The organism is Stenotrophomonas sp. CASM114 (assembly GCF_049384325.1).
GTDB lineage: Bacteria > Pseudomonadota > Gammaproteobacteria > Xanthomonadales > Xanthomonadaceae > Stenotrophomonas > Stenotrophomonas muris.
Map to the genome: position 1 here is coordinate 56,681 of NZ_JBMRGJ010000012.1, position 54,690 is coordinate 111,370.

The 54,690-nt window shown below is 66.3% G+C and carries 58 protein-coding genes, 1 tRNA gene and 2 pseudogenes (2 of these 61 only partly in view); 14 read left to right on the plus strand and 47 right to left on the minus strand.

The window, feature by feature from the left end:
- Nucleotides 1–43: the 3' end of a TonB-dependent receptor gene (locus VG566_RS13000; RefSeq protein WP_241884787.1), read on the plus strand. The gene continues 2,783 nt to the left of window position 1, outside the view; the window shows 43 of its 2,826 coding nt (coding positions 2,784–2,826); its start codon lies off the left edge, out of view; it ends in the stop codon at nt 41–43.
- A 207-nt stretch (nt 44–250) separates the two neighbouring features.
- On the opposite strand, the gene rarD is transcribed toward VG566_RS13000, so the two are convergent.
- Together rarD and yedA are read right to left on the minus strand one after the other, a co-directional pair.
- Nucleotides 251–1,147 (minus strand): EamA family transporter RarD, encoded by an 897-nt coding sequence (gene rarD, locus VG566_RS13005; protein WP_014645638.1) that lies wholly within the window; start codon nt 1,145–1,147, stop codon nt 251–253.
- A complete protein-coding gene (gene yedA / locus VG566_RS13010; protein ID WP_032956239.1) occupies nt 1,144–2,049 on the minus strand; it encodes a drug/metabolite exporter YedA in 906 nt (301 codons plus the stop codon). Before yedA ends, rarD begins: the two co-directional genes overlap by 4 nt.
- 223 nt (nt 2,050–2,272) lie before the next feature.
- On the opposite strand from yedA, the gene VG566_RS13015 reads away from it, so the two are divergent.
- Nucleotides 2,273–3,607 carry an MFS transporter gene (locus VG566_RS13015; RefSeq protein WP_014645636.1) on the plus strand — a complete coding sequence of 445 codons (1,335 nt, stop codon included), beginning with the start codon at nt 2,273–2,275 and terminating at the stop codon, nt 3,605–3,607.
- Between the two features lie 67 nt (nt 3,608–3,674).
- Entirely contained in the window at nt 3,675–3,971 is a 297-nt protein-coding gene (locus tag VG566_RS13020) for a hypothetical protein (RefSeq protein WP_014645635.1), read from the plus strand.
- Nucleotides 3,972–4,215: 244 nt separating this feature from the next.
- On the opposite strand, the gene VG566_RS13025 is transcribed toward VG566_RS13020, so the two are convergent.
- From VG566_RS13025 to VG566_RS13040, 4 genes are all read right to left on the minus strand, one after another.
- On the minus strand, nt 4,216–5,868 hold the full coding sequence (locus VG566_RS13025; RefSeq protein WP_241884788.1) for a M28 family metallopeptidase: 1,653 nt from the start codon (nt 5,866–5,868) through the stop codon (nt 4,216–4,218).
- A gap of 105 nt (nt 5,869–5,973) precedes the next feature.
- Complete coding sequence (locus VG566_RS13030) at nt 5,974–6,906, minus strand: MBL fold metallo-hydrolase (RefSeq protein WP_197562204.1); 933 nt, start codon at nt 6,904–6,906, stop codon at nt 5,974–5,976.
- A 150-nt stretch (nt 6,907–7,056) separates the two neighbouring features.
- Nucleotides 7,057–7,353: a hypothetical protein gene (locus VG566_RS13035; protein WP_014645632.1), complete on the minus strand. Its 297-nt coding sequence runs from the start codon at nt 7,351–7,353 to the stop codon at nt 7,057–7,059.
- 204 nt (nt 7,354–7,557) lie between these two features.
- Entirely contained in the window at nt 7,558–8,853 is a 1,296-nt protein-coding gene (locus tag VG566_RS13040) for a tryptophan--tRNA ligase (RefSeq protein ID WP_032956245.1), read from the minus strand.
- Between the two features lie 108 nt (nt 8,854–8,961).
- Between VG566_RS13040 and VG566_RS13045 the strand changes: the two genes are divergently transcribed.
- Complete coding sequence (locus tag VG566_RS13045; RefSeq protein WP_241884571.1) at nt 8,962–9,768, plus strand: hypothetical protein; 807 nt, start codon at nt 8,962–8,964, stop codon at nt 9,766–9,768.
- Between the two features lie 73 nt (nt 9,769–9,841).
- Here VG566_RS13045 and VG566_RS13050 read toward each other — a convergent pair whose 3' ends face one another.
- The 3 genes from VG566_RS13050 to rocF form a co-directional block, all read right to left on the minus strand.
- Nucleotides 9,842–10,063 (minus strand): CsbD family protein, encoded by a 222-nt coding sequence (locus VG566_RS13050; protein WP_004153772.1) that lies wholly within the window; start codon nt 10,061–10,063, stop codon nt 9,842–9,844.
- A 203-nt stretch (nt 10,064–10,266) separates the two neighbouring features.
- Nucleotides 10,267–10,404: an entericidin A/B family lipoprotein gene (locus tag VG566_RS13055; RefSeq protein ID WP_014035659.1), complete on the minus strand. Its 138-nt coding sequence runs from the start codon at nt 10,402–10,404 to the stop codon at nt 10,267–10,269.
- Between the two features lie 160 nt (nt 10,405–10,564).
- Complete coding sequence (gene rocF, locus VG566_RS13060) at nt 10,565–11,485, minus strand: arginase (protein ID WP_241884572.1); 921 nt, start codon at nt 11,483–11,485, stop codon at nt 10,565–10,567.
- 274 nt (nt 11,486–11,759) lie between these two features.
- On the opposite strand from rocF, the gene VG566_RS13065 reads away from it, so the two are divergent.
- From VG566_RS13065 to VG566_RS13075, 3 genes are all read left to right on the plus strand, one after another.
- A complete protein-coding gene (locus tag VG566_RS13065; protein WP_032956250.1) occupies nt 11,760–12,209 on the plus strand; it encodes a hypothetical protein in 450 nt (149 codons plus the stop codon).
- 179 nt (nt 12,210–12,388) lie between these two features.
- Nucleotides 12,389–13,144: an SGNH/GDSL hydrolase family protein gene (locus tag VG566_RS13070; protein WP_134967398.1), complete on the plus strand. Its 756-nt coding sequence runs from the start codon at nt 12,389–12,391 to the stop codon at nt 13,142–13,144.
- Nucleotides 13,145–13,624: 480 nt separating this feature from the next.
- Entirely contained in the window at nt 13,625–13,972 is a 348-nt protein-coding gene (locus tag VG566_RS13075; protein ID WP_041862980.1) for a hypothetical protein, read from the plus strand.
- A gap of 24 nt (nt 13,973–13,996) precedes the next feature.
- On the opposite strand, the gene VG566_RS13080 is transcribed toward VG566_RS13075, so the two are convergent.
- Nucleotides 13,997–14,767, minus strand: a complete 771-nt coding sequence (locus tag VG566_RS13080) for a DUF3011 domain-containing protein (protein ID WP_241884573.1) — start codon at nt 14,765–14,767, stop codon at nt 13,997–13,999.
- A 593-nt stretch (nt 14,768–15,360) separates the two neighbouring features.
- Between VG566_RS13080 and VG566_RS13085 the strand changes: the two are divergent.
- Both VG566_RS13085 and VG566_RS13090 read left to right on the plus strand, forming a co-directional pair.
- Nucleotides 15,361–15,768, plus strand: a pseudogene (locus VG566_RS13085) (hypothetical protein).
- On the plus strand, nt 15,768–16,172 hold the full coding sequence (locus VG566_RS13090) for a hypothetical protein (RefSeq protein ID WP_239508185.1): 405 nt from the start codon (nt 15,768–15,770) through the stop codon (nt 16,170–16,172). Before VG566_RS13085 ends, VG566_RS13090 begins: the two are co-directional and overlap by 1 nt.
- Before the next feature lie 57 nt (nt 16,173–16,229).
- Here VG566_RS13090 and VG566_RS13095 read toward each other — a convergent pair whose 3' ends face one another.
- The 6 genes and pseudogenes from VG566_RS13095 to birA form a co-directional block, all read right to left on the minus strand.
- Complete coding sequence (locus VG566_RS13095; RefSeq protein ID WP_197557639.1) at nt 16,230–16,532, minus strand: addiction module antidote protein; 303 nt, start codon at nt 16,530–16,532, stop codon at nt 16,230–16,232.
- Between the two features lie 58 nt (nt 16,533–16,590).
- A pseudogene (locus VG566_RS13100) lies at nt 16,591–16,877 on the minus strand (type II toxin-antitoxin system RelE/ParE family toxin).
- Nucleotides 16,878–17,083: 206 nt separating this feature from the next.
- A tRNA-Thr gene (locus VG566_RS13105) sits at nt 17,084–17,159 on the minus strand.
- A gap of 40 nt (nt 17,160–17,199) precedes the next feature.
- Entirely contained in the window at nt 17,200–18,054 is an 855-nt protein-coding gene (locus VG566_RS13110) for an SPOR domain-containing protein (RefSeq protein WP_241884574.1), read from the minus strand.
- A 9-nt stretch (nt 18,055–18,063) separates the two neighbouring features.
- Nucleotides 18,064–18,795 carry a type III pantothenate kinase gene (locus VG566_RS13115; protein WP_004153755.1) on the minus strand — a complete coding sequence of 244 codons (732 nt, stop codon included), beginning with the start codon at nt 18,793–18,795 and terminating at the stop codon, nt 18,064–18,066.
- On the minus strand, nt 18,792–19,760 hold the full coding sequence (gene birA / locus VG566_RS13120) for a bifunctional biotin--[acetyl-CoA-carboxylase] ligase/biotin operon repressor BirA (RefSeq protein WP_046428093.1): 969 nt from the start codon (nt 19,758–19,760) through the stop codon (nt 18,792–18,794). Before birA ends, VG566_RS13115 begins: the two co-directional genes overlap by 4 nt.
- 144 nt (nt 19,761–19,904) lie before the next feature.
- On the opposite strand from birA, the gene VG566_RS13125 reads away from it, so the two are divergent.
- On the plus strand, nt 19,905–20,189 hold the full coding sequence (locus VG566_RS13125; protein WP_046428091.1) for a hypothetical protein: 285 nt from the start codon (nt 19,905–19,907) through the stop codon (nt 20,187–20,189).
- On the plus strand, nt 20,156–20,947 hold the full coding sequence (locus tag VG566_RS13130) for a zinc-dependent peptidase (protein ID WP_423172649.1): 792 nt from the start codon (nt 20,156–20,158) through the stop codon (nt 20,945–20,947). Before VG566_RS13125 ends, VG566_RS13130 begins: the two co-directional genes overlap by 34 nt.
- Before the next feature lie 85 nt (nt 20,948–21,032).
- On the opposite strand, the gene VG566_RS13135 is transcribed toward VG566_RS13130, so the two are convergent.
- The 26 genes from VG566_RS13135 to VG566_RS13260 form a co-directional block, all read right to left on the minus strand.
- A complete protein-coding gene (locus tag VG566_RS13135; RefSeq protein ID WP_014645620.1) occupies nt 21,033–22,457 on the minus strand; it encodes a sensor histidine kinase in 1,425 nt (474 codons plus the stop codon).
- A gap of 25 nt (nt 22,458–22,482) precedes the next feature.
- Complete coding sequence (locus tag VG566_RS13140; protein ID WP_004136763.1) at nt 22,483–23,166, minus strand: response regulator transcription factor; 684 nt, start codon at nt 23,164–23,166, stop codon at nt 22,483–22,485.
- A 73-nt stretch (nt 23,167–23,239) separates the two neighbouring features.
- Nucleotides 23,240–23,614 carry a hypothetical protein gene (locus VG566_RS13145; RefSeq protein WP_014645619.1) on the minus strand — a complete coding sequence of 125 codons (375 nt, stop codon included), beginning with the start codon at nt 23,612–23,614 and terminating at the stop codon, nt 23,240–23,242.
- Between the two features lie 213 nt (nt 23,615–23,827).
- A complete protein-coding gene (dusA, locus tag VG566_RS13150) occupies nt 23,828–24,859 on the minus strand; it encodes a tRNA dihydrouridine(20/20a) synthase DusA (RefSeq protein WP_241884575.1) in 1,032 nt (343 codons plus the stop codon).
- A 94-nt stretch (nt 24,860–24,953) separates the two neighbouring features.
- The gene (locus VG566_RS13155; protein ID WP_241884576.1) at nt 24,954–27,359 is read right to left on the minus strand and encodes a peptidoglycan-binding protein; all 2,406 of its coding nucleotides are present in this window, start codon (nt 27,357–27,359) and stop codon (nt 24,954–24,956) included.
- Nucleotides 27,360–27,384: 25 nt separating this feature from the next.
- Nucleotides 27,385–27,741 (minus strand): lysozyme inhibitor LprI family protein, encoded by a 357-nt coding sequence (locus VG566_RS13160; RefSeq protein WP_065428057.1) that lies wholly within the window; start codon nt 27,739–27,741, stop codon nt 27,385–27,387.
- A 465-nt stretch (nt 27,742–28,206) separates the two neighbouring features.
- Entirely contained in the window at nt 28,207–28,884 is a 678-nt protein-coding gene (locus VG566_RS13165) for a hypothetical protein (protein WP_032956264.1), read from the minus strand.
- 1 nt (nt 28,885) lies between these two features.
- Entirely contained in the window at nt 28,886–29,164 is a 279-nt protein-coding gene (locus VG566_RS13170; RefSeq protein WP_049405458.1) for a hypothetical protein, read from the minus strand.
- Nucleotides 29,164–32,652, minus strand: coding sequence for a TipJ family phage tail tip protein (locus VG566_RS13175; RefSeq protein ID WP_241884577.1), 3,489 nt, complete (start codon nt 32,650–32,652; stop codon nt 29,164–29,166). The genes VG566_RS13170 and VG566_RS13175 overlap by 1 nt, the downstream gene beginning before the upstream one ends.
- Nucleotides 32,649–33,254 carry a tail assembly protein gene (locus tag VG566_RS13180; protein ID WP_041862966.1) on the minus strand — a complete coding sequence of 202 codons (606 nt, stop codon included), beginning with the start codon at nt 33,252–33,254 and terminating at the stop codon, nt 32,649–32,651. Before VG566_RS13180 ends, VG566_RS13175 begins: the two co-directional genes overlap by 4 nt.
- Nucleotides 33,247–33,987, minus strand: coding sequence for a C40 family peptidase (locus VG566_RS13185; RefSeq protein WP_032956266.1), 741 nt, complete (start codon nt 33,985–33,987; stop codon nt 33,247–33,249). The genes VG566_RS13180 and VG566_RS13185 overlap by 8 nt, the downstream gene beginning before the upstream one ends.
- A gap of 63 nt (nt 33,988–34,050) precedes the next feature.
- Nucleotides 34,051–34,746 (minus strand): phage minor tail protein L, encoded by a 696-nt coding sequence (locus VG566_RS13190; protein WP_014645608.1) that lies wholly within the window; start codon nt 34,744–34,746, stop codon nt 34,051–34,053.
- A gap of 152 nt (nt 34,747–34,898) precedes the next feature.
- Nucleotides 34,899–36,035, minus strand: coding sequence for a hypothetical protein (locus VG566_RS13195; protein WP_134808423.1), 1,137 nt, complete (start codon nt 36,033–36,035; stop codon nt 34,899–34,901).
- Between the two features lie 40 nt (nt 36,036–36,075).
- Entirely contained in the window at nt 36,076–37,215 is a 1,140-nt protein-coding gene (locus VG566_RS13200; RefSeq protein WP_053494634.1) for a hypothetical protein, read from the minus strand.
- 12 nt (nt 37,216–37,227) lie between these two features.
- Nucleotides 37,228–37,680 (minus strand): hypothetical protein, encoded by a 453-nt coding sequence (locus VG566_RS13205; RefSeq protein ID WP_075076396.1) that lies wholly within the window; start codon nt 37,678–37,680, stop codon nt 37,228–37,230.
- 1 nt (nt 37,681) lies between these two features.
- Complete coding sequence (locus VG566_RS13210; protein ID WP_146257713.1) at nt 37,682–38,803, minus strand: hypothetical protein; 1,122 nt, start codon at nt 38,801–38,803, stop codon at nt 37,682–37,684.
- A 31-nt stretch (nt 38,804–38,834) separates the two neighbouring features.
- Nucleotides 38,835–39,986 (minus strand): hypothetical protein, encoded by a 1,152-nt coding sequence (locus VG566_RS13215; protein WP_197561478.1) that lies wholly within the window; start codon nt 39,984–39,986, stop codon nt 38,835–38,837.
- Between the two features lie 61 nt (nt 39,987–40,047).
- A complete protein-coding gene (locus VG566_RS13220; protein ID WP_241884578.1) occupies nt 40,048–41,214 on the minus strand; it encodes a hypothetical protein in 1,167 nt (388 codons plus the stop codon).
- A 2-nt stretch (nt 41,215–41,216) separates the two neighbouring features.
- On the minus strand, nt 41,217–41,546 hold the full coding sequence (locus VG566_RS13225; protein ID WP_049441818.1) for a phage tail protein: 330 nt from the start codon (nt 41,544–41,546) through the stop codon (nt 41,217–41,219).
- The gene (locus VG566_RS13230; RefSeq protein ID WP_423172648.1) at nt 41,543–42,820 is read right to left on the minus strand and encodes a phage tail tape measure C-terminal domain-containing protein; all 1,278 of its coding nucleotides are present in this window, start codon (nt 42,818–42,820) and stop codon (nt 41,543–41,545) included. The genes VG566_RS13225 and VG566_RS13230 overlap by 4 nt, the downstream gene beginning before the upstream one ends.
- Before the next feature lie 162 nt (nt 42,821–42,982).
- Nucleotides 42,983–43,240, minus strand: a complete 258-nt coding sequence (locus VG566_RS13235) for a DUF1799 domain-containing protein (RefSeq protein WP_014645600.1) — start codon at nt 43,238–43,240, stop codon at nt 42,983–42,985.
- A 50-nt stretch (nt 43,241–43,290) separates the two neighbouring features.
- The gene (locus VG566_RS13240; RefSeq protein WP_014645599.1) at nt 43,291–43,599 is read right to left on the minus strand and encodes a phage tail assembly chaperone; all 309 of its coding nucleotides are present in this window, start codon (nt 43,597–43,599) and stop codon (nt 43,291–43,293) included.
- On the minus strand, nt 43,599–44,258 hold the full coding sequence (locus VG566_RS13245) for a phage tail protein (RefSeq protein WP_014645598.1): 660 nt from the start codon (nt 44,256–44,258) through the stop codon (nt 43,599–43,601). The genes VG566_RS13240 and VG566_RS13245 overlap by 1 nt, the downstream gene beginning before the upstream one ends.
- Before the next feature lie 71 nt (nt 44,259–44,329).
- Nucleotides 44,330–44,686 carry a tail completion protein gp17 gene (gene gp17, locus VG566_RS13250; RefSeq protein ID WP_014645597.1) on the minus strand — a complete coding sequence of 119 codons (357 nt, stop codon included), beginning with the start codon at nt 44,684–44,686 and terminating at the stop codon, nt 44,330–44,332.
- A gap of 23 nt (nt 44,687–44,709) precedes the next feature.
- Nucleotides 44,710–45,060: a head-tail adaptor protein gene (locus VG566_RS13255; RefSeq protein WP_014645596.1), complete on the minus strand. Its 351-nt coding sequence runs from the start codon at nt 45,058–45,060 to the stop codon at nt 44,710–44,712.
- Nucleotides 45,057–45,569, minus strand: a complete 513-nt coding sequence (locus tag VG566_RS13260) for a head-tail connector protein (protein WP_014645595.1) — start codon at nt 45,567–45,569, stop codon at nt 45,057–45,059. Before VG566_RS13260 ends, VG566_RS13255 begins: the two co-directional genes overlap by 4 nt.
- Before the next feature lie 378 nt (nt 45,570–45,947).
- Here VG566_RS13260 and VG566_RS13265 point away from each other — a divergent pair, with 378 nt between their 5' ends.
- Together VG566_RS13265 and VG566_RS13270 are read left to right on the plus strand one after the other, a co-directional pair.
- Nucleotides 45,948–46,904, plus strand: a complete 957-nt coding sequence (locus VG566_RS13265; RefSeq protein ID WP_197561481.1) for a cation transporter — start codon at nt 45,948–45,950, stop codon at nt 46,902–46,904.
- Between the two features lie 111 nt (nt 46,905–47,015).
- The gene (locus VG566_RS13270) at nt 47,016–47,441 is read left to right on the plus strand and encodes an organic hydroperoxide resistance protein (RefSeq protein WP_004153735.1); all 426 of its coding nucleotides are present in this window, start codon (nt 47,016–47,018) and stop codon (nt 47,439–47,441) included.
- A 302-nt stretch (nt 47,442–47,743) separates the two neighbouring features.
- Here VG566_RS13270 and mmsB read toward each other — a convergent pair whose 3' ends face one another.
- The 5 genes from mmsB to VG566_RS13295 are packed head-to-tail and all read right to left on the minus strand — an operon-like array spanning nt 47,744 to nt 53,283.
- Nucleotides 47,744–48,634 (minus strand): 3-hydroxyisobutyrate dehydrogenase, encoded by an 891-nt coding sequence (mmsB, locus tag VG566_RS13275; RefSeq protein WP_032962101.1) that lies wholly within the window; start codon nt 48,632–48,634, stop codon nt 47,744–47,746.
- Complete coding sequence (locus VG566_RS13280) at nt 48,631–49,806, minus strand: enoyl-CoA hydratase/isomerase family protein (RefSeq protein WP_197561482.1); 1,176 nt, start codon at nt 49,804–49,806, stop codon at nt 48,631–48,633. The genes mmsB and VG566_RS13280 overlap by 4 nt, the downstream gene beginning before the upstream one ends.
- A complete protein-coding gene (locus VG566_RS13285; RefSeq protein ID WP_005407685.1) occupies nt 49,803–50,600 on the minus strand; it encodes an enoyl-CoA hydratase in 798 nt (265 codons plus the stop codon). The genes VG566_RS13280 and VG566_RS13285 overlap by 4 nt, the downstream gene beginning before the upstream one ends.
- A complete protein-coding gene (locus VG566_RS13290; RefSeq protein ID WP_014645592.1) occupies nt 50,597–51,763 on the minus strand; it encodes an acyl-CoA dehydrogenase family protein in 1,167 nt (388 codons plus the stop codon). The genes VG566_RS13285 and VG566_RS13290 overlap by 4 nt, the downstream gene beginning before the upstream one ends.
- A 14-nt stretch (nt 51,764–51,777) precedes the next feature.
- Nucleotides 51,778–53,283, minus strand: a complete 1,506-nt coding sequence (locus VG566_RS13295; RefSeq protein WP_014645591.1) for a CoA-acylating methylmalonate-semialdehyde dehydrogenase — start codon at nt 53,281–53,283, stop codon at nt 51,778–51,780.
- A gap of 115 nt (nt 53,284–53,398) precedes the next feature.
- On the opposite strand from VG566_RS13295, the gene VG566_RS13300 reads away from it, so the two are divergent.
- Nucleotides 53,399–54,690: the 5' portion of a short-chain fatty acyl-CoA regulator family protein gene (locus tag VG566_RS13300; RefSeq protein ID WP_241884579.1), read on the plus strand. It continues 76 nt past the right edge of the window; only the first 1,292 of its 1,368 coding nucleotides appear in the window; it begins with the start codon at nt 53,399–53,401; its stop codon lies off the right edge, out of view.

Genomic DNA, 54,690 nt, shown 5'->3' on the forward strand with positions numbered 1-54,690 from the left:
CATCGGCCGCTTCATGTACATGAAGTACCAGCAGCGCTTCTAAGCCTGCAACCGCGTTCCCGCCACGGCCATCCCTCTCTCCTGGCCGTGGACGGAAGCAGAACGGCGCCCCTCGGGGCGCCGTTCTTTTTTGGGTGGAAGCGGGTCGGATCCCTTCGCCCTGCGAAGGGCTCTGACCCCAGGCGACGGATAGAACAGGGTCAGAGCCCTCCGCGTTGCGGAGGGATCCGACCCCGCAGCCCCGCCGGCGCTAGCGCTTGGCGCGCATCGTGCGGATGTTGTCGCCGACGAACAGGATCAGGCCGGCCCAGATCGCGGCAAAGCCGATCGCCTTGGCGGTATCGAACGCTTCGTGGAAGAAGAACACGCCCAGCAGCAGCTGCAGGCTCGGTGCGATGTACTGCAGGATGCCGACCAGCGACAGCGGAATGCGCTTCACTCCGTAGGCAAAGCCGATCAGCGGTACGGCGGTGACTGCGCCACCGAAGATCAGCAGCAGGTCGTTGCGCCAGCCCCAGCCATGGAAGAACGCACCGCCATGGCCGTTTTCCGCCCAGATCGCGAAGGCCAGCGCCGGCAGGAACAGGTACATGCTTTCCACGCCCAGGCCGGCCACCGGGTCGACCGAGACCAGCTTGCGCAACAGCCCATACAGGCCGAACGAACAAGCCAGGCCGAGCGCGATCCACGGCGGTGTGCCGGCGTCGATGGTCAGCCAGGCCACGCCCACCGCCGCCATCGCCACCGCCACCCATTGCAGGCGGCGCAGGCGTTCCTTCAGCACCAGCACGCCCAGCAGCACGTTCACCAGCGGGTTGATGAAGTAGCCCAGGCTGGTCTCGATGACATGGCCGGCGTTGACCGCCCAGATGTACAGGCCCCAGTTGAAGGCGATGGTCAGGCTCGACACCAGCAGGATCGGCAGCGCGCGCGGCTGCGCGGCGATCTTCTGCCACCAGCCCAGGCGCGAGCTGATCAGCAGCCAGCCCAGCACCAGCACGGTGCTCCAGATGATGCGGTGGGCGATGATCTGGAACGAAGGCACCTCGTTGAGCAGGTGCCAGTACACCGGCACCAGGCCCCAGATCACGAAGGTGGACGCGGTGACCAGCAGGCCCCGGCGCTGTTCTTTCTCGTCCATGCTCATCTCTTTCGCGTCCTTGCCATCGTCAGTACCACCACACCCAGGAGAATCACCGCCATCGCCAGCAGGTCGCGCCAGCCGAAGCGCTCACCGTTGAGCAGCGCGCCGAGCAGCACCGCGATCACCGGATTGACGTACGCATAGCTGCCGGCCAGCGCCGGGCGCACGTTCTGCAGCAGCCACACGTAGGCAGTGAACGCGACGATGGAGCCGAACACGCACAGGTAGGCCATCGCCAGCAGGCCACCGGTATCGGGCAGCGTGCTCGGGCGCTCGCCGACCGCCAGGCCGATCAGCACCAGCAGCGCGCCACCGCAGATCATCTGCCCGGCCGCGGTCATGAACGGGCCCGGCAGGTCCAGCCCGCGTGCCCACACCGAACCGAACGCCCAGCCGATCGGCGCGATCAGCAGCAGCACCAGCCCGGTCGGCGAGGCGGTCAGGCTGCTGCCGGCATTGAGCCAGACCACACCGAGGAAGCCGATGGCGATGCCCAGCCACTCACCGCGGCTGGCGTGCTGGCCGCGCAGTGCCGAGAACAGTGCCATCCACAGCGGCACCGAGGCCACCGCGGTGGCGGCGAGGCCCGAGGAGACCTCGCGCTCGGCCAGCACCACCATGCCGTTGCCCAGCACCAGCATGGTCACGCCCATGATGACCAGGTTGCGCCATTGCCGCAGGGTCGGGTTCGGCAGTTTCCAGAACAGGCGCAGCGCCAGGAACATCAGGCCGCCGGCAATGATGAAGCGGCTGCCGGAGACCATCGTCAGCGGCAGTGCGCCGCCGTGCAGGGCCTTGGCGATGCCCAGGTAGGTCGAGCCCCAGACCACGTAGACCAGCAGCAGTGCCAGCGCGACAAGGCCACCCCGGGGGGCAGCCGCAGACGAAGAGGGGGGAGCCGACATGACACACCAGGGAGCCGGGGGAAGGCGGATTCTAGGACGTTTTGAGTATGGTCCGGGACCCCATGCGGTGGCACGCTGTCATCCATCCATGAACCCTGCTCTGGTCTGCTACCCCGTGTTGACGGTCGATGCAGTACCAAGAGGGCTGCCCGGCCGCGCCGCCCCAAGGCCGGGCGCCGTTTTCCCTGCGCACGGACGCGCCGCATCGAGGATTCCCACCCAGATGAGCACCACGCCCCAACCTGCTGTCCCCGCGAACGACCGCGCCGCCCTGCGGCGGTCGATCTCCAACACCCTCAAAGGCTCCGCCGGCAACCTGGTGGAGTGGTACGACGTCTACGTGTACTCGGTGTTCGCCGTGTACTTCGAATCGCAGTTCTTCTCGCCCGACGACAAGAACTCCACGATGTACGTGTGGGCGATCTTCGCCGCGACCTTCCTGATGCGCCCGATCGGCGCCTGGTTCTTCGGCCGCTTCGCCGACCGCCATGGCCGCCGCCTGGCGCTGACCGTCTCGGTCACGTTGATGGCGCTGTGCTCGTTCCTGATCGCCATCACCCCCACCGCCGCCAGCATCGGCATCTGGGCCGCGGTCATCCTGCTGTTCGCACGGCTGCTGCAGGGCTTCGCCACCGGTGGCGAGTACGGCGCCAGCGCCACCTACATGTCCGAAGCCGCCATTCCCGGCCGCCGCGGCTTCCTGTCGTCCTTCCACTACGTCACCCTGGTTGGCGGCCACGTGCTGGCCCAGCTGACCCTGCTGCTGATGCTGACCTTCTGGGGCAAGCCGGAAATCTCCGAGTGGGGCTGGCGCATCGCCTTCGGCATCGGCGGCATCGCCGCGGTGGTGGTGTTCTGGCTGCGCCGTGGCATGGACGAGTCGCTGTCGGAGTCGTCCATCGAGGCCGCGCGCGAGGGCAAGGCGCAGAAGTCCGGTTCGATGTACGAGCTGTTCGTGCACCAGTGGCGACCGCTGCTGCTGTGCTTCCTGATCACCGCCGGCGGCACCGTGGCCTTCTACACCTACTCGGTGAACGGCCCGAAGATGATCCAGAGCGCCTTCGCCGGCAACGATCCGATGACCGGCACCCTGATCAACCTGGGCGTGCTGGCCTTCCTGATGGTGCTGCAGCCGGTCGGTGGCTGGCTGTCGGACATCATCGGCCGCAAGACCCTGCTGGTGTTCTTCGGCGTCGGCGGCGTGCTGTACAGCTGGTACCTGATCACCCAGCTGCCGCACCAGCATGACGCCACCCTGGCCTTCCTGACCCTGGCGCTGGCGTTCGTCATCCTCACCGGCTACACCTCCATCAATGCGGTGGTAAAGGCCGAACTGTTCCCCACCCATGTGCGTGCACTGGGCGTGGGCCTGGGCTATGCGCTGGCCAACTCGCTGTTCGGCGGCACCGCCCCGCTGCTGTACCAGGGCGCGCTGAAGACCGGCCACGTCGATTGGTTCGCCCTCTACGTGACTGCCACGATCGCGGTATCGTTGGTGGTCTATGTGTTCTTCCTCACCAACAAGGGCCCGAACTGGCTCGACGGCACCCGCAAGTAAGCGCGTTGCCCTGATCGCGGCCACCGGTGCAATGCCGGTGGCCGCTGCGTCTCCCGCTCCTCCACTGATGTGGATCGCGGTGACGCTGGCCGCAGCCACGGCACTGGCCTGGCTGCTGCGCCGCCCCAGCGCACAGGCCGCATGGCCACGCATCGGCTTCGGGATCGCCCTGCTGCTGTTCTGCGCCGCACTGGCGCTGCAGCTGGCAGTGGACCTGGGCAGCGGCCACAGCTCGCTGCAACTGCGCCTGCATCGCGGCGTCAACGGCGGATCGCTGGTCGGCCTGCGCACGATGGTGGCGTGCTATCTGGCAGCGCTCGCCGCCAGCGGCTGGGGCGCATGGAAGCTGCTGCGCCGGCGCTGACGAACACCCGGTCGTGCCGGCCGCTGGCCGACACCTCCACATTCTTTCGGTCGTGCCGGCCGCTGGCCGGCAACGCCACCTTCTTTCGGTAATGCCGGCCGCTGGCCGGCAACGCCACCTTCTTTCGGTAGTGCCGGCCGCTGGCCGGCAACGCCACCTTCTTTCGGTAGTGCCGGCCGCTGGCCGGCAACCTCATGAACCTCCTGAAAGAGCAGGCAGTTGCCGGCCAGCGGCCGGCACTACCTCAGCGGCGGGCCGCTTCGCTCTTGTCGCGCGCGCCGCGGAACTCCGATTCCTTTTCCCACGTCGGCCAGCGGCGGCTGTTGGCCAGCTCCGCGCCCAGATCGTAGACCAGCAGGGTATCGGCAGCGTGGCCGCTCGGGTCCCAGCGCGGCGTCCAGGCATCGCAGGCCTGGTGGTAGCAATCGGCGAAGTACTTCTCGCGCAGCGCGCGGCCAGCTTCAACCCCACCGTCCAGCTTGTCCAGGCCCGGGCCGATGGTGATTGCCGGCACGCCCAGGCGGGCGAAGGCGAAGTGGTCAGCGCGGTAGAAGAAGCCCGCTTCCAGGTTCGGGTCCGGGCTGTAGCTGCGGCCGCGGGCCTTGGCCACGCGTTCCAGGTCGCCTTCCAGCGAGACCCGGCCCTTGCCCCACGACGCGATGTCGCGGGTCGGGCCATCCGGGCTGAACATTTCGATGTTCAGCACCGCGGCGGTCTTGTCCAGCGGCGCCAGCGGGTGCGCGGCGTAGTAGCTGGCGCCCAGCAGGCCCTTCTCTTCGGCGGTCAGCGCCACGAAGTACAGCGTGCGCTGCGGCTGCGGGCCGGCGGCGAACACCCGGCCCAGTTCCAGCACCGTGGCCACGCCGGTGGCGTTGTCGATCGCACCGCGGCGGATGCGGTCCCCCTTGGCGTCGGGCTGGCCGATGCCGAACGCATCCCAGTGCGCAGAGAAGATCACCGCCTCGTCGCCATGCTCGCCACCGGGCAGCTTGGCCACCACGTTGCGGGTCACCACCTGCTCGCGCTTCAGCGCGAAGTCCACGCTCAGCTTGGCGTTGTCCAGTGCCACAGGACGGAAGTCGGCGCGCATCGCCTTGCGCTTCTCGGCATCGAAGTCGAGGCCGGCGTCGGCGAAAATCGCCTCGGCCAGCTCGCGCTGCATCCAGCCACGCAGCGGCGTGTGCTGCGCCATCGCCTCGTCCTGGCCGCGCTCGATGTCGAACAGCGGCGATGTGCCCGAGCTCTTCACCGTGGCCCAGCCGTAGGCGGCCGGCGCGGTCTCGTGCACGATCAGCACGCCTTCGGCACCACGGCGTGCGGCTTCCTCGAACTTGTAGGTCCAGCGGCCGTAGTAGGTCACCGCCTTGCCGTCAAACGCGCCCGGCGCATCGGCCTCGAAATCGGCATCGTTGATCAGCACCACGGCGATCTTGCCGTGCAGGTCCACGTCCTTGTAGTCGTTCCACTGGCGTTCCGGCGCATCGATGCCATAGCCGACGAACACCAGCGGCGCATTCCTGATCTGCACGCGCTTGCGCGGCTGCAGGCTCTGCAGGGTCACGTCCACGCCATTGGCCAGCGCACGCTTGCCCTGGTTCAGCGACAGGCTGGCCTTGGCCGGGCCGTCCAGCTGCGCGCGCACCAACGGGACCGGCTGCACCCAGCTGCCATCCACGCCGCCGGGCTGCAGGCCGTAGCTGCGGAACTGCTCGATCAGGTACTGCACCGTGCGCTCTTCACCCTCGGTGGCCGGCGCGCGGCCCTCGAATTCATCCGACGCCAGAACGCGCACATGGCGCGACAGCGCCTGCGGATCGATGCCGCCACCCGGCAGGTCGTTGGCCGCATGGGCAAGGCCACCGACGAACAGGCAGGACGACAGCAGCAACACGCGCATCGGATTCACGGCAGTACCACGGCTAGCTTGGAAGTCACCAGAGTGTAACGTGGTCGTGACATCACGGCGCGGCTTGGGCCCGCGTCATCCACGCAGGGCGTGGATCTACCTGCTGATGCGATCCAGCCAGCAGGCCAGGCCCTGTGCATTGAGCTCGATATCCATCGCCAGCACGGTGGTCACTGCCGCATCGTCCAGCGCACAGCCATGCAGCTGTGCACGTTCCAGATACAGCGCCTGCAACGCGGCCAACAGGCAACGATGGCGGTCCGGTCGACCGTCGCACTGGCGGCCAATGGCAGCCATCGCATCGATCTGCTCGAACAGGTCGCCGGCCAGTTTCTCCACCTGTTCCACACGACCGTAGTGGGTCAGGTACATCGCCTGCGGGCCGTAGCCCAGCATGCGCTGGATCGAGGCCTTCATCGCCTCCGGGTCGAACTGCACCGGCGAGGAGGTCGGGAAGATGAAAGCGCCCTGCGCGCTGTCCAGCTCGCGGTAGGAGATACCGAAGGTATCGCCGGTGAACCAGCTGCGGCTGCGCGCATCCCACACGCAATAATGGTGCAGCGCGTGACCCGGCGTGTGCAGCAGCACCAGCTCGCGGCCGGCCAGATGGATGCGGTGGCCGTCTTCGGCCACCACCACGCGCGACTCCGGAATCGCCTCGATGCGGCCATAGCTGCGCGCGATCTCGTCGGCGCCATACACCGCCGTGGCACCGGCGATCAGCCGGGTCGGGTCGATCATGTGCGGCGCACCGCGCGGGTGCAGCACCGCCTTTGCGTTGGGCAGCTGCTGCATCAGCAGGCCGGCGCCGCCGGCGTGGTCCAGGTGCACGTGCGTGAGCAGCAACCAGTCCACCGCTTCCACGCCCAGGCCGGCATCCGCCAGCGCCTGCAGCATCGCCGGCACCGACAGGCCGGTGCCGCAGTCGACAAACGCGGCGCGGCCGTTTTCAACGATCAGGTAAGCCGCGTCGAAGTCCGGGCGCTGGAAGCCGGTATCGATGGTGTGGATGCTGGGGTCGGCGGTCATCGGCACGCACCTGGCAGGATCGGGAACAGACGCCCATGGTAGGCGCGCAGGCGGCCCGGGTTCGATGCGGCTTTGGTCGGGTAGTGCCGGCCGCTGGCCGGCAAACCTCGGCGCAGCCCGTTGAATGCAGTTGCCGGCCAGCGGCCGGCACTACCGGTCCAGCCAGCGCGGTCGCAGCAGCAACGCCAGCACCAGCACCGCCAGGAACGCGCCGTAGGCGTACAGCACCGCCAGCACCTGCGGCCAGATCGGGCCGGCGCCGGGTTGCACCACGCCGATGCGGTAGCCCCACAGCATCGACACGATGCTCAGCGCGAACGCCAGTACCAGGGTGGTGCCATCGAACAGGCGCCGCCGCGCGCTACGCGGCTGGCGCGGGAACAGCCAGTACAGGCTGCCCAGCAGCAGGAACCAGGGCAGGAACAGCAGCAGCGACAACCAGGCCATCGCAGACTCCATGTCATCGCGCCGGCGGCGCGTGGACATCATGCCATGGCTGCTGTGCCACGGTCGTGCCGGCGGGGGGCTTCCCTGTAGAGCCGAGCCCATGCTCGGCTGCTTTGCTACCCAGCCGAGCACGGGCTCGGCTCTACAGGGGCGGAGCAAAGTCGAGCATGGCTCGACTCTACAAAGGGCAGGCAGGCCCGGCGATCAGGCCGCTTCGCGCAGCACGGCCAGCGCGGCCAGCACGGCGTCCACCTCGGCGTCCAGCTTGAACAGCTCGCTCTGCAGCTGGTCGCCCTGCTCGGCCTGCTTGATCACGGCAATCAGCTGGCCGGCATCACGCGGCGAATCGAAGCCTTCGCTCTGGATCAGCAGCGTGCCGTCGCCGGCGGTCAGCTTGAAGTAGAACCGGCCGTCCTTCTCGCGGTACTGCTTGAACTGCGGCGGCGCCACGCGGGCCACGCCGGCATCTTCGCTGGCGATGTCGCCCGCCGTGGACAGGTCGCGCAGGCCCACGGCGTGGCGCAGTTCTTCCAGCAGCGGTGCCGCCAACTGCTCGCGCAGCTGCTGCCCACGGCGCTTGAGCAGCGCTTCGATCTTCTCCGGCTCGGCCATCAGCGCGTTGTAGCGCTCGCGCAGCGGCGACAGTTCACTGTCGATGCGCTCGAACAACTGCTGCTTGGCGTCGCCCCAGCTGATGCCGGCAGCGAACGCCTTGGCGAATTCCGCGGTCTGTTCCGGCGTGGCGAACGCCTGGTACATCTGGAACAGCGCCGAGCCTTCGGTGTCCTTCGGCTCACCCGGTGCGCGCGAGTCGGTCAGGATCGAGAACACCAGCTTCTTCAGCTCCTCGCGCGGCACGAACAGCGGAATGGTGTTGTGGTAGCTCTTGCTCATCTTGCGGCCATCCAGGCCGGCCAGCGTCGCCACCTGCTCATCGATCACCACGTCCGGCAGCGGGAAGTACTCCTTGCCGTACACGTGGTTGAAGCGCTGGGCGAAATCGCGCGCCATCTCGATGTGCTGGATCTGGTCACGGCCCACCGGTACCTGGTTGGCCTTGAAGATCAGGATGTCGGCGGCCATCAGCACCGGGTACATGAACAGGCCGGCGCTGACGCCTGCGTCCTCGTCCACGCCTTCCTCGCGGTTCTTGTCCACTGCCGCCTTGTAGGCGTGCGCCCGGTTGAGGATGCCCTTGCTGGCGATGGCGGTCAGGAACCACATCAGCTCGGTGGTCTCGCGGATGTCGCTCTGGCGGTAGAACCACACATGCTCCGGGTCCAGGCCGCAGGCCAGCCAGCTGGCCGCGATCTCCAGGGTCGCGCGCTGGGTGCGCTGCGGGTCCTGCGACTTGATCAGGCTGTGCAGGTCGGCCAGGAAGAAGAAGCTCTCGATCCCCGGCGCGCGGCTGGCGGCGATGGCCGGACGGATGGCGCCAACGTAGTTGCCCAGGTGGGGCGTGCCGGAGGGGGTGATGCCGGTAAGGACTCGGGTCGTCATGACTGCGTGGGGTAACCTTCGATGAACGGGGCCAGTTTACCTTGCACGCCACCAACCCCGTCAGGGCCTGCGGCGCGTTCATTCACCCAACCCCGCTGGAGACGCCCGATGAAACGCCTGCTGCCCCTGCTGCTGATCCTGCCCCTGGCCGGCTTCCGCCCGGCGCCACCTCCGCCACCGGCCTACGAAGGCGGCCCGGTGCGCATGACCCTGGTCGACCGCGACCGTGGCACCGAACTGCGCAGCTACCCCGCCGAGGGCCAGCGCTGGGTGGCCGGCGAGCGCGGCCACCGCTACGCCGTGCGCCTGTACAACGACAGCCCGCGCCGGGTGCTGGTGGTGCTGTCGGTGGACGGCGTCAACGCCATCTCCGGCGAGGATGCCGATCCCTCGCAGACCGGCTACGTGCTCAACCCCGGCCAGCGCGCCGACATCACCGGCTGGCGCAAGAGCCAGGACGAAGTGGCGCAGTTCGTGTTCAGCAGCCCCAGCGGCAGCTATGCCAGCCGCACCGGCCGCCCGGACAACATCGGCGTTGTGGGCGTGGCGGTGTTCGAAGAGGCACGTCGCTGGCGCCCTGAGCCGATCCTGCGCCGTGGCCTGCCGCTGCCGGCCCCGGCGGCCGAAGCGGCGGCCGATGCCAGTGCCAGTGCCAAAGCCAGCCGCATCGAAGGCTACGCCAGCAAGTCGCAGGCCCCAGCGCTGGGTACCGGCCACGGTGCGCGCGAGCAGTCCTCGGTGCGCGATACCGACTTCGAGCGCGCCAGCCGCAGCCCCGCACAGGTATTGCAGCTGCGCTACGACAGCGCCCGCAACCTGCGTGCGCGCGGCATCCTGGTGGATTCGCCCTCGCGCCTGCCGCGCGAACCGCAGGCGTTCCCCAACCGCTACGTGCCGGACCCGCCGGCGCGCTGATCGTCCCGCGCAGACAACACGACGCCCGCAACCTCACGGTGCGGGCGTCGTGTTGTGGGGGAAACCGAAGCGCTTACTTGTAGTCCGGATAGTCCTTGCTCACCGCGTCCTGGAACTCGCGCACTTCCTTCTCCGCGCGGTCCTTGGCCCAGCCATAACGTTCCTGCAGGCGGCCGGCCAGATACTCGGCATTGCCTTCGGCCACATCGAAGTCGTCGTTGGTCAGATCGCCCCACTTGGCCTGGGCCTTGCCCTTCAGCTGCGACCACTTGCCGGAAATGATGTCTTTGTTCATTGCTGGGAGTCCTTGGTTGCAACGGCGTTCTTACCGTGGCTCCAGCTTCGCGCAGCGGCTGTTGAGTACCGGTCAACCGGCAATGAAATACATGCTCACCTGCTTGAATGGTTCACTCCGCTTCGACAGCCACGCGGCAAACAGCGCGCACAAAAAAGGCCGGGAAGATTCCCGGCCTTTTCGCTTTCCAATCCGCGCCGGGCTCACTTGCCCTTGGCGGCGTCCTCAACTTTTTCACCGGCCTTCTGCACGTCCTTGCCGGCACCGGCAACGGTATTGCAACCGGCCAGCAGGGCCACCGAGAACATCGACAACAGCATCAGGGCAACTACGCGCTTCATGGGCTTCTCCTTGGGTTCGCCGCTACACCGCTTCATTCGCGGATGGGGTTCTGTCGCTCGGCGGGAGGGCACACTGCCACCGCCGCCGCGTGAAGTGCAATCTGGCGGCAGCGGCGTGGAGCGGGTGTGAACGGATCGGCGATCCGTTCAGGCCAGGCCCTCAGTCGCGCATCAGGGTGGACTTGCCGAACAGGCTTTCGACCAGGTCCACGGCCAGTTCGGCGGTGGCATTCTGCTTGTCCAGCAAGGGGTTGAGCTCGACGATGTCCAGCGATCCCATGCGCCCGGTGTCGGCGATCATCTCCATCACCAGCTGCGCCTCGCGGTAGTTCACCCCACCCGGCACCGTGGTGCCCACGCCCGGTGCGATGCTCGGGTCGAGGAAGTCCACATCGAAGCTGACATGCAGGTGGGTGTTCTCATCGATGCCGGCCAGCGCCGCCTCCACCGCGCGCTTCATGCCGTTCTCATCGATGTAGCGCATGTCGTACACATCCACCTTGTGGGTCTTGATCAGGCGCTTCTCCTCAGGGTCCACCGAGCGGATGCCGATCTGGTGCATCTGCGCCGGGGTGATCGCCGGTGCGCTGCCGCCCAGGTGGGTCAGCGCCTCCGGGCCGAGGCCGCACAGGCAGGCCACCGGCATGCCGTGGATGTTGCCCGACGGGGTGACATCGCTGGTGTTGAAATCCGAGTGCGCATCCAGCCACAGCACGCGCAGGGTCTTGCCCTGCTCGCGGCACCAGCGCGCGACGGCGGTGATCGAACCGATCCCCAGGCAGTGGTCGCCGCCGAGCATGATGGGCATGCGGCCGGCCTGCAGCTCGGCGTAGCTGGCTTCCATCAGTGCATGGTTCCACGCCACCACTTCATCCAGATGGCGGTAGCCTTCCACCGGCACGGTCCACGGGTTGCGCGGGCCATCCAGATTGCCCACGTCACGCACGTCCACACCACGCGCTTCCAGCGCCTCCGGCAGGCCCGCCACGCGCAGCGCCTCCGGCCCCAGCCGTGCACCGCGATGGCCCGCACCGACGTCGGTGGGAACGCCAATCAGGGATACGGAGATGGGATGGGCCATGGGTGCCTCCTGCGGTGGGGAAAAAGAAGCACAGTCTAGCCAGAGCTGTGTGACACCACTCGCGGCGGTGCAGCAGGGCAATGCCCGGATCGCCGCGAGCACAAAGGCGCCCCCGTCAGGCATTCCAGCGCTGAGCGGTCAGGAACCCGCCCTTCCTTGATCCACTTCACACCCGAGTCGGCATCGCCTCTTACCCACGGCGGTCCTTGTGTCCACCCTGCGTCGGCACCCGGACGGTGCGGCTTCATTTCCCCAACCCTGGAGAACGACGCGCATGAAACATGCACTCAATGGATTTGCGGTACTGGCAATTGCCCTGGGCGGACTGTTTCCGGCAGCTGCCAATGCCTCCTCGCAACGCATCACGCATACGGTGACCACCGACGCGTATCCCATGCAGACGGCGAGCGCACGCCAGGTGCTCGACTGGGTGGCGCAGCGGGTAAAGCCGTCGTTCGCCCCACAGGGCTACGGCAACGTACAGGTGGAACGGCGTGCGTTCTCCGTAGGGCGCGCGTCTGCACGCTCGGATGAATCGATTCCCGGCAAGCTGCCGGAGCAGGGCATTCCCGGTGAGATCTACCGGGTGGAGAACCTGCTTCCCGACGGCTCCCTGCAGACGTGGGAATTCACCTGGGTGGAACCCTCGTCCGGCCATGGCGGCGGCTGGGATGTCACCGGGTACACCTACAAGAAGGGAAATGACCCGGTAAACCAGCAGTAGCGGGACGCTGCCCTGCCCCGCCCCAGGCACGACGCCGCGGAATCTCGGCAAATCGGCGTCAGGCGCGCGACAAGCAGGCCCCCGAACAATCGCGAGGACCTGCTGCAGCCTGTGGCTTGACGACCGATCAGGAACGAATCGGTACCGATAGCGGCATTCGGGAGGGGTAGAATCCGTCCATGATCTTCATACTCCGACTAGCACGACTGGCCGCCGTTTCGCCCCTCCTTGTCGCCTGCTCTGCGCCCGTCACTACTGCAGATGCTGCGGCTCCGGTTGATGCGACAACGAAGCAGATCCTCATCGAGGAATATGGCGACTCCACGACCGTAGGCTACACCGCCACGCCTTCCGGAACGATCATCGCCGCGATGAATCAGCCCAACACACTGCAGCGTTTGCTGCGGACAGAGTACGGTGATCGTGTCGTTGTGAAGAACGAAGGGATTGGCGGAATTCAATCCTCAGATGCGCTGAACGGGACCGACGGAATTCACCAGTCGTGGGAGTCTGTCATGGCGAAATCCCATGCCCAGATCGTGACTCTGAACTTTGGGCTTGGCGATGCCTATCTGTTCTCCCGTCCAGAGTCTGGGAAGATCTCCGCATCACCACAGGAATACAAGCGCGTGATGGGCGAGCTGGTTCGTATTGCAAGAGAACATGGCAAAACCGTGGTGATCTACGAGCCCAATCCATCGTGCCACCCCGCCCGAGAAACAGGGATGCCGTACTACGTGATGCATCTCGATCAGTTGGGCCACGAGATGAACATACCAATGGCTTCCCAATTCTGGGCATTGCTTGCCACGCCCAATTGGCGAGAGCTGCTGTCTGACTGTACACACCCTACTCCCGAGCTCTACCAGCTGAAAGGTGAGAACGCGTACAAGGTGCTTCGACCAATCGTGAAGCAGATCATCGACGCCAGCTGACATCCTGTGCAATCGGAGAATGCTGTAAGTCCCAGGTTTCAACCGAACCTGAGCGCAACCTCCGTCAAGTCCACAATGAAGATAGCGGTGGTTCGCGGCCCCATCGTTACGCCGCCGACCGGGAACGTGTTGGGGGTTACGACGACGTACAGGTGGAACGGCGCGCGTTCTCCGTAGGGCGCGCGTCTGCACGCTCGGATGAATCGATTCCCGGCAAGCTGCCGGAGCAGGGCATTCCCGGTGAGATCTACCGGGTGGAGAACCCGCTTCCCGACGGCTCCCTGTAGACGTGGGAATTCACCTGGGTGGAACCCTCGTCCGGCCATGGCGGCGGCTGGGATGTCACCGGGTACACCTACAAGAAGGGCAATGACCCGGTAAACCCGCGCTGACCTCCGTCCTGGCGTGCCGCAGCGGTGCAGCAGTGAAACGGCATGGCATGATGCCGTACGGACCTGCCGCCTTTCATGGAAGATTGTGATGTCGCCCTTTATCAACACCACCTGGCCACGCTTCTTCATCGTCGCGCTGCCCATCGCTTTTTTTGCGGTTCTGTTGAACAGCTTGATCGATGCGTCGCCGAACGGCTGGCTGATGCAGGCGGCGCTGCTGCTGACGCCATTCTCGCTTCTGCTGTTCTTGGCGTTCGGTTGGCAGCGTCTGCGCAAGGCGCACGCTGAGTATCCGATTCTGACAAGCGAACTGGACCGCATGTTGGCGGCGTTGATCGGCAACGTTAAGGTGGCCGCGGCGTGGTTCGGCCTGACCGTCATTGGTGTGTTCACCCTGATACTGGCATGGGTGCTGCTGCGAACACCAGGCGGCTGACGGAGGCCCCCGCCCACGGCGAACTCAACCGCCGCGGCGACGAACCGGCGTCAGGCTCTGCACCTGGCCGTTGTTGCGCATCATGCACAGGAAGCGGCCATCGGGGTAATCGATGATCAGTTCCTGGTAGTCGCTACCCACCGGCATCTGGGTCACCAGCGTGCCCTGCGCGCCCTTGCGCAAATTGCAGGAGCCCAGCGCGGTATCACCCGCCGGCGCGCTGTACGCCACCTTGGACACATTGCGGAACACCGCCCGGCACCCGCCGTTCACCCATACCGAGTGCCGCGACAGGCCCCAGTTCTGCCCTTGTTCGCAGCGGGTGTGGCTCAGCTGGCGCACCACCTCCACGTTGCCGCGCGTATCCATGTCGCACGACACCTGCTGCTGGTCGGTGGATTCGCAGGTCACCTCGCGCGGCAGCGCCGCATCGCTGTCGTCATCGTGGCGACGGCGATCGCGATGCTCTTCCCGCGCCGGCGTTCCGCTGGCACTGACCTGGCAGATGCCATTGGCGCCGCCACGGCCGGTGTAGCTGATCTGCGGCGTGCCATCCTCGCTGCTGCTGATCGACAACGTGATGCCGCTATTGGCATCGCGTGCTTCGACGTAGCGGTCGTTGAAGCGCTTGAGCGCCGCCTCGCGGCCCTGCACGTAGACGGGGCCGCCTTCGTCGGCGTGCACATCGATACCGCCCGGGCAGCTGGCGTTGAAGAACGGCACCGCGGCCATGGCCGGGGCCACGAAAGCGGTGGACACCAGTGCGACGGAGAGCGACAGGGCATGGCGACGCATGTGCGGATCCCGAAGGGGCCCAGGTGGGCGTGTAGCCGCAGTATGCGGTGGGCGCTGCGGGCGGTCCGTGAGGAATATCAAGATCCGGGTAGCGCGCGTGGGGATTCACGCCTGGTATCGTTGCCTTGGTGCCTTACCGAGGCTGTTAAGCCAGCTTTACGTCGCACGCTACTGTAAGCCGTGCGGCAACAGTGGCGCGGCCCGGATGGCCGATGATGACGGCACTGCGCGATATGTCGCTTCTGGCATTGCGATGCTCGAAACAGGCCAAACGCGATAATTCATTTTTCCTTTCAGATCACCCGATGCCATCAAAACAAACGACTGGCAGGCGGGGATTTCGCGTGCGCATGATGAATCGCCACCTGCAAAAGGTGGTCGGGACTTCCAAGCCCGTGTTGTCAACGATGTATACGCTTGCCAGCCGGCGTCGTCCTTTCAGGGGCGGCGCCGGCTGGCAATCCGTTAGCCGATCGACGGCGGGCGGTGCGTGGGGGCCTCGTGCCCGCCGATTCGTTGACCCGGTCTTGGAAGCCACGCATCGCCCGCCACCCTCTTCGGGTGGCACCTCTGTTGCCGACGAGGACGCCCGCATGCCCAAGACCCATCACCCGTACCTGACCGCCACCCTTGGCGAGGCCGCGCTGCGCCTGCCACCCGAACTGGCGCAGCCGTTGGAAGCCGCTTTCGCCGCTGCGAACGAAGCCCCCGCACCGATCAATCTGCCCGGCTGCCTGCAGCGCATCCAGACCGGTGACGCCGCCGATGGACAGCCGTGACCGGGGCCCGCCAGCACACCCGGCCAAGCCGTGGCCGCCGCTCGCCGGGACCGCGCTGCGGTGGGTCTGGTGTCGTTGTTGGAGCTATATCACGCCGCCGAACGCGTGCGCGTGGACGGGGAAGAGAAAGACGATATCGGCGACGGTGTGCGCGAGGGGCTGATGCTGGCCTGCCGGGGGCTGGCGGAGTATGTGGCGCTGCAGGTGGGTGGGGCTCAGTAATGCAGAACATTGAGATCCCCAATGCACAGGTTCACAACGTCACTGCCCAGGCTAGCGAATCAGGCAGACCCGCTGCTGGAATGAGCACACCCTATCCAAACCTGAAGCCTGTTCTCGTTGAGCTGCGGCTGGACGAAGTGGATTCGCGCGGCGGCGCTGTTGCCGAGATGATCGCCTCCACCGCGCGCCCCATGGCGCTTTCGATAAGCCCTGAACTTATGTGGTACGGCTTCGTCTTGAATGACTGCGGCATCACCCGGATCACGCCGGGAACGCGGGCACACTGCACGATCTCATTCATCAACCACGACGGTGCGAAAGAGGTATTCCCCTGTGGCACGGTGGCCGCCTTCGGAGACGGATCCTCGACAAAGGGGTTGATCCGCATCATCCGGTTTGATTGAACCTGTTCGCGCCAGACTTTCTGAGATGGCCAAGCTTGAGCGAAATGCCCTGATGCTTTACACAGCTCTGGCGTGCAATCGCACACCAAGTGCCCGGGTCACCTTCAGGATGGTCGAAAAATCGGGGCTGCGCTCGCCGGACAGTGCGCGATACAGGCTCTCCCGCGACAGACCCGCCGCACGTGCGACCTTGCTCATCCCTTGGGCACGGGCGATATCGCCCAGCGCCTTGGCGATGAATGCCGAATCGCCGTCGCTTTCGTCGATGCAGGCGTCGAGATAGGCGGCCATTTCTTCGGGTGTCCGAAGATGTTCGGCCACATCAATTGCTTTGAGTTCGACTTTTTTCTTAGTGGCCATGATGGAACAGCTCCAGTACTTCGGTATTGATTCGTTTCGACTACAGCCGGTTCGACGCTCACAGGGCACGTGCAATCTCCTTGGCCGTCTCTATATCGCGCCGCTGCGAACCTTGTCGCCTCCAACCAGAAGAATCACCCACTGCCTGCCGCGCTGGGTGTAGTACAGGCGGTAGCCCGGCCCTGCATCGATACGCAGTTCGGAAATACCGTCCCCCAGATAGCGGTGATCACCCGGATGGCCTTCGGCGAGCCGACCGATGCGGGCCAAGATGCGAGCGCGTGCAGTTACGTCCTTGAGAGCGTCAATCCATGTCGCGAACTGACGGGTACGCTGGATCTTCATGGAAAAATGTAGCCTACTGGCTACACATTTTCAACTACGAGAAACGCGCATCAACCACGAAGCACGCGCACAGGCGGGTGGGACGCGCCTCGTCAGGTGCAAGATGAGATAACAGCAAGGAAGGAAAAGAAGGGGAGAGACGCAGCAGGGAGCAGTGCTCGACCGATTACTGCGCCGCCGTGTCGAGCTGCACAACTGGAGTTTGATGGTGCCGCTTATCCGAATCGAACGGATGACCTACTGTTTACAAGACAGTTGCTCTACCAACTGAGCTAAAGCGGCATGGGTGGTGCACCGGCGGCAGTGCCGCGGTCCGGGGATTCTAGCGCAACCGCGTGCAGTCCAGCGACCGGCTCTGTGCCGCCCCGCTGCGCTGCTGGGCCTGGGCCGGCTGCGTGCCCGCCGCCAGTTGTCCTTCCAGCCACCATTGGCCGGCGTCGCCGCTGGCCACCAGGCGCGGCTGGAAGCCGGCGGCCTGCACCGCTGCCATGCGGCGCTCGGCGCCTTCGCGATTGCGGTACTGGCCCAGCGCCACGGCGTTGGCCTCCTCCCCCTGGCTGATGATGTAGTAGTCGCTCAGGCCGGCGGCGACGATACGTTTCACGGTGGCCTGCGCTTCATCACGGTTGGCGGCGGCCGGCAGCATCACCCGGTAACGGGCGCTGCCGCTGGCAGCGGGCTGTTCGCGCAGGCGCGCCTGGCTGAGCAGCGCGCCGGCCTTGCCTTGCGCACCGGTCGCGGCGGCGCGGTCGGCGAACGGGCCCAGCGCGACGCAGCGCGGCGGCTCGGTGGCCGCGGGCGGGGTTACGGGCTTTTCCGGTGCCGGAACGGGTGCAGGCGGTGCTGCCGGCTTGGCAGCGGCAGCAATCGGCGTAACGTCAGCCGTCTGCGGCTTGGAAACTTCGGGCTTGGCCGGCCCGGCCGGCGCGGGTGCAGGCGTCGCAGCCACTGCGGTCTTCGCGGCCGGTTCGCGCTCCATCAGCGGTGCGGTCGGGGCGGCGGCGGTGGCCTCGGCTGCGGCATTGGCATCCGCGCCACCGGGCACCCAGCGCAGCTCGGCCACACCAGCGGGTTGCGGCGGCGGCGCAGGCTTCTGCGGTGCATCGCGCAGCAGCCACCAGCAGGCGACGCCAAGATTGAGAACGGCCAGTACGACGATCAGGGCACGGGTCAGCATGCGCGGATACTAGCCTGCGGGCTGGTGCACCGCCCAGCGGGCGAGGCCATCCAGCACCAGCGACGGGTGGTAGTCGGCGCCAGGCAGCAGCGGCATCAGCGCCGGTGCGCCGCCGCCGTGCACCAGCAGCGACGGCGCTACGCCCAGCAGCGCGTGCGCCTGCTGCGCGCTGCGTTCAATCAGCGCCACCGCGGCGCCATCGCAACCGGAGGCCAACGCATCGGCGGTGTCGTTGGCGAACTCGCTGTAGTCGCCGCCAGTGGCCGGCAGCTGCACCGCACGGGCGTGCAATGCCTCGCGCATGGTGGTGGGCGATGCGGAAATGCGGCCACCGTGGTGCTGGCCGTCGGCGTCAAGCAGGTCAATCGTCAGTGCGGTGCCCACGCCGACCACCAGCACCGGGCGCTGCGCCTTGGCTGCGGCCAGCAGGGCCAGGAAGCGGTCGACGCCGAACTTTTCCGGCTTGGCATAGGCAATGCGGACGCCGGCGCATTCGGCGCTGGTTCGCACCACATGCACATGCTCGAAGCGGCGCTGCAGCTGGTCCAGCATGGCGCTGGTCAGCGACGGTGCGGCCACGCTGGCCACGAACGCGGTGGTACCGCTGGGCAGGCTGTGCGGCGGCTGCCCGGCCATGCCTTCGGCGCCATGCGCCCAGGCCTGCACGTCACCGGCACGGTCACCCTGCAACGGCGCGAACTTGAAGCGCGAGTTGCCGAGGTCGAACAACCAATCGCTCATGCTGCCCTCACGCTGACTTCGCCGGCGTGCAGCAGGCGCTCCTGGCCATCGATGCGCACGCGCAATGCGCCGTCATCGGCCAGGCCAAGCGCGGTACCGTGCTGCCACTGCCCGTCCAGTTCCACGCGTACTTCGCGGCCGGCCAGCATGTCGAAGGCGGCGTAGCGCGGCAGGAACGGAGCGAGGCCTTCGCGATCGAATTCCTCCAGCGCCGGCAGCAGACGGGCCAGCACGGCGGCAACGACCACGTTGCGGTCCACCGGCTTCCCGGCCAGGGTGTCCAGGTCCACCCACGGCTGGCTGATCTGCTCGGCGAACGACGGCGGCATGTGCGTGTTGATGCCGATGCCGATCACCGCGCGCGCCGGGCCGGCGTATTCGCCACCGCCCTCTGCGAGCAGGCCGACCAGCTTGCGCTTGCCATCGACGATCAGGTCGTTCGGCCACTTCAGCTGTGCCTGGGCATAGCCCAGGTCGTGCAGCGCTTCAGCCACGGCGATGCCGGCCACCAGGCTCAGCCCGGCCAGGCGGCCGAGGCCACCGGAGTACAGGCGCAGCACCGACAGGTAGATATGCGCGGCCAGCGGCGAGGCCCAGGTGCGGCCACGACGGCCACGGCCACCGGTCTGGCGTTCGGCCAGCAGCACGCTGACCCCGCGCTGGGGCGCGCTGCACCGCAGCAATTCAGCGTTGGTGGAGTCCACCGTCCAGGCCACCTGCAGGTCGTGCAGCAGCGGCAGGACCCCGGCCGGCAGGCCACCACGGATCGCCGCCGGGTCCAGCAGGTCAACCGGGCGGGTCAGGCCATAGCCCTCGCCGGCACGGCCCTCGACATCCACACCGGCGGCCCTAAGCCCTTGAATACGCTTCCAAATAGCCGCACGGGTCTGGCCCAGCTCACGGGCCAGGGCGTCGCCGGACAGGCGACCGGCAGCGAGTTTGGCCAGCAATTGGCGATCGTCCACGGCAGCTTCCACGAAGTCAGGCAGGAATTATGCGGGAAAGCCGCCAGCGACGCCCGCCACGCTGGGTTCCGCGGGGGCTTCCAACGGGGCGCCGGGTTCGGGCTAGAATCGGGAACTCACCCTCCCTTAACGTGGATGTCGTCAATGCGCCGTTATGCCCATTGCCTGATCCTGCTGATGATGCCCTTCGCGGCGTCTGCGACGGCAGCGCTGGACGACAGCCGCGGCGCCTGCGTGTCCTCCAACGGTGATGCCGCCTCGCAGCGCGCGCCGACCGCGACTGCCTCGGCTGCGACCACCAAGCCGACACCGGTACGCCCTGCGGCCAGCAGTGCCACCAGCACCGGGGGCGGCGGCAGCGACGATGACGTGCTGCAGCGCATCCGTGCGCCGAAGTGGCACAGCTACCTGCCGGGAATGTTCCGCTGATCAAGTCGTTGCTGCAGTGGCTGCGGCCTACGCCGCGGCCGATCGACGATGCACTGTGGGAACACGCCTGCCGCCGCGCGGCCTGGCTGCACGGACTGGACGACGAACGCCGCGCGCGCCTGCGCGTACTGGCCACGCGCTTCCTGCACGAGAAGACCATCACCCCGATCGGTGAGCTGCAGCTGCAGGCCGGTGACGGCGTGCTGCTGGCCGCGCTGTGCTGCCTGCCGCTGCTGGCGTTCGGTGAGGTGGGGCTGGAGGGCTGGTCGCAGCTGATCGTCTACCCCGATGCCTTCCGCGTGCACCGCAGCCACATGGATGCGGCTGGCGTGCTGCACGAGTGGGATGACGAGCTGATCGGCGAGTCGTGGGACAGCGGTCCGTTGATCCTGTCCTGGGCCGATGTGCAGGCCGACCTGGCGGCGCCGCACGAGGGCTACTGCGTGGCGGTGCACGAGATGGTGCACAAGCTGGATGCGCTCGATGGTGCGATGGATGGTACGCCGCCGCTGCCGCGCGAATGGCAGCGCGAGTGGGCGGGCACGTTCCAGCGCGCCTGCGACGCGTTCTGTGCGCAGGTGGACGCAGGCGAAGAGACGCTGATCGATCCGTATGCGGCCGAGGCGCCGGAAGAGTTCTTCGCGGTGGCCAGCGAGTACCACTTCTCGGCACCGGATCTGCTGCAGCAGGCGTTGCCGGAGGTGGCGGCGCAGCTGCGACGGTTCTACGGCGAGCCGCCCAGGATCGCAATGCGGTAGTGCCGGCCGCTGGCCGGCAACCTCATGATCTTCGATGGCATTGCTTGGTTGCCGGCCAGCGGCCAGCACTACCGATCAACGAGGCTTACGGCCCTGGCGGCAGGCGCACTTCGAAGCGGGCGCCGCCCAGTTCGGCCGAACGGCCCACGGTCAGTTCGCCGCGGTAATCCTTGATCAGGTCCTGCACGATCGACAGGCCGATGCCGTGGCCCTGCACGCGCTCGTCGCCACGCACGCCACGCTGCAGCACCTTGCCGATGTCGTCCGGGGCAATGCCCGGGCCGTCGTCATCCACCGCCAGCAGCAGGCCGGCGCGGCGCGCGTTCGGGGCCGGCAGCGGCTGCGCGGTCAGCAGCACGCGGCGGTTGGCCCACTTGAAGGCGTTCTCCAGCAGATTGCCGAGCAGTTCCTGCAGGTCGCCCGGTTCGCCGTGGAAGCGTGCGGCCGGATCGATATCGAATTCGCACAGCACGCCCTTGGAAGCGTAGACCTTTTCCAGCCCACGCACGATTTCCTCGGCATTGGACTCGATCGGCAGCGGCGCGGAGAACAGCTTGTGGCCCGAGGAGGCCGCGCGCGCCAGCTGGTACGAAACCAGGTTGTTCATGCGCTGCAACTGCACGTCCAGTTCTTCGCGCAGCGCGCCGTCGCCGGCACCGCTGTCCATCTGCGTGCGCAACACGGCAATCGGCGTTTTCAGGCTGTGCGCCAGGTCGGCCAGGGTGTTGCGCTGGCGCTCGAGGTTCTCGCGCTCGCTTTCGATGAAGGCGTTGATGCTGTCGGTCAGCGGTTCCAGCTCGCGCGGGTGGCGCTCGCTCATGCGCTCGGTCTCGCCGCGCTGCACCTTGGTCAACTCGGTGATCACCCGGCGCAACGGGCGCAGGCTCCACTGCAGGATGACGGTCTGCAGCAGCAGCAGGATCAGGCCGATGCCGCCCAGGTAGAACCAGACGCGGCCACGGAACACGCGCAGCTGGGCACCCAGCGCGCGCGAGTCTTCCATCACATAGATGGTGTACGGGAATTCGGTGGCGGGGTCGGCATCGGCGCCCCACACCAGGCCCAGGCCATAGCGGTACACCGAGCCCTGGCTGCCGTCGATCTGGATCATCGGCAGCGGGCCTTCGAACACTTCCTGGCGCGGTGCCAGCAGGCCGCCGCCCACGGTGGGCAGCATCGGGCCTTCAGCGGACATCGAATTGCCCTTGCCGTGCGGCATCACCACCTGCAGGTACAGGCCACTGCCGGGCACGTCGAAGCGGGAATCCGGCGGCTGCTCGCGGATGTACAGCGAGCGGTCGCGGGTGAAGTCGATGCCGGCCGCGTAGGAGGTGGCGTAGTTCTTCAGGCGCTCACGCAGGTTCGCCTTCGCCGTGTCGGCGAAGGCGGCGTCGAGCGCGTAACCGGCCAGGGCCAGGAACGCCACCAGGCCCACGGACGCGGCGAGCATCTGGCGCGCCTGCAGTGAGCGCGGCCGCCAGCGTCGGAAGAACCACAGACGGCCGGACATCGTGTTATCGCCAGGGTGAGCCGGCTCAGCCCTCGTTGCGCGGGATCGCGAAACGGTAGCCGCGACCGCGCACGGTCTCGATCGGCTTCAGTTCGCCATCCGGGTCCAGCTTCTTGCGCAGGCGGCCGATGAACACTTCCAGCACGTTCGAGTCGCGGTCGAAGTCCTGCTGGTAGATGTGCTCGGTGAGGTCGGCCTTGGAGACCAGTTCACCGGCATGCATCATCAGGTACTCCAGCACCTTGTACTCGTAGCTGGTCAGGTCGACATTGCTGCCGGCCACGCTGACGGTCTGGGCGGCGAGGTCCAATGCGACCGGGCCGCATTCCAGGGTCGGCTTGCTCCAGCCGGCGGCGCGGCGCAGCAACGCGTTGACGCGGGCCAGCAGCTCTTCGACGTGGAACGGCTTGACCAAATAATCGTCGGCACCCTGCTTCAGGCCCTCGACCTTGTCCTGCCAGCTCGAACGCGCGGTCAGGATCAGCACCGGGAACTTCTTGCCTTCATCACGCAGGGCCTTGATCAGCTCCATGCCCGACATCTTGGGCAAGCCCAGGTCGATGATGCCGACATCGAACGGAACTTCACGCCCCATGTAGAGGCCTTCCTCGCCGTCCTGCGCAGCATCGACGGCAAAGCCTTCGCGCTTGAGCCGGGCTGCCAGGGTCTCACGCAGCGGGGCTTCGTCTTCGACCAGAAGGATACGCATGAACTCTCCCTAGTGTCCTGGGTGTGGCCCGGAGGCCTGTGGGGTACGGGTTGATAGCGACAACTATCCCTGTTCAGGGGTTATCGCCGCGTAGTGATGACATATCCGACCGCGGCGTGCGCGGCTGTGAACGCGACGGGGCGGGGTCGTCCATGTAGCGGACCCGGCCCCGGTCGTCCATGTACTTCACCCGGTTGATATCACGACCATCGAACGGCACGCGCTCGGCACCGAGGATGTGACCACCCGTGGTGCGCTGCACGCGGCGCACGGCATCGGACAGCGAACGCTCGTCGCCACGGTTGCCGCGCTCGCCCCGCTCCATCATCTCCGCACGCCCCTGCTCACCCCGCGGCGGCTGCTGTGCCAGCGCCGACGACAGCGGCACGGCCGACAGGACCACGCAGGTGGCCAGGGCAATGCGGCGATGGAAGGGAGCGGAAGACATCGATGCGATCCTAGCCGAGCACGGCGATTCGTTCAAAAGTCGTAAATCCGGATGCTGGGTTCGGGGCCCGGCGCTTTACAAATCCTTTGCAAATTCTTGGTTTGGGGCAGTGAATCCGGTCTGAACTTTTCCGGCCGCGACCCCGCGATGTTCAGCTAGGTGAACATTCGGAACGAATCGCCGCGCCTTGTCAAGTCAGGAATGTGACAGCGGTCACGCTGCGGCGCGATCAGCGTCGCGTTCGGTCGCGGCAAGCGCCTGCTGGACCAGGCTCCAATCGGCGCCCGGGCGGTGTGCGCCCTCGCTCAGCACCTGGCGGAATGCGCGGCCACCGGGCTGGCCATGGAACAGGCCGAGCAGGTGGCGGGTGATGTGCTTCAGCGCCAGGCCTTCGCCCAAGCGCGCTTCCACGTAGGGGCGCAGCGCGCGCAGCAGGTCGCCGCGGGCCTGCAGCGGGGCGCCGGTCTGCAGCGCCTCCAGCTGATGCAGCAGGTAGGGGTCGTGGTAGGCCGCGCGGCCCAGCATCACGCCATCGACGTGCGCGGCCTGCGCCTGCACCGCCTCGACGCTGGCCAGGCCGCCGTTGAGCACCACCGGCAGCGCCGGGCGCTCCTGCTTCAGCCGGTAGGCCCAGTCGTACTTCAGCGGCGGAACCTCGCGGTTCTCCTTCGGCGACAGGCCCTTCAGCCACGCGTTGCGCGCGTGCACCACCACCATCGCGGCACCTGCGGCGACCTGGCGGTCGACGAAGGCGGCGAACACGTCGTAGTCGTTGTCCTCGTCCACGCCCAGGCGGCACTTCACCGTCACCGGGATCTCGACGGCATCGACCATCGCCGCCACGCACTCGGCCACGAGCCTCGGCTCGCGCATCAGGCAGGCGCCGAAGCGCCCGGCCTGCACGCGGTCGGACGGGCAGCCGCAGTTGAGGTTGACCTCGTCGTAGCCCCAGTCGGCAGCGATGCGCGCAGCCTGCGCCAGCAGCGCGGGATCGCTGCCCCCCAGCTGCAGCGCCAGCGGCTGTTCGCTGCGGTCGAAGCCGAGCAGGCGCGCGCGATCGCCGTGGATGACCGCGTTGGCGTGCACCATTTCCGTGTACAGGCGCACACCCGGTGCCAGCACGCGATGGAACACGCGGCAATGGCGATCGGTCCAGTCCATCATGGGGGCAACGGACAGGCGCAGGGAATCGGCGTAACGGGCGGTGGCGGACGTCATCGGGGTGTTGATCGCGGAGACTGGCATTGCCAGTGAGATCAATAGTTTACACCGGACGGCTGAATGGCGGCGGGTGGCTCCGGGGCTGGCCGCTCGACCGGCCCCGGGGACACCGCGTGGCTTACAACCCGCGGTTGCGAACCTGTTCCTGCTGCTGTTCCTGCGCACGCTGGTTGAACTGACTGTCCAGCGCTTCGCTCTGCCGGCTGCTGGCCTCGACCGAGTGCGACACCGCCTGCTGGCGGTCGACGAAGGTCCGCTGCGCTGCCGGGTCACCCAGCTCGCCCTGCACCGCGAACAGGCCGGTGCCGTCCGGGCGGGCCACGACATGGTCGATCTGGCGCATGCCGGACACCTTGCTTTCGTAGGCCAGCTGGCCAGCCGCTCGTTCGGCTTCCTGCGGGTTGGCGAACAGCGGCTTCAGGCCGGCCTGGGCGCGCTGCTGTTCGAGCGCCTGCAGCCTGTCCAAAGCCTGGCCGAAGCGCGCGTTGTCGGCATGCCCGGCGTCGCGCATGCTGGCCGGCGCTGCAGGTTCGGCCTGGGCCGGTGCCGCCGGCGCGATACCGGCCTTCACCGCGTTGGGCGCATCCACCTGCGCCAGGGTCTTGCGGCCGGCCTTGCCATCGTCGTCCAGGCCATTGTTGGCCTGGAACTGCTTGACCGCTGCAAAGGTGTCCTTGCCATACACGCCATCGGCGTGCAGCGGCTTGCCGTCGGCCCCGGCGTAGCCCAGCGCCGCCAGCTTGCCCTGCAGGGCCTTGACCTCATCGCCGCGCTCGCCCTGCTTCAGCACGCCATCGGCCATCGGCGCCTGCTGTGCACTGCGTGCGGCCTGCGCGGCCTCGGGGCCCTGCGCGTGGACCTTGCCGCCCAGGGTGATGCGGTCGTTGAGCATGTCACCCAGGAACCTGCGGTACTGATCGGGCTCGAGCTCGATATGCGCGTGCACGGCACCCGGGGTACCGGCATCGGACTGGCGGATCAACGGCGCACCGTACTCGACGAAATCACCGGTCTTGTAAGGGGTGGTTCCACGCGCACCGTGCAGCACCTGCCCGACCAGTTCGCGCTGCGGATGCCCGGCCGGATGGCTCCAGATGCTGATCGAATTCCACTTGTCATTGTTGACCTGGACATACCCGGCGACCGGATTGGGAATCATCACCTCCCGGTCGCCGCGCGCATTGCTCAGGATCAGATCCTTGTGCACCAGCGGGATGCCGTTGCGATCACCGCGGGTCCGTACCGTTTCCAGTTCGCCCTCGACCATGGCCGACGGGCGGTCAGCCTTGGCGGCATTGCCGGTGCGCACGGCCTCGGCATTGGTGTTGGGGTGATGGATCTTCAGTTCGCGATAGGCATCCTCGCCACTGGTGCCATGGCGCAGTGTGCGGTTGCTGCTGCCGTTGCCAAAGGGTTCGACCACGACGATGCGCTGGCCACCGGGCGCGGCGGCGGCATCGGGTTCCCGCGCAGTCGCGGGCGCGGGTGCCGCAGCAGGAGTGACCGGTGCAGGCGTGGCCGGTGCCACAGGCTGCGCCGGCGTGTGCTCGCGTACCGCCGTATCCAGGGCCTGCAGGGTCTGCCGGCCGGCCTTGCCATCGACGGTCAGCCCATGCGCCTGCTGGAACTCGCGCACTGCATGCTCGGTATTGGCACCGTAGTGGCTATCGGCTGTCAGCGGTTGCCCGTTGCGACCGGTATGGCCGGCCTGGATCAGCTTGGCCTGCAGGGCCTGGACCTCGGTACCGCGCTCGCCGGGTGCCAGCACGCCGTCGGCCATCGCCGATGCGGCCGCACGCTGGCCGCGCTGGCCGGGCTCAGGTTCACCGAACACCTGCTGGTAATCCTTGCCCCGGTAAGCCTCGGGGTTGTGGTTGACCTGGTCGTAGCGCGCCAGCCCGACCAGTGCGGTCTTCTCGGTGAGCGCACGATCACGCAGCGAATCCCACAGGGTGGGCGAGCTCTGGAAGTGCACCTGCACATTGGCGTGCTTGTAGTCCTGCACCGCGCGGACAATCTGCTCGTCGCTCAGCTCAGTCAGCTTGAAGTCTTCGCCATAGGCCTGCTGCAGGCCCTTCTGGAACACCGACCGGGTCATGCCGCGGTACTGCACCGAGGTACTCCACAGCGCATCCTGCACGGCCGCACCACGGCCGGAGAGATCGATGCCCACATCCTTCAGGCGGCCCATCTGCACGTCGTAGTACTTGTGCTGGATGAAGTCGTGCTGGTCCCTGGCAAACCCTGCCGGATCGGCGGCCGCCACTTCCTTCCAGCGTTCGGTGAAGGCCGGGGTTCCTGCCTGCAGGCCGTTGAAGCGGTTGCCATAGCGCGAGGCGGCGACGTACTCATCCACGCCGCCAACGTTGGTGGCGTACTGGTAGCTGCCATACGACACGCCGCCATGGTCGCCCCTGCCGGTGGAAACGTGGCCGGGGCCGCGACCTCCGGTTTCGAAATGCGCCGACGTCTGGCCGCGATGCCAGTTGTCCATTGCCTGCTTTGCCTGGGTCACAACATCCATTTTCCTGCACTCCTTTGCGGGGGAATTACTTCGAGGTCAGTGCCTGCAGCACGTCGGCACGGTTGGCGGTGCGATTGATCCGGCAGGACTGCGCGTCCAGCATCTGCCCCTGCCCGTCTTCGGCAGGGTTCCAGCTGCAGTAGCGATTGGTATCGGACATGTAGGCGGCCTGCTCGTCCATCAGCCTGTCCTTGTCCTTGCCATCGGGACCGTCGACGATCTTCATGAAGGCCTGCTCGAGTCGCTGCTCCTGCCAGGCAAGCTCCTCATCGCCACACGCCTGCAGTGCGGGGGTCTCGCCGCCGCTGGAGTTCACGCACGTGGCGTACTGCGGCCGCAGCGTGGCTTTGTTGTAGGAATCATCCGGGCGCTGCGGCGGCATGTCCTGATCATCGGCATCGGCCGCTGTCGTGGCAGGTGCTGCGCGTGCAGGCTCTGCAGTGGCGGGCGGCGATGCGGTGGCGGGCGCGGCGGGCGCGGGGGCAGCTGCCGTATCCGCCTCCGGGCTCTTGGCCTGGCATGCTGCCAGGCTGAGGCCCAGGGCCAGCGCAAGCGCGATGGCCCCGGCCCTGCCGAACGTTTCGCGGGGGGCCGCTGGAAGGTGGTTTGTTCCCTGCATTGCTTGCATCTCCTTGGCATCCAGGCACGTGGCCCGTCAACGCGGGGCCGTCCATCGGCCCCATCACGCGGGCAATGCTACGACAGCGACGGTTTCAGGTGCCTGACCGGCTTCAGAATGCGTGCGCGTCGTCTCAGACGCGAACGCGGAAGCGTCAGTGCCCGCCGCCGCCCCCGCCCACCTGTTCGATCAACTCGAGCAGGCCGATCTCGGCCAGCATGGCCGACACTAGTAGCCGGTTACATCAAGCACCGCGAGGGCTGCATTGTTCCCGGTATAGGTGAACCGGGTGGGTAGAGGTAGTCCGTAGTAGGGGCCGTAGGTACGCCGCGCCGTCTGCGTCATCCCGAACGTGATGGTTCCACCGTTGACCGCCCCTCCGGAAACACTTACGTCCTCGTGTTGCAGGTATTCCTGCGGATCGCCCCATCGCTGGAACGTGTTCGCCGAATCGTACGCGTGAACCAGGGGCATCACTGCCCAGGCACGTCCAGGATCAAACTGGGCGCTCCCCTGCCAGCCAGGCCGTGTCGACGCAGAACGAAGGCCAGCCACCCGCGCGGCTTTCCGGCCTGCGTCGAACATCAGGCGGCCGGCACCGTCACGGATGATCAGTCCAAAATTGCTTGGTGGCTCCTGCGGTGGCGCGTACACATACCACTGCACCACTGCGCCGGGCGGACCAAACAGATACAGCCCAGCCGAATAGCCGTCGATCTGATTGTAGTACTGGCTTCCAACCACCGAGGTCGAACGCACGGCAACCATGCCGGCATGGTTGCCGATGTACCTGCTTCCTTCGCCATCCAGCGTGGTAGTGCCTTGAGCCAGCATGGCGAGTGTCGGGAAGGCATCGTCGATCAGTACGGTGCCCCAGTCATTGATGATCTTGATTCCTGCAGTCATATCAGCGGGCCCATATTTCGACGATGCCGGGATAGCGGTCCTTGGCGGGAACATTGACGTGACGCCAGCTGACGATGCCGGAGGCCACGTCGATGGAGAAGTCCGGGGCATACCTGCCGCGGGCAACCGCCGTCAGATCGGTATCTTCCGGTTGCCGGGAGAAGGCTGCGCTGCCGTCGACCGTGCTGTACTGGATGCTTGCAAGCACGCGGAACAACCTGCCTTGCGGGTCATAGCCCAGACTGCCATCCGCATTGAAAACCTGGATTCCGACTGGCATTACCACACCCCCATCTGCACGCGCAGCGTTCCTGCTGCATCAAATACCTGGATCACGTTGTTGACGATGGTCAGATAGCCACCATTGTCGGGGCCGGTCATCGTCATCGCGCCGCTCTTGTCCAACCGCCAGCGTGGCTGCCCTCTCGCACCCACCGCGTTGGACTGGATGAAATCACCGATCATCGCGTTCTGGATCCTGCCGTTCCCGATCAATGCCTGACTGATGAAGGTCTGGCCGTTCTCGACCACGAAGGGCGTGGTGATCTGTCCATTTCTCTCGTTGATCAGCGCGAAGCGATCGGCCTGCATCAGGATCTGGCTCTGGTAGCTGCCATCTGGCTGCTGCTCCACGCCCAGACCCATGCCGGCCATGTAGATCTGCCCGGCGCTGGTGATCTGCGCCTTGACCGTATAGGTCGCGCTGACCTTGCCATCCAGGTTGACCACGGCCTGCGAGACCTGCTGGACCGCGGCGCTGACGCCCTCGATCTTGCCTGGGACACCTTCGATGGACGCTTCGACCGTGTCCACGCGCTTGGCCAGTGCCGCGTCCTTCTCGGCCATCACGCTGTAGACGGTGATGGCGCCGGCGCTGACATCGTTCTCGCCGACGTTGTAGTCCTCCTCGCCGGCACTGTGGTCGCTGACCTGGGCGAACAGGCCATCGACCTTCTGCCCCTGCGCAGCCACCTTGCCATCGACGTCGGTCACGTCCATTTCCAGCTGGTCGACACGGCCGACGATGGCGCCCGCCTCGGCGATCGCGTCGCCGATGCTCTTCCAGTGGCTGCCCGGCGGCGTCTCGTTGCCTGCAGCGGCGCCCTGCCAGCTCCAGATCCGGCCGTCGTGGATGACGGTCTGGCCCGGGGTGTAGATTGCCGAGGCATCCCAGACCAGCGGCAGCACTTCGGTGACGCGCTCGATCTTGCCCTTCAGCTGTTGACCCAGCGCGCTTTCGTTGATGCGGCCGGCGAAGTAGGCGTCGTAGTCATCCGGGTTGCTGCTGGACTCACCCATCACCCCGGCTTGCGCCGGATACCACGGGCCGATGTTGCCACTTCGATCCACCAGCCGTCCCCAGAACCAGAAGCGCGCGCCAGCGGCCAGGCCGTTCATCTGGTGCTGGGCCTGCGGGTAGGCGAAGTCGCCCAGCTTGATCGCGCTCTCGCGATTGGGGCCAGTGCTGTACCAGAGTTCGGTCCGTTCGGTATCGGTTGCACCTGCGGGGAAGCCCCAGGACAGTGTGATGCCGAAGGGGCGGGCAGTGCTGGTCAACGATGCCAGCGAGGGGGGCGGCGTCGTCTTGCCTTCAATGGTGGTGAGCGCGCTGAGCGTCGGCTGCGACACCGCGCCCAGCGCATTGACCGCGCGTACGCGGGCCAGATACTCGCCTGCGTAGACGCCCCGCACTTCCAGGCTCTGCGTCCCGACGCGACCAGCGCGGACCCAGTTGAGATCGCCACGGCGCCATTCCACGTCATAACCGATCGCCTTGTCCGCAGCATCCCACTCGATCGTGAGCACGGAGGTAGCGATGCCCTGGTCGACCACCACATGCGAGGCCATCCGCACGTTGGCCGGTGCCGGCTGCACGCTGGGCGGGATGATGCTGATCGGCGGCTGCTCCAGGCGCGTGCCGTCGTCGATGGCGGCGTACTTGCCCGGCACGTGCTTGAGCGCGGTGATCTGATAGGTCAGGTCCTCGCCTTCGCTGATCGACAGCACGCGATAGTGCTGCAGGGCCAGCTCCGGCGATTCCAATGCCCAGACCGACTGCGCCACCGGCACCGCCGACCAGGGCGCGCTGACGGTCACCGTCTCGCCGTCCACCGACTGCACCGTGCGTGCTTCGGTCTGCCCGCTGGGCAGGGTGGCACGCAGGGTGTCACCGGCCGCGATCTGTTCCGGCATGCGATCCAGCACCAGGCTGCGCGCACCTGCACTGCGGATGCGACCCGCATTGCGGCGGCCGGCGCGGTTCGGGTCGGCCACCTGGATCACATCACCGGGCATGCAGCCCAGCGCATCCAGGCCCACCGAGAAGCTGATCGTCTCGGTTTCCAGCATCTCGGTATGCAGGATGTGGTTGCCCACGCGCTGCGCCTGCGAACGTGAGTGGCAACCCACCGCCGTCACCTCGGTCTGGTTGATGCCGTAGCGGGCCACGCCGGGCAGGTGCTGGACCACTTCGACCTTCTGCCGACCGAAGTCGTCCGGATCGATCCACGACACCAGGGCCACCGTGTGCCGCGCCGTGCGGCTGCTGCCGGCATAGTGGAAACGCCCTTCGATGACGTTGGCCTGGCTGTAGGTCAGCACCGGGTCCTTGGGCATGTCGGCCGAGGCCATCACCTGCCCCGCCGCATAGAAGCTGATGCCGCGGAACATGGTGGCGATGTCCTGCAACACGCGATAGGCCTCGGCGCGGGTCTGCAGATACAGGCTGCAGGTGAAGCGCGGCTCCTTGCCGCCCTGGCCATCGCTGACCAGTTCATCGCAGTAGCGCGCGATCTGGTACAGCCGCCACTTGTCCACCCAGTCCAGCGGAACACGATGGCCCAGGCCGAAGCGATCGTTGGTGACGATGTCGAAGAACACCCAGGCCGGATTGTTGGTCCAGCCACTCTTGAAGGTACCGTCCCACACACCGCTGTAGAGACGGCTGAGCGGATCGTAGTTGGAGGGGATGCGTACGATGCGGCCCCACAGCTGGTAGGACCGGGTGGGAATGTTCTGGAACTGGCTGGCATCAACCTGCACCGCCGCCAACGCACAGTTCGGATAGCGCAGCTTGGCATCGATGATCTCGGTCATCGACAGCACGTTGATGGTATCGGCGATAGTGCTGCTGTTGGCGTTGGCGGTCAGCCGGCGGATGCGCACCTGCCACTGGCTGCCGGCAGGCAGATCGATGCGGCGGCTGCGCTCGTACTGGCTGGTGGTCTTGCCACTGAAGGCATCGGTCAGCACGGTGCTGAACGGGCCGCCGTCGGTGGACAGATCCACCGCGTACATGATCCGGTAGCCTTCGGTATCACCGTTCTCGGTGTTCGTCTTCTGCAACGCCGGCACCGCAAAGCGGATACGGACGGCTGACAGATCGGCACCTGACACGGTGCGCACCACCGGCGCATCGCTGCGCAGCTCGACGTTGACCCCGACTTCGTTCTCGATGGAGGGGAAGCCGCTGATGTGCTCCTGGTCCTGGGTGCCGGAACGCGTCTGCACGTCCACGCCGGAGAAGTTCAGCGTGCCGTCCGGATTCTCGATCGGCACCTGGTCCAGGTAGATCGACTGCTTCCCGGCGACCAGGCCACGGATCTCGCCCTCGCTGGCGAGGTCGATGATGCGGGCCACCGCCATCGAGTGCAGGCTGTCGGCGGTTTCGACCGGGGTTCGGGCGTTGCTCGCGCCCTTCTTGGCGCCCGCCAGCACTGGCGTGGCTGCGCCACGCGTGCGCGGCGTGGGATGAGTGGTCTGATTCAAAACTGGTCCTCCGCCAGGATGCCGCCGCTGATCACGGCCGAGCCGATGAACATGCCCTTGGTGTCATGGCCGCCATAGGCGACCGGCACCGGGTTGCCTTGCGCCTGCGTGTTGACGGTGCCGTTCATGCTGTAGCTGGGCGCGTTTTCGGGTGTGTCTTTGGCACCCAGGCCTTTTGGCTGGGGGGAGAGCATCTGGGTGATGCCGCCGATCACCATGGAAACACCGAGCTTCATCATCGGTTGGCCGATCGCTCCATATCCCCATGCCGATGCCACGGCGCCAACAACGATGAGGACGACGCCCACAATCGTCTGCAGTACGCCCCCTCGCTTGCTGCCCACCAGAACCGGCGCGATGCGGATGTCATCCTGTCCCGGCGGGTCGTGCAGCTGATCCCGCGACAGGTTCTGCCGGCCGTTGAACACGGCAAACTCCATGCCCTTGGCCTTTGCGCCCATCAGGTACTGCTGGAATCCTGGCAGCATCGTGCACAGCGCATGCACCGCCTCGGCCGGGCTGTTCACCGCCAGCCGGAACCTGCGCCCAAAGCGCGCACCCAGCTTGCCGTACAGGCGGATCGTACGAAGACGGTCAGTCATGGCGCACCCCGCGATGGCGGACGATGCAGCGGGTGCGCTCGGCCCACATGCCGCCGTACGGCACGGTCTCGGACAGGCGCCCATGCAGGTGATGCAGCATCTGACCGTCGCCGAGGTAGATGCCCGCGTGGTTGGTGACCGGCGAGCGGATCTGCATCAGGATCATGTCGCCCCGCTGCGGCTCGCCCTCGATCAGGTCGAAGCCCTCGGCGTGCAGCCGTTCAAGGCTGTACAGGTCCTGGCCGTGGCTCCACCAGTCGTCCTGGCGTTCGTACTCGGACAGCGGAATGCCCAGTTCGCGTGCGTGGAAATCGCGGACCAGGCTGTAGCAGTCCAGCACACCATGGGCGAACTGGCGACCGACCAACGGTGCCATGTAGCCAGTGGGATGCAGGGTCTGCAGATCACCGCACAGCGGTGCCTCGCCTGTTACCTGGCCGACGCTGACGATGTGCCAGGTCAGCCCGCTGCGCTCGCACATGACCCTATCGGCGTCGGACGGCGTTGCGGCGGCATCGGGATGGCTGTGCACCAGGGCCAGCACCTCGCCCTTGTCCTCGGCCACGGCATAGTCCTCAGCGGGCAGGCGGAAATGCTCGCTGGGCGTGGCGGCCACGTTGCGGCAGGGAAGATAGCGTTCGTGGCCTTCAATGGCCACGATCAGCCCGCAGCATTCGCGCGGGTACTCGGCCACGGCGTGCGCCTGGATGGCCTGCAGGGTTGTCGGTTGCATGTTTCACCCATGAAAAAGGCCCGCGCGGGCGGGCCTGGAAAGTGGAATTCGGGAGGGGATCGATCAGGAGCGCAACAGGCCCGCGGCGGGGAAGCCGCCATAGGGCAGCGGCTTGTCCTGGCCGAAGCGCAGCTTGCAGCTGCGTACCCGACCGCCGCACTGGTCACGCGCCGGATCATCGGTGGCGACGTCGTCGCTGTCGGCCACCGCTGGACCGTTGTAGCCGCAGTACGCGCCGCGATAACCGCCACGCACCAGCCAGCCACACATGCCGGCGATGATCTGCCTGCCCGGCAGCTGCTGCCCATTGAGATCGATCGCGGTGGTCAGCTCGAATTCGACCATCTGCTTGTCCTCACCGATCTTGCGCTCGATGAACCAGACTTCATCAGGGAAGTGCTCGCCAGGATCCGCGCTGGGATTGCCTTCCTCGAAGTTGGCGGCATCCAGGTACTTGGCCAGCGTCTGCCGGCGGATGATGCGTGCACCGACCAGGTCATCGAACAACAGGCACATGGCGGTGATGCGGCCATCGATGTTGCTTACGCGCAGGCGCGGGTTCGGCGGCTGGTCGCTGGTGCGCTCGAAGCCGCTGGCCTCGATCGGCCAGGGGCCATATTCCTGGCCCTGCCACCAGATGAGGCCACTCTGCAGGTGCGCGTGGAAGAAGAGCTTGTCGGCGCCGAAACTGCTGGCGTCGAGTTCATAGACGGTGATGCGGCCACCCGGCTCAAGCTGCTGGGCATCGGCGGTGATCATGAGGTGTTCTCCTGTGCGGCATTGGGAAGAGGGGGTGGCACGGGGTACCGTTCCTGGCCGCACGGTACGATGACGTGGTGGCCTGGGCGCAGCGAAGCAGTGGTGGTGAAGCAGGCGTGCTTTGGCGCCTGCGGAGCGGGGGTTGTCATGGCTCAGAGCTCCGCATCGGCCTGGACCAGCACCTGCGAGGTGGTCGACCACACCACCACCGCGCCCCAGAGCTGCATGTTGTTCGGCATCGAGGCGATGACTGCCGCGTCAACCGTGGACTGCCAGCTGGGCGCTCCGCCGTCGAAGTTGACCAGGTTGCCGGCATTGCCGAAGCCCACCAGGTTCAGCGCGGTGGACGGCGAGGAGATTCTGGGCGCTGAGCGTTTGCGCACCTTGAACGGGATGCACGCACGCGTGTCGCCGTTGGCGGTGTAGGTGATGCCGATGATCCGGTTTACATCCACCGTCTCGTAGTAGCGCTGGCACAACAGCAGCTCCAGTGCTTCGGACCGGCGGTCGAAGTCGGTGGCGGTATCGCCTTCTTCGATCTGCACTTCGGCCACTTGCACGCTGCCGCTCTTCTGCCCGGCGGCGAACGCGCGGCCGCCAAAATCGGCACCTGCGTCCAGCCAGAAGCTCAGTTGCAGGTAGCTGTCCGGGCCCAGCGTCTTGCCGGCAAGACCGGGAACTTCCACGGTGACCTGGTGCCATCGCCACAGCGTATCGAGCACGACCGAGGCGCCGATGCTGTCGCGCGCGGTAGACCCACCCGTTCCGTAGGACTGCTGCAACTCCACGCCGATGCGGAAGTCGTCCACCGAGGCGCGCGCCTTGAAACTGATCGTGACGGTGCGCCCGGCCAGTGTCCGGACATCCTCGATGCGCTGTTGGACCAGCGCCATGTTGCCGGCACCGGCAACGCTCTGCACCTCCAGCCGAAGCAGGTGGCGCGACCCAGCCAGCAGGCGCCCTCCCTGGCCGCCGCCTGGAGGCACATCCTCGCGTGAGGCAGCCACCCTGGTGCCGATGGCATTGACCGCCCAGCGGTCAGCGATGTAGCGAGAGCCCGTGGATGCAGGGAACGCTGCACCGCGCTGCCAGAACCGGAAGTCGCCGTTGATGAGCGGGTTCCTTCCGGCCATGCGGCCTTCCAGATGCATGAGCGCCGATTGCGCGTCGTCCAGACCAGCGTAGATCTCGGCGAAGTTGTCGTTGATCTTGGTGAACGCCGGCCGCTGGGTTTCACCTCGTTTGCCATTGGGCTGGACGGTGTCCAGGTCGATGATTCTTCGTGTCATGTGCAGTCCTCGCTGCGTGCGCCGGTGTTGACGACCAGGGTCAGATCTCGGCGTCAGCCGCCCAGTTGCCGCCCACCAGATAGGCATAGAACGGCGTCAGGCCAGAACCGAAATCAAGCTGAAGCGTGAATCCATCGGGACGAAGGAACAGCGGGACAGCCATTCCGCGTGACCACCCGTTGCCGTTGAACAACGACCAGTAGCCGAGGGCCGGCGCCACTTCACTGTTGGAGTAGAGCGTGAGTGCGGGCACAGTGCGTTTGGCGACCTTGAAGGAGATCTGCTCACTGCGCGCCAGGCCTGCCTGGAACGCAGCGGCGACGCCCTGCGGTGACGGCATGCCAAGCTGCGGTGCCTGTTCCAGCGGGAAGCTCTTCTCGTAGTACCGCTGGCACAGCATCAGCTCGGTTGCGTCATCACGCATGTCGTAGTCGGTAGGTGTCGCCCCCTTCTCCAACTGCATGCAGGTCAGCGAAAAGGACCCAGACTGGCCGACAAGCTGTCCGCCATAACCACCGGGTGTCGCAAAGTCGACGATGACGTGCAGCTTGCTGTTGGCTCCCACGGTCTTGCCAGCAATGGATGGCAACTCGACGGTGAAGTACCTGAGCGCGGCCGCGGTGCCGATCTCCTGGACGCCTGCCCGGACCGTCACATCCGGAGACCCATTGGTACCAAACGTCTGGATGAAGCGAACGCCGATGCGGCAGCCCGGCGTCGCGGCCCATGCCTGCATGCTCAGCGTCACGGTACTTCCCGCCAGCGTCTGCACGCCTTCCACCGGCTGGGTGACGAACGCCTCGGTCGCGGCCGTCGATCCGGTGAGATCGCAGTTCATGAATCCCGTGACCCCGAATGCCGGGGCATCGAAGCTGCGGCGTGACACCGCGACCTGCCCCGCCCCGGTGCATACCACCTGGAAGCGATCGGGAACATACACCGCCAGAGGCGACACCACAGTGCGGCTGCTGCCCCGTTGCCAGAACCTGAAGTCACCGTTGATCAGCCGGTTCCGGCCGTTCTGCCTGCGCCGGAGATCCTGCACCGTGGTTTCGAGTTCATCCAGATCCGTGTAGAGATCGGCGAAGTTCTCATTGACCTTGGTGAAGGCCGGCCGTTGCGTCTCACCCCGCTTTCCGTTCGGCTGCACGGTATCAAGGTCGATTGTGCGTCGTGCCATGCGTCGTCCTCCTCAGCCGCCGATGATTTCCGGCGCCTGCTCGGCAGGCCAGCCGAATGCATCCGGCTGCGGCAGTTGCGCCTGGACCTGCCGCCAGTCCGGCGCGTTCTCCTCGGCGGTGGACTCAATAGTCTCCAATGCGAGGTTGACCCCGTCGCGCCAGGCAATCATGGCGATGGCGTCCTGCGCATAGCGCGGCACCGCACTGCCCGCGTAGCTGCAGCAACTCTCGATGCTGTCATAGCCGCGATCGCGGGCACACTGGGCCATCCACTCCCACGCCTTTCCGCGGATGAAGCGATGGAACTGCGCCGAGCCGGGTACGAACAGCGGCGGTACCGGCTCCGGCTCATTGCCTGCCGTACACCAGGCTTCATAGTCATTCCACAGACGGTGGCCACGTGGAATGAAGGCGCCGGTCTGCAGGCACTTGATGGTGTCGATCTCTTCGGTCAGTTGATACATGTCATAGCTCCGCGTCGGCGGTCCAATGGAAGGAGGAGCCCCAGTTGCCTGCGGCGGATTGGTAATTGACCTGTGCGCCGGACTGGCCGGCATATACGATGGATGTCACCGTGCCGATGCCGCCGCTTGCGCCGGATATGCGCCCTGCCTGCCCGTTCACATCGCTGTAGACCGTGTAGGCTGGGATGGCCCGCTTGGGCACGCGACACCGGATATGCGAGGTGCTGCCAACGCCGACACTGCGGTCGTAGAACTGGTTGTCGCGTCCGATGCCATCGGCCGTGCCAGGCGGCACATCCAGGTTGTAGCTCTTCTCGTAGTAGCGCTGGCACAGCTGCAGCTCGTGGGCCAGCGGGCGCAGGTCGAATGCCGTTGCCCTGTCGCCGCGCTCCAGCTGCATCATCGCAAGGCCGAACTCTCCGCTCTGACCGGAGATGACACCGCCATAGGCATCGGCGCACAGATCCACCACCAGCCACAGGAAATCGCTGTCGGCATTGCTGCCCAGCGTCTTCCCCTTCACCGATGGCAATCGCGCACTGAGCTGGAAATAGGTCCAGGACGCGGCGGTGACCGCTACGGTTCCCAGCTCTACGCTGACCGCGGCGGACGGCGAACCACCGGTGCCAAAGTGCTGGATGAGACGAACACCGATGCGTTTTCCTGGCGGGCCATAGGCGAAGCCGGAAACCACCACTTCGCCGTCGGACAGCGTGGCGACCCCTTCGACCTTCTGTGCGACATAGGCGCTGCTGCCTGCACTGACCTTGGAGACAACGCTGTTGAGGAAACGGCGCGATTCCGGCGCGGCACCGCCGGCAGGAAGATTGGCCCCGCGATTTGCGGTATGCGTGCAGCTCAGCGCTGCCACGGTCCAACGATCGGCCACATAGATCTCGCCGCCTTGGGTGGTGCCAGTGCTGGCCCGCTGCCAGAAATCGAAGTTGCCGTTGATCAGGCGGTTCCTGCCTGGAGCCGCGCTCTGCAAAGCGCTTTCCAGCGAATCCAGCGCGCCATACACTTCGGCGAAGTTGTCGTTGATCTTGGTAAACGCCGGGCGCTGGGTTTCGCCCCGCATTCCGTTCGGCTGAACGGAATCGAGGTCGATGATTTTTCTCGTCATTGCTGTCGTCCTGTTCCCTGCGGGCGCCCCATCAAAGCTCGGCGTCGGCCCACCAATGCCACCAGCCGCCCCAGCGGCCTGGATTGTTGGTCCAGCTGACTTCGTACCCGGAAGGCGAGGCGTAGTTGACCAGGCAGGGCACGCGGGAGATGTTGTCTTCCGCGATGTGTCCATCCTGCTGGATGTTGTCGGCCGAGATGATCATCACGTAGGGATGAGCGCGCTTTGCCGTCTGGAATCGCACGCTCTGGTAATGCGCCATTCCCGGTGAGTTGATCGAGAATGCCTCGCGCCCTTCGTTGTGCGCCGTGTTGGGTACGATGTCGAGGTTGTAGCTCTTCTCGTAGTAGCGCTGGCACAACGCCAGTTCCACACCTGGCGGCCGCCAGTCGAAGCGTGTCGCTGCGCGGCCCGATTCGACCTGGAACTGGGTAAAGCCGAACGAGCCGTTCTGTGCCACCAGCTCGCCCTTCTGACCAGCACCGCACAGGTCGAACACTACGTAGAGGTGGTCGTTGCCGTTGCTGCCGAGCACCTTTCCCCGGGTACTCGGCAACGTCACCGTGATGCTGTGACGTTTGGCGGTGGTGCCCAGTGTGAGCACACCGGCTTCCAGCACCACCTGCGGCGAGGGTGAGCCGCCGGTTCCGAAATCCTGGATGACACGCACGCCCACACTGCGACCGGGCGCATCAGAGTTCGCCCATACCGAGATCGTGATGTCTCCGCTTGCACTGCCGACACCCTCGATCTTCTGCCCCATCCAGGCGCCACTTCTGGCGATGGCCTCGGATACGGTGCAGACCAGAATCGACCGTGTATCTTCCGGAAATCCGGCCTGCCCGTCGTACGCCACCCGCTGTACGTCGTGGTTGCAGACCAGCGCCGAGTTCGTGAAACGGTCGGCGAAGAACACTTCCGCGCCCAGCGTCCCCGACCCAGTGCCGACACGACCAGATGTACGGCGCTGCCAGAACTGCAGGGCACCATTGATGAGCAGATTCCTGCCTGGAACGCGCTCGGTGATGGCATTCCCCACGATCTGCGGGATTTTCGCCACCTCAGTCAACGCGTCGTAGACTTCGGCGAAGTTGTCGTTGATCTTGGTGAACGCCGGGCGCTGTGTTTCACCCCGCTTTCCGTTCGGTTGAACGGAATCGAGGTCGATGATCTTTCGTGGCATTTGTGCTGTTTCCTTGATGGTTTCGGTTGCGAAGGAACGCTCTCCAGCCCTCCCGCGGACCTCAGATTTCGGCATCCATGGTCAATCCAGTGCCCTCCGCTGCCGAATCTCCGCTCTGCAGGATGCCGGCCTGACCCGCTGCGGCAGTGTTCAGCGCACCGATGATGGTCATGCGGGTCGACGTAACTTCCGCCGCACTGAGCGCTGTCAGGCTGGTTGCACCGTCTCCCGTGAGCAGCCGCCATTGCGATGGGTTCGAGAAGGCGACCGCGGGTACCGACCGCATTCGCTGATTGAATCGGTAGGTGAGGTACACCGCGTTGTCGCCCCGGATCAGGCCCACGCCCGCGTTGAAGCGCGATCCACCGTCGAACGGCACGCCAGTGGCATCCACCTGGTAGTAGCGTTGGCACAGCCGCAGCTCTTCCCCCTTCGGCCTCCACTCGAACGGCGTCGCGAGCGGGCCCGCCTCCCACTGGAACTCTCCGAAGTACAGCTGGCCCTGTTGCGCGCCCAGTCCTGCGGTGCGGCTGGCGAACTGCGTGCCCGCCGTCACCCATATGCAGACCACGGCCGCACCGTCACCGGACAGTACCTTCCCTGAGATGGAAGGCAGGGTCACCGTCCTGCGGATCCGGTTCAGGCCGGAGGCCAGCTCGACCACCTCCGGCGCGATTCCCAGCACAGGCGTGCTTCCCCCCGCGCCAAAGGTCTGGGCGAATTCAAGGGCGATCTTCCGCCCGGCGGCGCCGGCGTTGAACACCAGGAACGAAACGGTGCTCTCCACGCCCGCGAAGTTGCGGACGTCTTCCACGCGCTGCTCGAAGACAAAGAAGTGGTTTGTGCCATCCGTATTGCCACTCGAACTGACCGACAACGTGAAGGTGCTGAACGGGAAGTTGTTGTCGCCTGCCGCTGCGGGATTGCGCTTGAACACGGCGTCTTCGACGTTGCCCATCTGCAGGAACCATCGGTCGGCTGTGTAGTTCCCGGAGATGCCGAAGCTGCTGCCGCGCTGCCAGATGTCGAGATTGCCATTGATCAGGCGATTGCGCCGTGCCGGCGCGCGCATCATGGTATCGGCGAGCTGCCCGGGCAGGCCGTCGACTGCCTGGCCAACCTGCTGGAAGTTCTGGTTGATCTTGGTGAAGGCCGGCCGCTGGGTCTCCCCACGCTTTCCGTTGGGCTGGATGGTATCCAGGTCGATCCGTTGAAGATCCATGCTCATGCCTACGCGTGGAAGGTCTGCTCGAAGGTGGCGGTGATGGTCGATACCTGGCCGCCGAGATGGCTGTCGGTGTAGGAATCACACATGTACAGCCCCTGCCCCAGTGGCCCTTTCCACAGGAAGCTGCGGCCGGCATGACCATCCAGGAAGGTCACGATCTCGTTGATCGTTTTGCGGTTGCCGACGAACTGCAGCTGGTAACTGCGTGAAGTGGCGTTCAGGCCATCGGCAGCGGCCTGCGCATAGCCATCTCCGAACTTCGCGCGCTTCACTGCGGCGGTGGTTGTTCCAGTACTCTGGCTGGTTGCCGGCCAGGTGAAGGTGTCGGTCATTGCATGGCACTCCTGCTGAGCACACCACCTGCCTTCAGGTCACGACTCTGCAGCTCGCGGTACTTGCGTTCCACGAACTGGCCGATTTCGTTGCCGAACTGCTGCAGCATGCTTTCGTTGGTGGTGACTTCCTTGCCACCGTTGTTGTCGATGCGGATGCTGACTCCCACTCCGCCGCCACCGCCGCCACCGTGCGCGGCCACACCCAGGCGGCCGTCCGGCCCGCGCCGCAGCGGCATGATCGCTTCCGGTCCCGCTTCGCCGAACACGCCGGCGCCCTTGGCGAAGGCGAACAGCTGCGGAGTGTTGTAGACACCGCCGGAATAGGCCGACAGGCTCGGCGACTGGTAGACGCCACCGTTGGCGTTGGCCTCCACCCCCGTGCCATATCCGAACAGGCCCGCGATCTTTTTGACGCCCCAGACGATTGCCTGTTGGATGGCGATCATCTTGAGATCGGCGATGATCGACTTGGCCAGATCCTTGTAGTTGGACTTGCCCGTCTTCACGAAGCTCTGCAGTGCCGCCTCTGCGCCGGTGAACGCCTTGGAAAAGGCATCCTGGGTGGACTTGGCGGAGTTCTCGGTCTTTTCCATGTACTCGCCGAGCGCGCTGCCGAAGCCCTTGCGGAACCCCGAAAGTCCTGTGGTGCCCTTGGTGTCCTTGGCGTCCTTGGTTTCGCCCGCCTTGGCATCACCGGCCTTGGCGTCCTTGGCAGTCGCCACGCCTGCAGCCACCGCCGCCGCGTCCGTCGCTGCATCCTTTGGCGTCAGGTCGACCCCCATCAAGCCGGCGATCTTCCTCGCCCCCCAGACCAGTGCCTGCTGTGCGGCGATCATCTTGAGGTCGGACAGGATGGACTGGGCCAGTTCCTTGTACTTGGACTTGCCGGTGGTCACGAAGCTCCTCAACGCTTCGTCGGCGCCGGTGAATGCTTTGTCGAAGGCTTTCTTGGCAGCCGTGGCGGTGTTCTCGGTCTTGCCGATATAGTCGCCGAGCGCGCCGCCAAGGCCCTTGCGGATGCCTGCCAGGCCCTTGTCGTCCTGTTGGGCCTTCTCTTCCTTCTTTGCAGCCTTGCCGGCGTCCGCGCCCGCTGCGGTTGTTCCTGCCTTCGTCGCCGCCTGCAGCTGCGTGTTCAGGGCGGTCAGCTGCGTGGACAGTGCGGTGACCAATGATGCGCTGGTGGTCAGCACGGCATTGAAGGCCTGCTGCACCGTGTTGATCTTCTCCAGCTGCCGCTGGAACTCCTGTGTGGTGCCGGTCATCTCGGTCATGCCGCGCCTTGCTGCCTGCATGGCCGTTTCCAATGCGTTGCTGGCCTCCACGGTGGTCCGTATGCTGCCAGGCGATGTAGTGCTCATTGAGTGTTCCTCGGGAGAGTCGGCTCCGCTTCGGCGGAGCCTGGATCGGCCATCGGCATTGCCGCGATGACCGGCTCATTCCTGTTGCATCTGCTCCAAGGCAGCGCGTTCGATGATGCGGATGGCCGCCATCACCTCGTCATGCTGGTCGCCGTCGAGCGCTTCGCGCTCCAGCTCCCGGTAGACCACGTTGTAATCCAGCCCGATCGGGCCACCTGCGCCGACGCGCCACTGGGTGGCAACCCGCGAGAAAAGTTCGATGGGAAGCACGCACTCCGGCCACAGCTCGACCTGCGGCGGTGGAAAGTGCTTTGCCTTCAATCCAAGCTTCATCAGCTCGGACTCGGTGGGGGCCCGCCAGTACAGGGCCCCCACCGCCTCGATCAGTTTCCCTTGCGTGCGACCTGCAGGGCCTGGGTGTAGCCACCGATGATGGCGCCATCCAGGCCGGCCTGCTGCTGCAGCGCCAGCTCGACGCCGGCGGTGTCCAGCGCCACATCGGCATCCCAGTCCACCACGATGTCCAGGATGGCCTGGGCCACGCTCAACGTGTCATCGCCCAGACGCTCCAGCAGGCTGGCGTAGTCGGCTACCGACAGGTGCCGGTAGGTCAGGTTGAGCTTCTGCTCGCGGCCGTGACCGACGATGGTCAGGGTGCTCTTGAAGCTCTCCGGCGCCTTGACCTGGAACATCAGGCGCCCTCGACCAGGATGGAGTCTGCCAGCGCGGTGAAGGTCGCGGTGGTGCCCATCGGGGTGTTGGCGGCCATGGTCGGGTCGCCGTTGTAGCTCAGGTAGCCGTACCAGTACAGCACGTCGCCACCGACCAGCTTGGCCCGCAGGATCACCGGCTCGCCCTTGGCGTCAGCGTTCTTCAGTGCCGAATACCACGGCTTCTTCGGATCGTAGAACAGCGGCAGGGTGATGGTCTTGGCGTTCTTGAAGGTCGGCATCTGGACCTGGCGACCGGTCGGGTCTTCGAGCAGCGTGCCGCTCCAGTACTGCTGCTCGCCACCGGCGGTGGTCGGGTCGCCCTGCTGGTCCAGGTCGACGAAGGCGCCCGCCTTGCGCAGTACACCGGCACCGCTGGTGCCGGGGAACAGCACGGTATCGGTGGTGTCGATGCCCAGCAGTTCAACGCTGCCGGTGGCTTCAGCACCGGCGCGGGTGGCGCGGTTGTTCAGGGCCGGCCAGCCCGGCAGTTCGATGACCACCACATCGCCGGTGTCGACGCTGTTGGCGGCAACGCTGGCCAGCGCCGGCGCGGCCTTGGAGATCGCGCTGGTGGCGATCGCGGTGGAGACGACCGGTGCGAAGCCGAACTGGGTGCCCTTGGGAAGCTTGAGTGCCATGGTGTATTTCCTCGTTGGATAAAAAAAAGCCCGGCGAATGCCGGGCTGGGGTGTTGCACGGGTGATGCGGTTTACGGGTCGACGTACCACAGGCCGAAATCGAGCCGCGCGCCGTACTTGTGCAGCATCGGCTCATGCACGGCGATTGCAGCGCCGAACGATTCGGCGGTCGGCAATCCTGCGCATACCTGATCCTCGATGTTGCGGATCAGGGTGTTGGCCTGGGCGCGGCTGTCTGCCCAGACGGTCAGCTGCACGCGAGCGTGCTTCTGTTCGGGAATGGAACCTTCGTTGAACCACACGGACTGTCCACCCATCTGCTGGTAGACGGCACACGGATAGATGACCGGTTCCGGCGGAAGGTCGGGATACAGCCGGCCCTGCAGCAGCGGGGCCAGCAGCGCGTGCAGCTGTGCTTCGTAACTCATCGCGGTGTCCTGGTTGGCGTCGCTCAGGCGATGCCTGAAGACTGTTCGGTGAACAGCACCGTGGTCTGGCGCCGGCTGAAGTCGGGCGCAACGCCGGTGATGTTGAAAACACGACCGTCATGCACGATGCGCATGCCGGCCTGGATGCCTGCCTGTCGTGCGGCTGCCAATCGGACATGGAAGCGCTGGCGCCGGATCGTTGCCGGCAGGCGGCTTTCCAGCGTCAGCCGCTGCACGCTGTCTGCGCGGTCGGCGATGATGGCGGCCCACAGTTCTGCCACCGGCTGCCAGGCGTCCAGCGGCTGCCCCCACGCATCGAGCTGGCCGTCCTGGCGCTCGATGCGGATGCGGCGATTGAAGTGGCCGGCGTTCATGGCGTTGCTGCCGATCGGTACGGATCAAGCAGCGCGGCCACGCCGAACGGCAGCTCCATTGCGATGGCAGCGGCGCCTGCCGGTGCATCGAACGTCTGCGCAGAGACGACCACGGCTTCGCGATGGGCGTACAGGTGGCCCAGCAACAGGCGCACCGCTGCACGGATGCTGTCGTTGACCGGCATGCCCTGCAGCAGGCGCGCACTGCGCGCGGTCGCCACGGCCAGGCGGCGATCGGCCACATCACGCATGGCCTTGGCCTTGGCCGCGTTGGTCTCGGCATTGGCGGCGGCAACCGCGGCTTCATGCCCGGTCACCGCCGCCGCCATGTCCTGCGGCAGCTGGTCCAGCGCCTGGTCCAGCGCGGCCTGATCGGCGTACAGCTCGCGGCCCAGATAGGCCGCGGCTGCGTCGCTGGCTGCGGCCAGCAGGTCACCCAGGATGGCGTCGTCAAAATCGCCGTCGATACGGCAGTGCGCGCGGCACTGCTCAAGGGTCAGCAGGGGCATCGAATCCTCCTTCGTTGATGGATGTGGAGTGCCCCGATCCTGCGCGCACGGCGGCGCCCCACGCGATCACCAGGACGGCGCGGGAAAGGCAGGATCGGGGCGGAAAACAGAACGGCTGCGACGGGGACGTCAGGGCCGGTGGCGGTGACCTCGCAGCGCGCGACGGCGCAAACGAAAGAAGCCCCCGGGGTCACCGGAGGCTTCTATGTCATCGTGGTACAAACGATACGCTTCGGGTGTGCACCCGTCAATCCGCAAACGGTTACCAGTCTGGTGACTTTTCCAGGCGCTGTGCGGGCGTGGTCATGGCGACGTGCCGCAGGCTGGATAGAATGGCAACGCGCTGCTTCCGCAGCCCATTTCCCGCTGGATTCCCGCATGCCTGCCACCCCCGAACGCTTCTTCGATGCGCGTACCGAACAAGGCGTGCTGCGCCTGTCCATCGCAGGCTCATTGCTGCTGGCTGCCGCTGCGGTGGTATTTGGTCTTCTGGCCAATTCCTCGCTGATCATCTTCGATGGCATCTACGGCCTGATCGATGTGGTGATGACGTGGCTGTCACTGCTGGTCGCGCGTCTGATCGCACTGTCCACCAGCACCGACGCGCTGCAGTCGCGGCTCAACCAGCGCTTCACCATGGGCTTCTGGCACTTGGAGCCCATCGTGCTGGGGGTGAGCGGCACGCTGATGATCGGCGCGGCACTGTATGCGCTGGTCAATGCGGTGGATGCGCTGATGTCCGGCGGCCGCCACATCGCACTCGGCCCAGCCATCGCCTTCGCCGGGTTGTCGATCATCGGCGAAGGTGCGCTGGCCTGGTTCGTGCTGCGCGTCAACCGCCGCATCGGTTCGGAGTTCATCGCGCTGGACGCGAAGAACTGGGTGATCGCCGCCAGCATGTCGGCCTGCTACCTGCTGGCCTTCCTTGGCGGCGTACTGGTGCGCGGCACCTCGCTGGCCTGGGTCGGGCCGTACATCGACCCGGCCATCCTCGCTTTCGTCTGCGTGCTGGTGATGATCGCCCCGCTCGGGACGGTGCGCCGGGCGCTGGCCGGCATCCTGCTGGTCACCCCGCCGGAACTGCAGGCGCACGTGGACGCGGTGGCACGCGCGATCGTGGCCAAGCATGGCTTCGTCGAGCATCGCAGCTACGTCGCCCAGGTGGGGCGTGGCGAGCAGATCGAGTTGTTCTTCGTGGTACGCGAGGACGACCCGCCGCGGCCCCTGCTGGAATGGGACCAGCTGCGCGACGAGATCGGCGATGCGCTGGGCGAGGCCTCGCCGGACCGCTGGCTGACCATCATGTTCACCACCGACCGCGAGTGGACGATCTAGGCCAACAGGACGATCAATCAAGTTTTTCGTACGGACTGCAACCCAACGTACGCAGAAACCGGGCAAAGTAGGCTCCATAGCAGTACCCACCCACTGATCAGGAGCATCCCGATGTCCATCGAAAAGGTTCTGTATACCGCCCAGGCCACCTCCACCGGCGGCCGTGAAGGCCGTTCCGTCTCGTCCGACAACGTGCTGGACATCCAGCTGTCGACCCCGCGCGAGCTGGGTGGTGCCGGCGGCCCGGGCACCAACCCGGAACAGCTGTTCGCCGCTGGCTACTCGGCCTGCTTCCTGGGCGCGCTGAAGTTCGTGGCCGGCCAGGCCAAGGTCGCGCTGCCGGCCGACACCACCGTCACCGGCAAGGTCGGCATCGGCCAGATCCCGACCGGCTTCGGCATCGAGGCAGAGCTGACCATCAACGTGCCGGGCGTGCCGCGCGAGCAGGTGGAAGAACTGGTGCAGAAGGCGCACATCGTGTGCCCGTACTCCAACGCCACCCGCGGCAACATCGACGTGACGCTGATCGTTGCCTGATGCGGTGCCGGGGTCGGATCCCTTTGCCACCGGCAAAGGGCTCTGACCCCATCCCAGGCCCGCACGGCTATATGGGGTCAGAGCCCTTTCGCGTTGCGAAAGGGATCCGACCCCCAAAAAAATGGGCGGATGCCGGTCGAAACCGGGCATCCGCCCATCCCACCTCGGGTGGGCCCCAGCACGTGGCCGGGGACGCATTCGCTGCGGCGCGCATCCATCCTTCTGGAGAAGAGCCCCCTTGTTGTTCAAGGGGGCGCGCCAACGGCGCGGGGATAAGGTGGAATGCGCGGACCAGCGACCAGTTACTGGTCGCTGGTGATGAGCTGCACGACGCTGGAGAAATCCAGCTTGCCGCGGCCGGCCTGGTGGTTCATCGAGTAGAGATTGCGGGCCACTTCGCCCAGCGGAATCGAAGCGCCGACACTCATCGCCGCTTCCACCGCCAGGCCCATGTCCTTCAGCATCAGATCGCTGCCGAAACCGCCGCTGTAGCCACGCGAGGCCGGCGCATTCTCCAGCACGCCCGGCCACGGGTTGCACACTTCGGTGGCCCAGCTGCGGCCGGTGCTGACCGCCATCATCTGCGACAGCACCTTGGGGTCCAGCCCGTGCGCCACGCCCAGTGCGATGGCTTCACCGGTCACCGCCATGATCACGCCCAGCGCCATGTTGTTGCACAGCTTGGCGACCTGGCCAGCGCCGCTGGCGCCGACGTGGAAGATGTTCTTGCCCATCGCCTGCAGCACCGGGCGTGCGCGTTCCAGCGCGTCTTCCTCGCCGCCGACGATGAAGGTCAGGGTGCCGGCCTGGGCGCCGGCGGTACCGCCGGACACCGGCGCGTCGATCATCTGCAGGCCACGCGCGGCGGCCGCTTCCGAGACCTTGCGGGCACTGGCCGGGGCGATCGTGCTGCAGTCGATGACCAGTGCACCGGCCGGGATCGCGGCAAGAATGCCGTCGTCGCCCAGGTACACGCCTTCGACATGACGGCTGGCCGGCAGCATCGAGATCACCACTTCGGCATCGGCCAGGGTGTCGCGCGCCGACGATGCAGCGCTGGCGCCGGCGTCGACAGCGGCCTGCACCGCGGCCGGAACCAGATCGAATACGCGCACGCTGTGGCCGTTCTTGACCAGATTGGCGGCCATCGGGCCACCCATGTTGCCCAACCCGATGAATGCAATGCGGCTCATGCAAGGCTCCTTTCAACAAGGGGAGTGCCCAGGTCGGCCAGCGGATGCGCGGCGTCGGCCCAGGGGGAAGCGAAGAAGGTGTCTGCCCACGCGCCAGTGGCCTCGGCCAGGGTGGCCGGGTTCCACTGCGGGTTGCGGTCCTTGTCGACCAGCAGCGCGCGGATGCCTTCGGCGAAATCACCATGGGCGGCGCAATGCAGGGCGACGATGTACTCCAGGCGGTAGATCGCGGCCAGGTCCTGGCCGGCACTGCGGCGCTGCAGTTCGTACGCCAACCGTGCCGAACCCGGTGCACCGGCAGCAAGGGTCTTCTGAGCCGCCTGCAACCAGGCGTCGTCGGTCTGCAGGCCGGCAATGCGCGCCACGATGGCTTCAAGGTCATCGCCTTCGCACAACGCATCGACCTGCGCCGCGTGGGCCAGCAGTGGACCGGTGGCGGCATCGCTGGCATGCGACTGCAGCAGATGGGTCAGGCGTTCGTGGTTGTGTGCGGTGTCATTGGACCAGGCCACCTGCAGCAGCGCATCGAACACCGCGCTGCGGCGTTCTTCGGCCACGTGCACGTCGGCCAGGCCGGCGTAGATGGCATCGCCCGGGTTGAGCAGTGCGCCGGTCAGGGCCAGGAACAGGCCACCCTTGCCCGGCACGCGCGACAGCAGCCAACTGCCACCTACATCGGGGAACAGGCCGACGGTGATTTCCGGGAAGGCCAGCTTGGAGCGTTCGCTGACCACACGGTGGCTGGCGCCGGACATCAGGCCGATGCCGCCGCCCATCACGATGCCGTGGCCCCAACACAGGATCGGCTTGGTGTAGGTGTGGATGAGGTAATCGACGCGGTATTCGACGTCGAAGAACTCGGCGGCATAGGCGTTCTGGCGGATGTCGCTGTGGCCGGCCTCACGGAAGGCGACCATGGCCTTGTACAGGCTGTGCAGGTCGCCACCAGCACAGAACGCCTTTTCGCCGGCGCCCTGCAGCACCACCATGGCGATGCCATCGTCGTCGGCCCAGGCATTCAGCTGGTTCAGCAGCAGGTGCGCCATCGGCAGCGAGAAACCGTTGAGCGTACGCGGCGCATTGAGCGTGGCGATGCCGATGCGCGTGCCGTTGCCGGCCACGCGCTCTTCGAACAGCACCGGTGCGTCGTCGGCAGCGGTATCCGTGCTCATGCGTTCTTCCACTGCGCGGCGCGCTTTTCCAGGAAGGCAGTCACGCCCTCGACCTGGTCGGCGGTGTCGAACAGGTCGACGAAGGCTTCGCGCTCGGCCACCAGCGCCGAGGCGTGGGTGCCGGTGCGGGTGGACTGCACCAGGGTCTTGCAGGCGGCGATGCTGGTCGGGCTCTGCTTGCCGGCCTTCTTCGCCCATTCCAGCGCCAGCGCCTTGGCTTCGCCCTTGCCGACCTTTTCTTCGGCCAGGCCAATGCGCAGCGCGGTCTCGGCGTTGATGCGCTCACCCAGCAGGATCATGCGCTTGGCCCAGCCCTCGCCGACCAGGCGCGGCAGGTTCTGGGTACCGCCGGCACACGGCAGCAGGCCGACGGTGGCCTCCGGCAGCGCGACCTGGGCATGGTCTTCAATGATGCGCAGGTCGCAGGCCAGCGCGCACTCCAGGCCACCGCCCATGGCGTAGCCGTTGATCGCGGCGATCGACACGCCACGGAAACCGGACAGCGCTTCGAAGGCTTCACCGAAGCGGCGCGCGGCCTCACGTGCAGCGGCCTTGTCGCCGGAGGCGAACTGGTTGAGGTCGGCACCGGCGGAGAAGAATTTCTCGCCATCACCGGTGATCACCAGCGCGTAGATGTCGCGGTCTGCGTTGAGCGCGCCGACCAGGTCGCGCAGCGCCGACAGGCTGTGCACGGTCCAGGTATGCGCCGGCGGGTTGTTCAGGGTGACCACGGCGGTGTGGCCATCGACCTCCACCTTCAGGCCCACGTGCTCCTGGGTACGCCAATCCTTCATCGCAGTTCCTCTTCGGTGTTGAGCAGGTGACGGGCAACAATCACCCGCATGATCTCGTTGGTGCCTTCCAGGATCTGGTGCACGCGGCAGTCACGCAGCAGGCGCTCGATCGGGTATTCGCGGATGTAGCCGTAGCCCCCGTGGATCTGCAGCGCTTCATTGCAGACGTTGAAACCGGCATCGGTGGCGAAGCGCTTGGCCATCGCGCACCACACGTTGGCATCGCTGGCACCGGCATCGAGCTTGCGTGCCGCGGTGTGCACCATCTGCCGTGCAGCCACCAGCTGGGTGACCATGTCGGCCAGCTTGAACTGCAGCGCCTGGAACTCGGCCAGCGCCTTGCCGAACTGGCGGCGCTCGCCCATGTAGCGGCGCGCAGCATCCAGTGCACCCTGTGCGGCACCCAGCGAGCAGGCGGCGATGTTGATGCGGCCGCCGTCCAGCCCCTTCATCGCCAGCTTGAAGCCGCCGCCTTCCTCTCCCAGAAGGTGGCTGACCGGCACGCGGACGTTCTCGAAGGTGATGCCACGGGTGGGCTGGCTGTTCCAGCCCATCTTCTCTTCCTTGCGGCCGAAGCTGATGCCCGGCAGGTCCGCCGGCACCGCAATGGCGCTGACACCGCCGGCACCGGCACCGCCGGTACGCGCCATCACCACCAGCAGCTCGGTGGCACCGGCGCCGGAAATGAAGGCCTTCGAGCCGTTCAGCACGTAGAAGTCGCCATCGCGCACGGCGGTGGTCTTCAGCGACGCCGCATCGGAACCCGCACCCGGTTCGGTCAGGCAGTACGAGGCCAGCTTGCTGCCCGAGGACAGATCGGTGCCCCACGCATCGCGCAGGGCCGGCTGGCCCCACCTGGACACCATCCACGAGGCCATGTTGTGGATGCTGATGTACGCCGCGGTCGACGGATCGACGTTGGCGAGCTCCTCGATGACGACGGCGGCGTCCAGTCGGCTCAGGCCGCTGCCGCCCACTTCCGGGTCCATGTACAGACCGCAGAAGCCCAACTCACCGGCCTTGGCGATCGCCTCGCGCGGAAAGATGCCCTCCGCATCCCATCGCGCGGCGTGCGGCGCCAGTTCGGCCTGTGCGAAGTCGCGCGCCGCCTCGCGGTACGCCTGCTGCGCTTCTTCCAGTTCCGTCGTCATCGAGTGGCTCATGGCTGCTCCTGCCGTTACTTCAGGCTGATCGTGGTGTTGACGCCGTGGCTCAGCGTCTCGTCATCGAACCAGCGCGCGGTGACCGTCTTGGTCTGGGTGTAGAACAGCACCACCTGCTTGCCATACGGGCCCAGGTCACCCAGCTTGGAGGCGCGCGAACCGGTGAACGAGAACAGCGGCACCGGCACCGGGATCGGCACGTTGATGCCGACCTGGCCGACGTCGATGTCTTCCTGGAACTTGCGCGCGGCAGCGCCGGACTGGGTGAACAGTGCGGTGCCGTTGCCGTTCGGGTTGCTGTTGACCATCGCGATGGCCTCTTCCAGCGTTTCCGCTTCGAGGATGACCAGCACCGGCCCGAAGATTTCTTCCTGGTAGATGCGCATGTCGGTGGTGACACCGGCAAAGATGGTCGGGCCAACGAAGTTGCCCTTCTCGAAGCCATCGACCTGCGGCTTGCGGCCATCGAGCACCAGCTTGGCGCCCTGCTCCACGCCCGAGGCGATCAGGCCTTCCACGCGCTCGCGGGCGCTGCAGGAGATGACCGGGCCGACGTCGGTACCGGACACGGTGCCGGCGCTGACCTTCAGGGTCTGGGCCTTGGCCACCAGGTCCTGCACCCAGTTGCGCGCTTCACCGACCAGCACCAGCGTGGAAGCCGCCATGCAGCGCTGGCCAGCGGCACCGAAGGCGGCACCGACCATTGCGTTGAGGGTCTGTTCCTTGTTGGCGTCCGGCAGCACCACGGCGTGGTTCTTGGCGCCCATCATGCACTGCACGCGCTTGCCGGCCAGCGAGGCGCGGTTGTAGACGTGTGTGCCGACGCGGGTGGACCCGACGAACGACACGGCCTTGATGTCCGGGTGGTCGCAGATCGCGTTGACCACTTCCTCGCCGCCGTGGACGACGTTCAGCACGCCCTTGGGAATGCCGGCTTCCAGCGCCAGCTCGACCAGGCGCATGGTGACCATCGGGTCCTGCTCGGACGGCTTGAGGATGAAGGTGTTGCCCGTTGCAATCGCCATCGGGAACATCCACAGCGGAATCATCGCCGGGAAGTTGAACGGGGTGATGCCAGCGCACACGCCCAGCGGCTGCATGATCGTGTAGGTGTCCACGCCATTGGCCACGTTGTTGGCCAGCTCGCCCAGCTGCAGGTTGCCGATGGCGGCGGCGTGCTCGACCACTTCCAGGCCGCGGAACACATCACCTTCGGCGTCCGGCAGGGTCTTGCCCTGTTCGGCGGTGAGGATGTGGGCCAGCTCACTCATGTTTTCGCGGATCAGCTGCTGGTACTTCAGGAAGATGCGCGCGCGGGTGCCGATCGGGGTCTTGCGCCAGGTCTTGAAGGCTTCCTTGGCGGCGGCGACGGCGGCGTCCACTTCGCCGGTGGTGGCGAACGGCACCTGGGCCAGCACGTCCTGGGTGGCCGGATTGATCACGTCCTGCCAGTGGGAAGTGGCCGATTCAACGAACTGGCCATCGATCAGCATGCGGATACGGGGCGCTGCAACAGTCATGACGACAATCCCACAGGGTGCGAAAGATGCTTGGCATTATTCACAGCACCCGGCTCGATTTCCGGGCTGAATCCGCTTAATCTGGCCAACGCGCCCCACGATTCCTGTTAATTCTGTGAATTATTCAGCTCCCCAGCGGCAACTCGGCCTGCGCCTGCTGCGGCTGCGCGAGCAGCGCGGCTACAGCCAGGCCGATCTGGCGCGTGCGCTGGGGCTGTCGGCCAGCTACCTGAACCAGATCGAGCGCAACAAGCGCCCACTGACACCGGCGGTGCAGAAGAAGCTGGGAGAGGTGCTGGGCGACGTTTCCTCGCTGTTCGATGACGATGAGCCCGCCGCCCTGCAGGAGGCGCTGGGCGAAACCCTGCGCGACCTGGGCCTGGCCGAGGTCAGCGCGACCGAACTGCGCGCCCTGGCCGGCAACCTGCCGCAGGTCAGCCGCGCGCTGTTGGACCTGCACCGTCGTCACCTGGCGCTGCGCGAGCACGCGGCCGCACTGGAGTTCCAGCTGGGCGAGCCCGGCGCCGGCAGCACCCTGCCGGCCGGCGACCAGGTGCGCGAGTTCTTCAACCGCATGCACAACCACATTCCCGAACTGGACGAACTGGCCGAACGCCTGTTCGCCGAGTGGGGGCTGTCGCCCGGGCATGTGGCACCGCGGCTGCGCCAGCTGCTGGCCGACCGCCATGGCGTGCTGGTGGAAGTGGCCGCACTGCAGGCCGGGCGCGAAAAGCGGCACTACGATGCCGGTGCGCGGCGGCTGTGGCTGCCCGATTACCTGGAGCCCGGACAGCAGGCGTTCCAGATGGCGGCCGAGCTGGCCCTGCACGGCTACCTGCCGCAGATCGATGCGGTGGTGGCGCGCGCCGGGTTCACCGATGAGGCACGCATCGCGCAGGCGCGGATCGGTCTCTCCAACTATTTCGCCGGTGCGCTGGTGATGCCGTACATGCGCTTCCTGCGTGCAGCCGAAACCAGCAGCTACGACATCGAACTGCTGGCGCACCAGTTCGGCGTCGGCTTCGAAGCGGTCTGCCACCGGCTGAGCACGCTGGCACGGCGCAGCGCGCCCGGCCTGCCGTTCTTCTTCATCCGCGTGGATCGGGCGGGCAACGTCTCAAAGCGCCATTCGGCCACCGATTTCCACTTCTCGCAGGTGGGTGGATCGTGCCCGCTGTGGATCGTCTACGAGGCGTTCAACCAACCCGGGCGCATCCTCACCCAGACCGCGCGCATGCCCGATGGCCGCCGTCATTTCTGGCTGGCGCGGCAGGTCAGCAGTGGCCCGGTCGGCCATGGCCAACCGCGCAAGACCTTCGCGGTGGCGCTGGGCTGCGACCTGCAGCATGCCGAACGCCTGGTGTATTCACTGGGGCTGGATGTGCAGAGCCCGGGCAATTCGGTATC

Excerpts from the sequence above, each read along its gene's own strand:
- rarD (WP_014645638.1), bottom strand. The coding sequence starts at position 1,147 with ATGAGCATGGACGAGAAAGAACAGCGCCGGGGCCTGCTGGTCACCGCG.
- yedA (WP_032956239.1), bottom strand. The coding sequence starts at position 2,049 with ATGTCGGCTCCCCCCTCTTCGTCTGCGGCTGCCCCCCGGGGTGGCCTT.
- VG566_RS13015 (WP_014645636.1), top strand. The coding sequence starts at position 2,273 with ATGAGCACCACGCCCCAACCTGCTGTCCCCGCGAACGACCGCGCCGCC.
- VG566_RS13020 (WP_014645635.1), top strand. The coding sequence starts at position 3,675 with ATGTGGATCGCGGTGACGCTGGCCGCAGCCACGGCACTGGCCTGGCTG.
- VG566_RS13025 (WP_241884788.1), bottom strand. The coding sequence starts at position 5,868 with ATGCGCGTGTTGCTGCTGTCGTCCTGCCTGTTCGTCGGTGGCCTTGCC.
- VG566_RS13030 (WP_197562204.1), bottom strand. The coding sequence starts at position 6,906 with ATGACCGCCGACCCCAGCATCCACACCATCGATACCGGCTTCCAGCGC.
- VG566_RS13035 (WP_014645632.1), bottom strand. The coding sequence starts at position 7,353 with ATGGCCTGGTTGTCGCTGCTGCTGTTCCTGCCCTGGTTCCTGCTGCTG.
- VG566_RS13040 (WP_032956245.1), bottom strand. The coding sequence starts at position 8,853 with ATGACGACCCGAGTCCTTACCGGCATCACCCCCTCCGGCACGCCCCAC.
- VG566_RS13045 (WP_241884571.1), top strand. The coding sequence starts at position 8,962 with ATGAAACGCCTGCTGCCCCTGCTGCTGATCCTGCCCCTGGCCGGCTTC.
- VG566_RS13050 (WP_004153772.1), bottom strand. The coding sequence starts at position 10,063 with ATGAACAAAGACATCATTTCCGGCAAGTGGTCGCAGCTGAAGGGCAAG.
- VG566_RS13055 (WP_014035659.1), bottom strand. The coding sequence starts at position 10,404 with ATGAAGCGCGTAGTTGCCCTGATGCTGTTGTCGATGTTCTCGGTGGCC.
- rocF (WP_241884572.1), bottom strand. The coding sequence starts at position 11,485 with ATGGCCCATCCCATCTCCGTATCCCTGATTGGCGTTCCCACCGACGTC.
- VG566_RS13065 (WP_032956250.1), top strand. The coding sequence starts at position 11,760 with ATGAAACATGCACTCAATGGATTTGCGGTACTGGCAATTGCCCTGGGC.
- VG566_RS13070 (WP_134967398.1), top strand. The coding sequence starts at position 12,389 with ATGATCTTCATACTCCGACTAGCACGACTGGCCGCCGTTTCGCCCCTC.
- VG566_RS13075 (WP_041862980.1), top strand. The coding sequence starts at position 13,625 with ATGTCGCCCTTTATCAACACCACCTGGCCACGCTTCTTCATCGTCGCG.
- VG566_RS13080 (WP_241884573.1), bottom strand. The coding sequence starts at position 14,767 with ATGCGTCGCCATGCCCTGTCGCTCTCCGTCGCACTGGTGTCCACCGCT.
- VG566_RS13090 (WP_239508185.1), top strand. The coding sequence starts at position 15,768 with ATGCAGAACATTGAGATCCCCAATGCACAGGTTCACAACGTCACTGCC.
- VG566_RS13095 (WP_197557639.1), bottom strand. The coding sequence starts at position 16,532 with ATGGCCACTAAGAAAAAAGTCGAACTCAAAGCAATTGATGTGGCCGAA.
- VG566_RS13110 (WP_241884574.1), bottom strand. The coding sequence starts at position 18,054 with ATGCTGACCCGTGCCCTGATCGTCGTACTGGCCGTTCTCAATCTTGGC.
- VG566_RS13115 (WP_004153755.1), bottom strand. The coding sequence starts at position 18,795 with ATGAGCGATTGGTTGTTCGACCTCGGCAACTCGCGCTTCAAGTTCGCG.
- VG566_RS13125 (WP_046428091.1), top strand. The coding sequence starts at position 19,905 with ATGCGCCGTTATGCCCATTGCCTGATCCTGCTGATGATGCCCTTCGCG.
- VG566_RS13135 (WP_014645620.1), bottom strand. The coding sequence starts at position 22,457 with ATGTCCGGCCGTCTGTGGTTCTTCCGACGCTGGCGGCCGCGCTCACTG.
- VG566_RS13140 (WP_004136763.1), bottom strand. The coding sequence starts at position 23,166 with ATGCGTATCCTTCTGGTCGAAGACGAAGCCCCGCTGCGTGAGACCCTG.
- VG566_RS13145 (WP_014645619.1), bottom strand. The coding sequence starts at position 23,614 with ATGTCTTCCGCTCCCTTCCATCGCCGCATTGCCCTGGCCACCTGCGTG.
- dusA (WP_241884575.1), bottom strand. The coding sequence starts at position 24,859 with ATGCCAGTCTCCGCGATCAACACCCCGATGACGTCCGCCACCGCCCGT.
- VG566_RS13155 (WP_241884576.1), bottom strand. The coding sequence starts at position 27,359 with ATGGATGTTGTGACCCAGGCAAAGCAGGCAATGGACAACTGGCATCGC.
- VG566_RS13160 (WP_065428057.1), bottom strand. The coding sequence starts at position 27,741 with ATGCCGCCGCAGCGCCCGGATGATTCCTACAACAAAGCCACGCTGCGG.
- VG566_RS13165 (WP_032956264.1), bottom strand. The coding sequence starts at position 28,884 with ATGACTGCAGGAATCAAGATCATCAATGACTGGGGCACCGTACTGATC.
- VG566_RS13170 (WP_049405458.1), bottom strand. The coding sequence starts at position 29,164 with ATGCCAGTCGGAATCCAGGTTTTCAATGCGGATGGCAGTCTGGGCTAT.
- VG566_RS13180 (WP_041862966.1), bottom strand. The coding sequence starts at position 33,254 with ATGACTGACCGTCTTCGTACGATCCGCCTGTACGGCAAGCTGGGTGCG.
- VG566_RS13185 (WP_032956266.1), bottom strand. The coding sequence starts at position 33,987 with ATGCAACCGACAACCCTGCAGGCCATCCAGGCGCACGCCGTGGCCGAG.
- VG566_RS13190 (WP_014645608.1), bottom strand. The coding sequence starts at position 34,746 with ATGATCACCGCCGATGCCCAGCAGCTTGAGCCGGGTGGCCGCATCACC.
- VG566_RS13195 (WP_134808423.1), bottom strand. The coding sequence starts at position 36,035 with ATGACACGAAGAATCATCGACCTGGACACCGTCCAGCCCAATGGCAAA.
- VG566_RS13200 (WP_053494634.1), bottom strand. The coding sequence starts at position 37,215 with ATGGCACGACGCACAATCGACCTTGATACCGTGCAGCCGAACGGAAAG.
- VG566_RS13205 (WP_075076396.1), bottom strand. The coding sequence starts at position 37,680 with ATGTATCAACTGACCGAAGAGATCGACACCATCAAGTGCCTGCAGACC.
- VG566_RS13210 (WP_146257713.1), bottom strand. The coding sequence starts at position 38,803 with ATGACGAGAAAAATCATCGACCTCGATTCCGTTCAGCCGAACGGAATG.
- VG566_RS13215 (WP_197561478.1), bottom strand. The coding sequence starts at position 39,986 with ATGCCACGAAAGATCATCGACCTCGATTCCGTTCAACCGAACGGAAAG.
- VG566_RS13220 (WP_241884578.1), bottom strand. The coding sequence starts at position 41,214 with ATGAGCATGGATCTTCAACGGATCGACCTGGATACCATCCAGCCCAAC.
- VG566_RS13225 (WP_049441818.1), bottom strand. The coding sequence starts at position 41,546 with ATGACCGACACCTTCACCTGGCCGGCAACCAGCCAGAGTACTGGAACA.
- VG566_RS13230 (WP_423172648.1), bottom strand. The coding sequence starts at position 42,820 with ATGACCGAGATGACCGGCACCACACAGGAGTTCCAGCGGCAGCTGGAG.
- VG566_RS13235 (WP_014645600.1), bottom strand. The coding sequence starts at position 43,240 with ATGAAGCTTGGATTGAAGGCAAAGCACTTTCCACCGCCGCAGGTCGAG.
- VG566_RS13240 (WP_014645599.1), bottom strand. The coding sequence starts at position 43,599 with ATGTTCCAGGTCAAGGCGCCGGAGAGCTTCAAGAGCACCCTGACCATC.
- VG566_RS13245 (WP_014645598.1), bottom strand. The coding sequence starts at position 44,258 with ATGGCACTCAAGCTTCCCAAGGGCACCCAGTTCGGCTTCGCACCGGTC.
- gp17 (WP_014645597.1), bottom strand. The coding sequence starts at position 44,686 with ATGAGTTACGAAGCACAGCTGCACGCGCTGCTGGCCCCGCTGCTGCAG.
- VG566_RS13255 (WP_014645596.1), bottom strand. The coding sequence starts at position 45,060 with ATGAACGCCGGCCACTTCAATCGCCGCATCCGCATCGAGCGCCAGGAC.
- VG566_RS13260 (WP_014645595.1), bottom strand. The coding sequence starts at position 45,569 with ATGCCCCTGCTGACCCTTGAGCAGTGCCGCGCGCACTGCCGTATCGAC.
- VG566_RS13265 (WP_197561481.1), top strand. The coding sequence starts at position 45,948 with ATGCCTGCCACCCCCGAACGCTTCTTCGATGCGCGTACCGAACAAGGC.
- VG566_RS13270 (WP_004153735.1), top strand. The coding sequence starts at position 47,016 with ATGTCCATCGAAAAGGTTCTGTATACCGCCCAGGCCACCTCCACCGGC.
- mmsB (WP_032962101.1), bottom strand. The coding sequence starts at position 48,634 with ATGAGCCGCATTGCATTCATCGGGTTGGGCAACATGGGTGGCCCGATG.
- VG566_RS13280 (WP_197561482.1), bottom strand. The coding sequence starts at position 49,806 with ATGAGCACGGATACCGCTGCCGACGACGCACCGGTGCTGTTCGAAGAG.
- VG566_RS13285 (WP_005407685.1), bottom strand. The coding sequence starts at position 50,600 with ATGAAGGATTGGCGTACCCAGGAGCACGTGGGCCTGAAGGTGGAGGTC.
- VG566_RS13290 (WP_014645592.1), bottom strand. The coding sequence starts at position 51,763 with ATGAGCCACTCGATGACGACGGAACTGGAAGAAGCGCAGCAGGCGTAC.
- VG566_RS13295 (WP_014645591.1), bottom strand. The coding sequence starts at position 53,283 with ATGACTGTTGCAGCGCCCCGTATCCGCATGCTGATCGATGGCCAGTTC.